Source organism: Hoeflea sp. 108, from assembly GCF_000372965.1.
In the GTDB taxonomy this organism is placed as follows: Bacteria; Pseudomonadota; Alphaproteobacteria; order Rhizobiales; family Rhizobiaceae; genus Aminobacter.
This window is the reverse complement of record NZ_KB890024.1, coordinates 3,432,294-3,487,660: the sequence shown is the minus strand read 5'-3', so window position 1 is coordinate 3,487,660 and position 55,367 is coordinate 3,432,294. Positions and strand designations below refer to the sequence as shown.

58 protein-coding genes (2 of these 58 cut by a window edge) are annotated in these 55,367 nt (G+C 64.6%); 33 read left to right on the top strand and 25 right to left on the bottom strand.

Annotation, left to right across the window (positions count from 1 at the left end):
* Both B015_RS31160 and B015_RS33335 read left to right on the top strand, forming a co-directional pair.
* Positions 1-1,137: the 3' portion of a winged helix-turn-helix domain-containing protein gene (locus B015_RS31160; RefSeq protein WP_018428994.1), read on the top strand. Its footprint begins 603 nt before the window's first position; only the last 1,137 of its 1,740 coding nucleotides appear in the window; its start codon lies off the left edge, out of view; the stop codon is at positions 1,135-1,137.
* Between the two features lie 123 nt (positions 1,138-1,260).
* Positions 1,261-1,569 carry a hypothetical protein gene (locus B015_RS33335; protein ID WP_157632777.1) on the top strand — a complete coding sequence of 103 codons (309 nt, stop codon included), beginning with the start codon at positions 1,261-1,263 and terminating at the stop codon, positions 1,567-1,569.
* Here B015_RS33335 and B015_RS31155 read toward each other — a convergent pair.
* Positions 1,508-2,614, bottom strand: coding sequence for a helix-turn-helix domain-containing protein (locus tag B015_RS31155; protein ID WP_157632776.1), 1,107 nt, complete (start codon positions 2,612-2,614; stop codon positions 1,508-1,510). The two genes, B015_RS33335 and B015_RS31155, sit on opposite strands and share 62 nt — an antisense overlap.
* Positions 2,615-2,929: 315 nt before the next feature.
* On the opposite strand from B015_RS31155, the gene B015_RS32240 reads away from it, so the two are divergent.
* Together B015_RS32240 and B015_RS33605 are read left to right on the top strand one after the other, a co-directional pair.
* Positions 2,930-4,570, top strand: coding sequence for an autotransporter-associated beta strand repeat-containing protein (locus B015_RS32240; RefSeq protein WP_051091912.1), 1,641 nt, complete (start codon positions 2,930-2,932; stop codon positions 4,568-4,570).
* Complete coding sequence (locus B015_RS33605; protein WP_245262336.1) at positions 4,471-5,544, top strand: autotransporter outer membrane beta-barrel domain-containing protein; 1,074 nt, start codon at positions 4,471-4,473, stop codon at positions 5,542-5,544. Before B015_RS32240 ends, B015_RS33605 begins: the two co-directional genes overlap by 100 nt.
* 26 nt (positions 5,545-5,570) lie before the next feature.
* Here B015_RS33605 and B015_RS0117320 read toward each other — a convergent pair whose 3' ends face one another.
* Entirely contained in the window at positions 5,571-6,464 is an 894-nt protein-coding gene (locus tag B015_RS0117320; RefSeq protein ID WP_018428991.1) for a DMT family transporter, read from the bottom strand.
* Positions 6,465-6,695: 231 nt separating this feature from the next.
* Here B015_RS0117320 and B015_RS0117315 point away from each other — a divergent pair, with 231 nt between their 5' ends.
* The 14 genes from B015_RS0117315 to B015_RS0117250 all read left to right on the top strand — a co-directional run bounded on the left by B015_RS0117315 (position 6,696) and on the right by B015_RS0117250 (position 22,146).
* Positions 6,696-6,989: a GYD domain-containing protein gene (locus B015_RS0117315; RefSeq protein ID WP_026227399.1), complete on the top strand. Its 294-nt coding sequence runs from the start codon at positions 6,696-6,698 to the stop codon at positions 6,987-6,989.
* 112 nt (positions 6,990-7,101) lie between these two features.
* Complete coding sequence (locus B015_RS0117310; protein ID WP_018428989.1) at positions 7,102-7,755, top strand: 50S ribosomal protein L11 methyltransferase; 654 nt, start codon at positions 7,102-7,104, stop codon at positions 7,753-7,755.
* Between the two features lie 116 nt (positions 7,756-7,871).
* Positions 7,872-8,435, top strand: a complete 564-nt coding sequence (locus tag B015_RS0117305) for an XRE family transcriptional regulator (protein ID WP_018428988.1) — start codon at positions 7,872-7,874, stop codon at positions 8,433-8,435.
* 6 nt (positions 8,436-8,441) lie between these two features.
* Complete coding sequence (locus B015_RS0117300; protein ID WP_018428987.1) at positions 8,442-8,972, top strand: GNAT family N-acetyltransferase; 531 nt, start codon at positions 8,442-8,444, stop codon at positions 8,970-8,972.
* A 204-nt stretch (positions 8,973-9,176) separates the two neighbouring features.
* A complete protein-coding gene (locus B015_RS0117295) occupies positions 9,177-10,910 on the top strand; it encodes a cation:proton antiporter (RefSeq protein ID WP_018428986.1) in 1,734 nt (577 codons plus the stop codon).
* Positions 10,911-11,084: 174 nt separating this feature from the next.
* Positions 11,085-12,041 carry a LysR family transcriptional regulator gene (locus tag B015_RS0117290; RefSeq protein WP_245262209.1) on the top strand — a complete coding sequence of 319 codons (957 nt, stop codon included), beginning with the start codon at positions 11,085-11,087 and terminating at the stop codon, positions 12,039-12,041.
* A 148-nt stretch (positions 12,042-12,189) separates the two neighbouring features.
* On the top strand, positions 12,190-13,041 hold the full coding sequence (locus B015_RS0117285; protein ID WP_018428984.1) for an ABC transporter substrate-binding protein: 852 nt from the start codon (positions 12,190-12,192) through the stop codon (positions 13,039-13,041).
* A gap of 75 nt (positions 13,042-13,116) precedes the next feature.
* Complete coding sequence (locus tag B015_RS0117280) at positions 13,117-14,040, top strand: amino acid ABC transporter permease (protein ID WP_018428983.1); 924 nt, start codon at positions 13,117-13,119, stop codon at positions 14,038-14,040.
* Positions 14,037-14,840: an amino acid ABC transporter ATP-binding protein gene (locus B015_RS0117275; protein WP_026227398.1), complete on the top strand. Its 804-nt coding sequence runs from the start codon at positions 14,037-14,039 to the stop codon at positions 14,838-14,840. The genes B015_RS0117280 and B015_RS0117275 overlap by 4 nt, the downstream gene beginning before the upstream one ends.
* Positions 14,841-14,897: 57 nt before the next feature.
* Positions 14,898-16,139 carry an aminotransferase class I/II-fold pyridoxal phosphate-dependent enzyme gene (locus B015_RS0117270; protein ID WP_051091911.1) on the top strand — a complete coding sequence of 414 codons (1,242 nt, stop codon included), beginning with the start codon at positions 14,898-14,900 and terminating at the stop codon, positions 16,137-16,139.
* The gene (locus tag B015_RS0117265) at positions 16,139-16,606 is read left to right on the top strand and encodes a RidA family protein (RefSeq protein WP_026227397.1); all 468 of its coding nucleotides are present in this window, start codon (positions 16,139-16,141) and stop codon (positions 16,604-16,606) included. Before B015_RS0117270 ends, B015_RS0117265 begins: the two co-directional genes overlap by 1 nt.
* Before the next feature lie 489 nt (positions 16,607-17,095).
* Entirely contained in the window at positions 17,096-17,701 is a 606-nt protein-coding gene (locus tag B015_RS0117260; protein ID WP_018428979.1) for a TetR family transcriptional regulator, read from the top strand.
* 56 nt (positions 17,702-17,757) lie between these two features.
* Positions 17,758-18,885 (top strand): efflux RND transporter periplasmic adaptor subunit, encoded by a 1,128-nt coding sequence (locus B015_RS0117255; RefSeq protein ID WP_018428978.1) that lies wholly within the window; start codon positions 17,758-17,760, stop codon positions 18,883-18,885.
* A 117-nt stretch (positions 18,886-19,002) separates the two neighbouring features.
* Positions 19,003-22,146 carry an efflux RND transporter permease subunit gene (locus tag B015_RS0117250; RefSeq protein ID WP_018428977.1) on the top strand — a complete coding sequence of 1,048 codons (3,144 nt, stop codon included), beginning with the start codon at positions 19,003-19,005 and terminating at the stop codon, positions 22,144-22,146.
* Between the two features lie 72 nt (positions 22,147-22,218).
* Here B015_RS0117250 and B015_RS31145 read toward each other — a convergent pair whose 3' ends face one another.
* Complete coding sequence (locus B015_RS31145; RefSeq protein ID WP_081623565.1) at positions 22,219-23,550, bottom strand: serine hydrolase; 1,332 nt, start codon at positions 23,548-23,550, stop codon at positions 22,219-22,221.
* A gap of 149 nt (positions 23,551-23,699) precedes the next feature.
* Positions 23,700-24,908, bottom strand: a complete 1,209-nt coding sequence (locus B015_RS0117240) for a diaminopropionate ammonia-lyase (RefSeq protein ID WP_018428975.1) — start codon at positions 24,906-24,908, stop codon at positions 23,700-23,702.
* A gap of 105 nt (positions 24,909-25,013) precedes the next feature.
* Between B015_RS0117240 and B015_RS0117235 the strand changes: the two genes are divergently transcribed.
* Positions 25,014-25,490 (top strand): Lrp/AsnC family transcriptional regulator, encoded by a 477-nt coding sequence (locus tag B015_RS0117235; RefSeq protein WP_040456873.1) that lies wholly within the window; start codon positions 25,014-25,016, stop codon positions 25,488-25,490.
* 111 nt (positions 25,491-25,601) lie between these two features.
* A complete protein-coding gene (gene zigA, locus B015_RS0117230) occupies positions 25,602-26,813 on the top strand; it encodes a zinc metallochaperone GTPase ZigA (protein WP_040456871.1) in 1,212 nt (403 codons plus the stop codon).
* Positions 26,814-26,942: 129 nt separating this feature from the next.
* Here zigA and B015_RS0117225 read toward each other — a convergent pair whose 3' ends face one another.
* The 3 genes from B015_RS0117225 to B015_RS0117215 form a co-directional block, all read right to left on the bottom strand.
* Positions 26,943-27,191, bottom strand: coding sequence for a hypothetical protein (locus B015_RS0117225; protein WP_018428972.1), 249 nt, complete (start codon positions 27,189-27,191; stop codon positions 26,943-26,945).
* 119 nt (positions 27,192-27,310) lie between these two features.
* A complete protein-coding gene (gene dapA / locus B015_RS0117220; protein WP_018428971.1) occupies positions 27,311-28,267 on the bottom strand; it encodes a 4-hydroxy-tetrahydrodipicolinate synthase in 957 nt (318 codons plus the stop codon).
* Entirely contained in the window at positions 28,257-28,688 is a 432-nt protein-coding gene (locus B015_RS0117215; RefSeq protein ID WP_157632775.1) for a hypothetical protein, read from the bottom strand. Before B015_RS0117215 ends, dapA begins: the two co-directional genes overlap by 11 nt.
* Before the next feature lie 188 nt (positions 28,689-28,876).
* Between B015_RS0117215 and B015_RS0117210 the strand changes: the two genes are divergently transcribed.
* Positions 28,877-29,494: a glutathione S-transferase gene (locus tag B015_RS0117210; RefSeq protein WP_018428969.1), complete on the top strand. Its 618-nt coding sequence runs from the start codon at positions 28,877-28,879 to the stop codon at positions 29,492-29,494.
* A 40-nt stretch (positions 29,495-29,534) separates the two neighbouring features.
* Here B015_RS0117210 and B015_RS0117205 read toward each other — a convergent pair whose 3' ends face one another.
* The gene (locus B015_RS0117205) at positions 29,535-29,963 is read right to left on the bottom strand and encodes a glyoxalase/bleomycin resistance/extradiol dioxygenase family protein (RefSeq protein WP_018428968.1); all 429 of its coding nucleotides are present in this window, start codon (positions 29,961-29,963) and stop codon (positions 29,535-29,537) included.
* Positions 29,964-30,161: 198 nt separating this feature from the next.
* Positions 30,162-31,034 carry a LysR family transcriptional regulator gene (locus B015_RS0117200; protein WP_018428967.1) on the bottom strand — a complete coding sequence of 291 codons (873 nt, stop codon included), beginning with the start codon at positions 31,032-31,034 and terminating at the stop codon, positions 30,162-30,164.
* 88 nt (positions 31,035-31,122) lie between these two features.
* On the opposite strand from B015_RS0117200, the gene B015_RS0117195 reads away from it, so the two are divergent.
* Positions 31,123-31,353 carry a DUF1127 domain-containing protein gene (locus B015_RS0117195; protein ID WP_018428966.1) on the top strand — a complete coding sequence of 77 codons (231 nt, stop codon included), beginning with the start codon at positions 31,123-31,125 and terminating at the stop codon, positions 31,351-31,353.
* 37 nt (positions 31,354-31,390) lie between these two features.
* Here the strand turns inward: B015_RS0117195 and uvrB are convergent, their stop codons facing one another.
* Both uvrB and B015_RS0117185 read right to left on the bottom strand, forming a co-directional pair.
* The gene (gene uvrB, locus B015_RS0117190) at positions 31,391-34,438 is read right to left on the bottom strand and encodes an excinuclease ABC subunit UvrB (RefSeq protein ID WP_018428965.1); all 3,048 of its coding nucleotides are present in this window, start codon (positions 34,436-34,438) and stop codon (positions 31,391-31,393) included.
* 109 nt (positions 34,439-34,547) lie between these two features.
* Positions 34,548-34,982: an SH3 domain-containing protein gene (locus B015_RS0117185; protein WP_018428964.1), complete on the bottom strand. Its 435-nt coding sequence runs from the start codon at positions 34,980-34,982 to the stop codon at positions 34,548-34,550.
* Positions 34,983-35,233: 251 nt separating this feature from the next.
* Between B015_RS0117185 and B015_RS0117180 the strand changes: the two genes are divergently transcribed.
* From B015_RS0117180 to B015_RS0117170, 3 genes are all read left to right on the top strand, one after another.
* On the top strand, positions 35,234-36,331 hold the full coding sequence (locus B015_RS0117180; RefSeq protein ID WP_018428963.1) for a glycosyltransferase family 4 protein: 1,098 nt from the start codon (positions 35,234-35,236) through the stop codon (positions 36,329-36,331).
* A gap of 68 nt (positions 36,332-36,399) precedes the next feature.
* Positions 36,400-37,443, top strand: coding sequence for a CapA family protein (locus B015_RS0117175; protein WP_018428962.1), 1,044 nt, complete (start codon positions 36,400-36,402; stop codon positions 37,441-37,443).
* Between the two features lie 263 nt (positions 37,444-37,706).
* Positions 37,707-38,660, top strand: coding sequence for a DUF3137 domain-containing protein (locus tag B015_RS0117170; RefSeq protein ID WP_018428961.1), 954 nt, complete (start codon positions 37,707-37,709; stop codon positions 38,658-38,660).
* 55 nt (positions 38,661-38,715) lie between these two features.
* Here B015_RS0117170 and B015_RS0117165 read toward each other — a convergent pair whose 3' ends face one another.
* A complete protein-coding gene (locus tag B015_RS0117165; protein WP_040456868.1) occupies positions 38,716-38,973 on the bottom strand; it encodes a SemiSWEET transporter in 258 nt (85 codons plus the stop codon).
* 455 nt (positions 38,974-39,428) lie between these two features.
* Between B015_RS0117165 and B015_RS0117160 the strand changes: the two genes are divergently transcribed.
* A complete protein-coding gene (locus B015_RS0117160; RefSeq protein WP_018428959.1) occupies positions 39,429-39,671 on the top strand; it encodes a DUF1344 domain-containing protein in 243 nt (80 codons plus the stop codon).
* Between the two features lie 125 nt (positions 39,672-39,796).
* On the opposite strand, the gene B015_RS0117155 is transcribed toward B015_RS0117160, so the two are convergent.
* Entirely contained in the window at positions 39,797-40,216 is a 420-nt protein-coding gene (locus B015_RS0117155) for a hypothetical protein (RefSeq protein WP_018428958.1), read from the bottom strand.
* 252 nt (positions 40,217-40,468) lie between these two features.
* Between B015_RS0117155 and B015_RS0117150 the strand changes: the two genes are divergently transcribed.
* Positions 40,469-41,407, top strand: coding sequence for a diacylglycerol kinase family protein (locus B015_RS0117150; protein ID WP_026227395.1), 939 nt, complete (start codon positions 40,469-40,471; stop codon positions 41,405-41,407).
* 190 nt (positions 41,408-41,597) lie between these two features.
* Here the strand turns inward: B015_RS0117150 and B015_RS0117145 are convergent, their stop codons facing one another.
* From B015_RS0117145 to B015_RS0117130, 4 genes are all read right to left on the bottom strand, one after another.
* Positions 41,598-41,819 carry a DUF6500 family protein gene (locus B015_RS0117145; protein ID WP_018428956.1) on the bottom strand — a complete coding sequence of 74 codons (222 nt, stop codon included), beginning with the start codon at positions 41,817-41,819 and terminating at the stop codon, positions 41,598-41,600.
* Between the two features lie 76 nt (positions 41,820-41,895).
* Complete coding sequence (locus tag B015_RS0117140) at positions 41,896-42,813, bottom strand: NAD(P)-dependent oxidoreductase (protein WP_018428955.1); 918 nt, start codon at positions 42,811-42,813, stop codon at positions 41,896-41,898.
* 7 nt (positions 42,814-42,820) lie between these two features.
* On the bottom strand, positions 42,821-44,032 hold the full coding sequence (locus B015_RS0117135; RefSeq protein WP_018428954.1) for a mandelate racemase/muconate lactonizing enzyme family protein: 1,212 nt from the start codon (positions 44,030-44,032) through the stop codon (positions 42,821-42,823).
* Between the two features lie 81 nt (positions 44,033-44,113).
* A complete protein-coding gene (locus tag B015_RS0117130) occupies positions 44,114-45,730 on the bottom strand; it encodes a GMC family oxidoreductase N-terminal domain-containing protein (protein ID WP_018428953.1) in 1,617 nt (538 codons plus the stop codon).
* 181 nt (positions 45,731-45,911) lie between these two features.
* Here B015_RS0117130 and B015_RS0117125 point away from each other — a divergent pair, with 181 nt between their 5' ends.
* Positions 45,912-46,304, top strand: a complete 393-nt coding sequence (locus B015_RS0117125) for an acyl-CoA thioesterase (RefSeq protein WP_018428952.1) — start codon at positions 45,912-45,914, stop codon at positions 46,302-46,304.
* A gap of 3 nt (positions 46,305-46,307) precedes the next feature.
* On the opposite strand, the gene B015_RS0117120 is transcribed toward B015_RS0117125, so the two are convergent.
* Together B015_RS0117120 and B015_RS0117115 are read right to left on the bottom strand one after the other, a co-directional pair.
* On the bottom strand, positions 46,308-46,622 hold the full coding sequence (locus tag B015_RS0117120; RefSeq protein WP_157632774.1) for a hypothetical protein: 315 nt from the start codon (positions 46,620-46,622) through the stop codon (positions 46,308-46,310).
* Positions 46,623-46,666: 44 nt separating this feature from the next.
* Positions 46,667-47,035 (bottom strand): helix-turn-helix domain-containing protein, encoded by a 369-nt coding sequence (locus B015_RS0117115; RefSeq protein WP_018428950.1) that lies wholly within the window; start codon positions 47,033-47,035, stop codon positions 46,667-46,669.
* Between the two features lie 108 nt (positions 47,036-47,143).
* Here B015_RS0117115 and B015_RS0117110 point away from each other — a divergent pair, with 108 nt between their 5' ends.
* Positions 47,144-47,749, top strand: coding sequence for an NADPH-dependent FMN reductase (locus B015_RS0117110; protein ID WP_018428949.1), 606 nt, complete (start codon positions 47,144-47,146; stop codon positions 47,747-47,749).
* Between the two features lie 138 nt (positions 47,750-47,887).
* On the opposite strand, the gene B015_RS0117105 is transcribed toward B015_RS0117110, so the two are convergent.
* The 5 genes from B015_RS0117105 to B015_RS0117085 all read right to left on the bottom strand — a co-directional run bounded on the left by B015_RS0117105 (position 47,888) and on the right by B015_RS0117085 (position 52,577).
* Entirely contained in the window at positions 47,888-49,198 is a 1,311-nt protein-coding gene (locus tag B015_RS0117105) for a hemolysin family protein (protein ID WP_018428948.1), read from the bottom strand.
* Positions 49,199-49,280: 82 nt separating this feature from the next.
* Entirely contained in the window at positions 49,281-49,979 is a 699-nt protein-coding gene (locus tag B015_RS31140; protein ID WP_018428947.1) for an LssY C-terminal domain-containing protein, read from the bottom strand.
* Positions 49,980-50,088: 109 nt separating this feature from the next.
* Positions 50,089-51,096 (bottom strand): extensin family protein, encoded by a 1,008-nt coding sequence (locus B015_RS0117095; protein ID WP_018428946.1) that lies wholly within the window; start codon positions 51,094-51,096, stop codon positions 50,089-50,091.
* Positions 51,097-51,198: 102 nt separating this feature from the next.
* A complete protein-coding gene (locus tag B015_RS0117090) occupies positions 51,199-52,044 on the bottom strand; it encodes an extensin family protein (RefSeq protein ID WP_245262208.1) in 846 nt (281 codons plus the stop codon).
* Between the two features lie 107 nt (positions 52,045-52,151).
* The gene (locus B015_RS0117085; protein WP_026227394.1) at positions 52,152-52,577 is read right to left on the bottom strand and encodes a DUF3775 domain-containing protein; all 426 of its coding nucleotides are present in this window, start codon (positions 52,575-52,577) and stop codon (positions 52,152-52,154) included.
* Between the two features lie 269 nt (positions 52,578-52,846).
* On the opposite strand from B015_RS0117085, the gene B015_RS0117080 reads away from it, so the two are divergent.
* The 4 genes from B015_RS0117080 to msrA all read left to right on the top strand — a co-directional run bounded on the left by B015_RS0117080 (position 52,847) and on the right by msrA (position 55,196).
* Entirely contained in the window at positions 52,847-53,197 is a 351-nt protein-coding gene (locus B015_RS0117080) for a DMT family protein (RefSeq protein ID WP_018428943.1), read from the top strand.
* Between the two features lie 67 nt (positions 53,198-53,264).
* The gene (locus B015_RS0117075) at positions 53,265-53,879 is read left to right on the top strand and encodes a tetratricopeptide repeat protein (protein ID WP_018428942.1); all 615 of its coding nucleotides are present in this window, start codon (positions 53,265-53,267) and stop codon (positions 53,877-53,879) included.
* Between the two features lie 132 nt (positions 53,880-54,011).
* Positions 54,012-54,545, top strand: coding sequence for a tetratricopeptide repeat protein (locus B015_RS0117070; protein WP_018428941.1), 534 nt, complete (start codon positions 54,012-54,014; stop codon positions 54,543-54,545).
* Positions 54,546-54,686: 141 nt separating this feature from the next.
* Positions 54,687-55,196: a peptide-methionine (S)-S-oxide reductase MsrA gene (gene msrA, locus B015_RS0117065; RefSeq protein ID WP_026227393.1), complete on the top strand. Its 510-nt coding sequence runs from the start codon at positions 54,687-54,689 to the stop codon at positions 55,194-55,196.
* A 112-nt stretch (positions 55,197-55,308) separates the two neighbouring features.
* Here the strand turns inward: msrA and B015_RS0117060 are convergent, their stop codons facing one another.
* Positions 55,309-55,367 carry the 3' end of a PQQ-dependent sugar dehydrogenase gene (locus B015_RS0117060; protein WP_018428939.1) on the bottom strand. 1,075 nt of this gene lie beyond the right edge of the window, so 59 of the gene's 1,134 nt are visible here — the last part of the coding sequence; its start codon lies off the right edge, out of view; its stop codon occupies positions 55,309-55,311.

The following is a 55,367-nucleotide window of genomic DNA, read 5'->3' as shown; positions in this document are numbered from 1 at the left end:
GTCATCGCGCAGAATTCGGTGCGCGGCATAGCCGGCACAGGAGCCGGCGAGGTCGGCCGCAAGTTCGACGTGCGTTATGTGCTGACCGGCTCGATCCAGCGCCAGGACGGCCAGTTGCGCATCACCGGCCAGCTCATCGACGCCGGCACCGGGGCGCATCTGTGGGCCGAGCGCTGGGACAGGCCGGCAAACGACGTCTTCAAGGTGCAGGAGGAGCTGTCGCGGCAGGTCGCCGGCCAGCTCAGCGGCATCACCGGCACGATCGTCGCCGCCGATCGCGAGGCGGCGCGGCGCAAGCGCCCAAGCGATCTCGGCGCCTATGACCTCTATCTGCTGGCGTCCGAAGCCAAGCACAAGGAAACCAGGGAAGGCATCGGCGAGTGCCTGTCGCTGCTGGACCGAGCCCTGAAGGTCGATGCCGGGTTCGCCCGCGCCTGGGCGCTGCTCGGGACCTGCCATGCGTTCTCGATGCGCTGGACCGACAGCTGGGACGCCACCTATGCCAGCTATCTGCAGGCGGAGCGGCGGGCTGTCGAACTCGATCCGCTGGATGCCGACGCCCATGCGGGGCTCGCCATGGCGCTGTCGCTGGGCGGCGATCTCGAGCAGGGCGAGGTGGAGTTCGACAAGGCGCTTGGCCTCAATCCCAATTCGGCCGACGTGCTGACGCGCTTCGCCTACTGGGCGCTTGCCTTCGGGCGGGCCGAAGAGGGGGCGGAAGCGGCTGCCCGCGCCGTCAGGCTCGACCCCGACGCCCAGCCCTGGGCGCTGCGGTTCCGGAGCGCCGGGCTGTTTTACGGCAACCGCATCGACGAGGCGATCCGGGTCAGGCAGCGCGTCCCCCGGAGCATGTTCGGCGACAGCGACTTCATCGAGCTGGCCACCTTCTTCGTGGCTGCCGGGCGCATCGCCGAAGCCAGGGTGCTGGCCGAGGAAGCGCTCTTTGCCATGCCCGGCATCAGCATCGAAGGCTGGACCGGCGATCCCGGCTGGCTGGAGGCCGACCGTCAAAAGGCCATCGCCTATATGCGCGAAGCCGGTTTTCCCGTCTGCGCCGGACCGGCCGAGCTTGCCAGGGGCGGCATCAAGCAGCGCATCGCCGAATGCGTGGCTGAGGCAGGCACCACCGCAAGGTAGCCGGCGGCGTTTCAGCCAAGTTTCAAGCGAATTTCAGCACTCTTTCCAGACTTGCCGAGGCGTGGCGCCGATGCTCGCGACGTCCCTCGTGCCGGGGGCGCCCAGCAGGGGAAGGAGCGAGCGATGACCGGGACCAACGATATCTCCGACAAGCGCAAGGCGATCGATTTCACTTTCGTGGCTGACGATTTCAGGGCGATCAGCCGCCGGCTGAAGAGGCTCGCGGCATGGCGTCCGCAATGGCTATCCGGCGGAGCAGGGGGCTGCCCGCTCGATGAATTGAGCGCCCGGCATCTCCAGGATATCGGCCTTGAGCGCTTGGACAACGAGACGACATGGACCGACAGTCGCGGCGCGCCGCTGACTGCTCTCAGGGATTTCGACTATCGCGGCGGTCAGGCGTGTTTGGCAGGGCGGTCCGACTTGGCCTGAAATGCGCCTCGGGCGCCGGGGCCGAAAAGCCGGCGAGGTAGGCCTGCATGCCCGCGAGGCGGCTGCCTTCCACGATCAGCGTGCGGCGCTCCTGCCTGGCCTCGCTCGGCGACATTCCAAAGCGGGTGCGAAAGGCGCGCTGGAACTGGCCGGCGCCGGAAAAGCCGAGGTCATGGGCCAGTTGCGTCATGGGCGGGGACGAGGGGCGCATGAGCATGCGATAGGCGGCATCGAGCCGCCGCTCGCGGATGACCCTGGCGACACCGCCATCGGCCTCGAACATGCGGTAGAGATGGCCCCGCGATACCCTGAACTGGCGCAAGAGCATTGCCGGGCCGAGCTCCGGATCGGTCAGCTTCGCGTCGATGACGTCGAGCAGGCGCCGGCGCAATACAGGCGCAAGGGCAGGGTCCTGAAGGGCCGTGTCGGCCGGGTTCTGGTTCAGGGCCGAGGCGAACAGGGCGACGGCGGCGTCCTCCAGCGTTGGCGCTTCGGTTTCGCGTATGTCCGGCGCGACGTCGTTCAGGCCGACGATGAAGTCGGCCAAAAGGCGGGTCAGAGGCTGGCCCGCCTTGAACTGCGTGCCGTGCAGGCTTCGCCCGGACAGCCTGTCCAGCCGCTCGCGATGCAGGAGAACGCTAAGGGTGGAGCCGGCGCTCACCGATGCCTGGAAGGTTCGGTCCATGTCGAAGGCATAGACGTCGCCGGGGCAAACCGTCATGGCCACGCCCTCGCAATCGGCGACCGCCATGCCTGATGTGAACAACTGGACGAGGTAGAAGTCCTCAAGGCCGCTCTGGCTGACGATGCTTCGGTCCCTGACATAGTTCTGCGCATTGAAGCGCGCGCGGCCGACCATCATCGGGCCGATCAGGCGAGTGGCGAAGGAACCTTCGAGGAGCAGGGGGCTGTTGCTGTCCGGTGTCGTGTCGAACAGCGGGCGGGTCACGTCACGCCAGTAGTCCGCGCGCAGTTCCGGCTCGACCAGATCGGTGGAAAGGAGGACGGCGCCCTGCGTCACAGCGCACCATCTGTCGACCGCCACATCGCTTTGCCCCCTCGATGCGCAACTGTTCGGTGACCTTGCGTAAGACCGTCGCGGACGCCGGTCCAGCGACCATGGCGGGTACAGATGTGTCCAGACACGGCAAGGTAGTGGGGCGGAGACAAATCGCGCCAAGAAATGAGACGCCACGCTGCTTCGATATAGCAGGTTCTATGCAACTATCCGCTTGCGGCGGGCATGATCGGGCTGGCGGCGATCTTTACGCTGCACGGCCCCATCAGTGATTCCTGTGGGGATGCTCGCATCACATCATCGATGCGGGGCGCCGTGCGGCTTCCCGTGGGGGAGCTTGGCATGGCCGTCTTCAAGAGCGTCTTTTCACTTCAACGATCGCTGCGGACGAGAGCGGATAGCGTCTCCGCCGGTGCGGTGACGGTGGCGCTCCTGTCATCGGCGAGCACTGCCCTTGCCGGCGACTATCACTTCAACTCCTCCGGCAACGTCGTGTGGCAGCAGCTTCCTTCCAGCGGTTTCGAAGCGCCAATCATCCTTCAGGCAGGGGATCGCGCCATCTACGATCGTGCCGGCACCGGACAGTCGATGATTTTCGGACCCATCGTCAGGAATGTGGGGCAACTGGTGTTTCGGGCACCCTATACGGGCAGTGGCTTTGCCAACCCGCCGGGCTCGTTGACCGGCCCGTTTGCCATTCATGGGCTGGAAGGGCTGGGGGTCGACAGCAAGGTCGACCAGCAGATCACCCTGTCCGAGCAACTCATCATCGCCGGCAGCCAGGAATGGCGCGTCGACAGCGCCACCGGCAGCGTCACGCAGCTGGGGCGCACCGCATCGCGCTCGCTGAGCCTCGGCAGCTACATGCTGACGCTCAATGCGGTCGGCGCGGGCAATTCCTTCATCCTGAACAATCCCGTTTCCGGAACCGGCGGCCTGATCGTCAAAGGCGCGGGCACCACCTTCCTCAACAACGCGAACACCTATTCGGGCGGCACGTTCCTGGATGGCGGCACCGCGGTGGTAACGGCCGACAACAATCTCGGCGCGGCATCGGGCGGGCTGGGCTTCGACGGCGGCACGCTGCGGCTCGGCTCTTCCTTCGCGACAGCGCGGGCCGTCGCGCTGGCGGCCGGCGGCGGCACGATCGACAGCAATGGCAACAACGCCACGCTTTCCGGTGACATCTCAGGCATTGGTGGCCTGACCGTCGCCGGAACCGGCACCGTGACGCTGACGGGATCGCTCGGCTACACCGGTGCGACCGATATCGAGGCAGGCACGCTCATGCTGTCCGGAGCCGCAAGCCTGGCAAATTCGAGCGTGGTGATCGCCGACGGGGTGTTCGACGTTTCGACGGTCGGCGGGGCGTCCACCGAAATCCGCTCGCTCTCGGGCGCCGGTTCGGTAGTGCTCGGCACCACCCAACTGGTGATTGCAAACGCGGCCGACAGCTATTCAGGCCTGTTCCTGGGCACCGGCGGTCTGACCCTGCAGGGCGGCATGCAGGAGCTGACCGGAAACAGCGCGGGCTTTGGCGGAACCTCCCGCATCGAAGGCGGCACGCTTGCGGTCAACGGCAGGCTCGGCGGCGTCATGGATGTGCTGGGCGGGCGGCTGCAGGGCAACGGCCAGGTCGGCAACACCGCCAGTTTCCTCGGCGGCGTCATCGCACCGGGCAATTCCATCGGCACGCTGACCATTGCCGGCAGCCATACCGGCAATGGCGGCATGCTGGAGATCGAAACGGAGCTCGGCGGCGACGGGTCGCCCACCGATCTGTTGGTCATCACCGGCGACAGCATTCTGGGCAGCGGTCCGACGCAGGTCAGGGTGATCAATGTCGGCGGTATCGGCGGCGTGACCACCGGCGACGGCATCAGATCGTCGATGTCGGCGGCGTCTCGGCGGCGGGAGCCTTCGTCCTCGCCGGACCGGCGATTGCCGGCACCTACCGCTACGACCTGTTCCAGAATGGCTTGAGCGGCACCGCCGACGGGGACTGGTACCTTCGCTCCGCCGGTCTCGCGCCGACGCTGCCGACCTATGAGATCTATCCGCAGGTGCTGCTCGACCTCGTGGGGCTGCCGACGCTGCAGCAGCGTGCAGGCGTCCGGCACCGGGTTGCCATCGACGGCACAGGATCCCAGGAGGGCGGTGCGGTCTGGTCGCGCATCGAAGCTGCGCACGGCCGCAGCCAGGCGCAGGGATCGACGACCAATGCCGCCTTCGACAGCAACACGCTGCGCTTGCAGGCCGGCATCGACGGCCAGATTGCCGCCGATGCCGGGGGTATGCTGATCGGCGGGCTCAACCTGCACTATGGCCGCACCAGCGCCGACATCTTCTCCGACATCGGCGGTGGAACCAACGGCACCTCGAGCTATGGCCTGGGCGGGACGCTGACCTGGTATGGCGAAAGAGGTATCTATGTCGACGGCCAGGCGCAGGTGTCGGTGCTGCGCAGCGACTTCGCCTCGAACCAAGCCGGCAGCATCGGCAAGGATATCCATGGCAGCGGCTATGCGTTGAGCCTGGAAGCCGGGCGGCAGGTCGGGATCGGCAATGGCTGGTCGCTGACGCCGCAGGCGCAGCTGGCCTATTCGGCGGTCAGTTTCGACAGCTTTACCGATCCGTTCGGAGCCGAGGTGTCGCTGAAGGACGGCGACAGCCTCAAGGGCAGGATCGGGCTTTCGGCGGACTGGCGGCGCGACGCCGGAACGCATGTCTATGGCGTTGCCAGCCTGACCTACGAGTTCCTCGACGGCACCACTGCGACGGTCAACGGCATGGACCTGACCTACAGGCCCGAGCGCCTCGGCGGCGAGATCGGACTTGGCGGTGCCTATCGCTGGAACGACGGCAGATATGCCCTCCATGGCGAGGCACTGGCCACGACCAGCTTCCAGGACAGCTACGGCTTCAAGGGGTCGGTGGGCTTCACCGCCGGACTGTAGCCGCCGACGGCGCCTGCCGGCGTCGTTCAGCGCAGGAAGATCAGGCCCATGCCGGCGACGACCAGCGCCGCTCCCGCCCAGGCGCCGTTGGCGGGACGCTCGCCGGTTCTTGCCCACAGCATCGGCAGGATGATGACAGGCGAGGTCGCCGACAGCGTCGAGACGATGCCGACCTTGCCGCCCGAAAGCGCAAAGAGCAGCAGCGTCATGCCGATGCCGAGCGCGATGAAGCCTGTCAGCGCGGTGAGGGCCGCAACCTTGAAGGTCAGCGGCCCCTTGGGCTTGACCGCTGGGATCGGCAGCTGGATCAGCACTGTCAGGCAGACGGCGGCGATGCCGACGCGCAGCATGGAGGCGAGGAAGGGGTCGATGCCGGTGGCCATGACCGGGCGGGCGATGATCGATCCCACGGCCTGGCCGGTGGCGGCGCCGAGGCCGAGCGCCACGCCGATCCACAATGGCCCCTTGACCTTCTCCCAGGCATGCAGCTGGTCGCGGCGCTTGCCGAAAACGATGGCGAGCACGACGCCGGCAACTGTCAAAGCAATGCCTGCTACCGCGTTGGTCGACAGGTCCTCGCCGAGCGCCAGCCAGCCGAGCAGGGCGGCGATGGGCGCATTCAGCGCAAACAGGATGCCGGAGCGGCGCGGGCCGACGCGGTTGAGGGTGGCAAAGAGCAGCGTGTCGCCGACGAAGATGCCGACAAGGCCGGAGACCAGCAGCGGCGCGACATTGGCGGCGTCAAGCTGTTGCCAGGCGCCGGTGGCGAGCACATAGGCGGCCAGCAGGCAGGTGACGAAGATCTGGCGGAAGCGATTGAAGGCGAGCGCACCGAGATGGCCGGCAGGGCCGGCCGAGATCAGTCCCGTCACCGACCAGCAGGTCGCGGCTCCGAGGGCGGCAAGTTCGTGGATCGGCATGGGAGCTCACAAGGTTACGGCACGCCACAGAATCGGCGGCTCAATCTAGGAGCGCGACAGCCTTTGCTCAACGGATCCCTGGGCCGCCGTGGCCTGTCCTAGCTCCTAAAGGCTAGGCCAGCGGGCCTTTCCGGCTACATCCTGCCATTGCCTGTGGTGATAGGGTGCGCTCCGGGAGAAACGGCGGCTGCGCCGATGCGCCCGCACGCCTCCGCAACCAAGGAGGATGAAATGGCATATTACGTCTTTCTTACCAATTTCACCGATCAGGGCGCACGCACGGTGCGGGACTCGCCCAAGCGCGCCGACGCATTCAGGGCGATGGCCGAAAAGAGCGGCGCCAAGGTGCATACGCTGCTGTGGACGCTCGGCAAATATGACGTCATCGTTCTTCTCGAGGCGCCCGACGACGCGACCGCGACCGCGCTCAGTCTCTCGGTGTCGGCGCTCGGCAACATCAAGACCCAGACGCTGAAGGCCTTCGACGCCGCCGACATGCGCAAGATCATCGACAAGATGGTCTGACATGCCGGTTCGGGCGGGAGCTCTTGCCATGCCACATGGCTTCCGCCCGTTCTTGATTCCGGCTCCGCGCTCGCGCTAGCGTGACCTCGGGCAGGCTGTTCGGGATCCGGATTTGAATTTTCACAAGACCAGTCGCGACGCGTTTGCGGATGCGGAGGCGTTCATCCGGGAAAACCTCGTGGTGTTGCCGGTGCCGTCGATTGCCGGCATATCGCTCTACACCGCTCATCCGGGCAGCGGCCTGCGCCGGCTGGCAGGCGACGACGATGGTCCACCGCCTTACTGGGCCTATCGCTGGGCCGGCGGTCTGGCGCTGGCGCATCATGTGCTTGCCCTGCCGGAGGCGGTGCGAGGGCGACGCGTGCTCGACCTTGGCGCCGGCTCGGGGCTGGTCGGCATTGCCGCGGCCAAGGCCGGGGCGGCCAGCGTGATGTCGGCCGAGATCGATCCGAACGGGATCGCCGCCATTGGTCTCAACGCCGGGCTGAACGGCGTGACGGTCATGCCGTGCGGCGACGACCTGGTCGGTGGCGCGCCGCCCGAGGTCGACCTCGTGCTGGTCGGCGACCTGTTTTACGCGCGGGAAATCGCCGAGCGGGTGGCTGTGTTCCTCGACCGGTGCCGGACTGCCGGCATCGAGGTACTGGTCGGCGATCCCGGCCGCGAGTTCCTGCCCTTGGCGCGGCTCGATCCGGTGGCCGAATATGCGGTCGCCGATGTCGGCAGCGCTGCGGCGCCAGCCAGGGTCTATGCCTTCGTCGCCTGACGGCCGACCGCAGCGCGCCGAATTCCTGCACTGTCGCCTCGCCACGCGCCGCCGTCACATGGGGCTGTTCGTGGACCGGCTTGACTCATTCTCATATTTGAGAATATTTCTCTCATATGGATGAGATCGACGATGGCATGGATATCAGGATCGCGCAGCGGCTGCGGACGCTCAGGGCCGAGCGCGACTGGTCGCTGGACGAGTTGGCGAAGCGCAGCGGGGTCAGCCGGGCGACGCTGTCGCGGCTGGAAAATGCCGAGGTCAGCCCGACGGCAAGCGTGCTCGGCAGACTTTGCGCTGCCTATGGGCTGACAATGTCCCGGCTGATGCACATGGTCGAGGGGACGTTTCAGCCGGTGATGTCCAGGCAGGTGCAACCGGTGTGGAGCGATCCCGAGATCGGGTTTCGTCGCCGGCAGGTGTCGCCGCCGGCACAGATGCTGGCCGGCGAGGTGCTGGAATGCGAGATGGATGCCGGCACTGATATTTCCTACGAGGCGCCGCCGCATCAGGGGCTCGAGCATCATCTGCTGCTTCTGGATGGGCAGCTCTCGGTCACCGTCGATGGTCGCGCGCATGAGCTGAAGCCGGGCGACTGCCTGCGCTACCAGCTGTTCGGACCGAGCGCCTTTGCCACGCCCGCGGGGCAGGGCGCGACATACATGCTATTCATCGTGTGAGACGTCATGAGCGAATTCGAGATTTCCGTGTTCGGGGCCAGCGACATCGAGGCCAATCTGGCCGAACTGGGCCAACTCCTGCATGCCTGCGTGCATGCAGGCGCGAGCATCGGCTTCGTGCTGCCTTATTCATTGGCCGACGCCGAGAGCTTCTGGACCGACAAGGTGCTGCCGGGTGTCGGTGAAGAAACGCGCATCATGCTGGTGGCAAGGCAAGATGGCCGCATCGCCGGCACGGTGCAGCTCGGCTACGACACGATGCCCAACCAGATGCATCGGGTCGACATCAACAAGCTGATGGTGCATCCCGACTTCCGCCGTCAGGGCATTGCCAACAGGCTGATGGTGGAGATCGAGGCGCATGCCCGCAGGCTGGGCCGCCGCCTGATGACATTGGACACGCGGACCGGCGACAGCGCCGAGCCGCTGTACACGTCGCTGGGCTATGTCACCGCCGGCGTGATCCCCGCCTATGCGCGCGATCCCTTCGGCAGCGACCGTCTCGACGCAACGACTGTCATGTACAAGCTGCTCTAGAGCGCCGATGCGACACAGGTAGCGGCCGGGGGCTCCGGACCGGCAACTGCCCGACGCCCTGTCGCAGAAACTGATTCCGGATGCGCGGCTAAGGCACTGGCCGCCATATTCTTTCTTCGCATCGGCCGATGCGGCGGGCATAAATGGCTGACGTGCCGATCTTCGAGTCGGCATCGACGAACGGGCCACCTGCCAGGAGCCGCCATGGGCGAGAACCTTCACAACATCTGGCTCAACGATGCGCTGGTGTTCCTGTTCGCCGCCGGCGTGCTGGTGCCGCTGATGCGGGTGGCGCGCATCCCGAGCGTGCTCGGCTTCCTGCTGGCCGGCCTGGCGCTCGGGCCCTTCGGCATGGGGGCCTTGGCGGAACGCTGGCCGCTGCTCAGCCATTTCACCTTTGCCGATCCGGAAGCGGCCGAACCTTTTGCCGAGCTCGGGGTGCTGTTTCTTTTGTTCCTGCTCGGGCTCGAACTGTCGTTCGAGAAGCTCTGGTCGCTCAGGCGCATGGTTGTCGGCGCGGGCGGGCTGCAGGCGCTGGCGAGCGTCGCTGCCATCGCCGCCGTTGCCGCCCTGTTCGGCGCCGAAGGCCGCGTCGCGCTGGCGATCGGCCTGGCGCTGGCGCTGTCGTCGACGGCGATCGTCATGCAGACGCTGACCGAGGAAAAGCGCGTCGCCGGGCCGGTGGGGCGGGCAGCACTCGCCGTGCTGCTGTTCCAGGACATGCTGGTGGCGCCGATCCTGATCCTCATCGGCTTTCTCGGGCAGGGGCCGGATGCCAGCCTGTTGCCGGCGCTGCTCGAGGCGCTGATCCAGGGCGGCATCGCTGTGGCGATCATCCTTTTGTTTGGACGTTTCGTGCTCAAGGACGCCTTCCGGCTTGCCGCACGCGCCGGCGGACGCGATTTCCTTATGGGGCTGACGCTGCTGGTCATCGTCGGCGGCGCCGTGTTCACCGCCGCTGCCGGACTGTCGCTGGCGCTGGGCGCGTTCATGGCGGGTCTTCTGCTCGGCGAGACCGAGTTCAAGCACCAGGCCGAGGTCGACCTCGAACCGTTCAAGGGCCTGCTGCTCGGCCTGTTCTTCATGACCGTCGGCATCGGCCTCGACCTTGCCACCGTATGGAGCGAACTGCCGACGGTGCTGGCAGGGCTGGTGGCGCTGCTTGTGGTCAAGGCGGCCATCGCCAGCTTCGCCTGCCGCGCCTTCGGGCTGGAGCGGGCGCGGGCGGTCGAGACCGGCTTCTTGCTCGCGCCGGCGAGCGAATTCGCCTTCGTGGTGGTGACGACTGCGGCGGCGGCCAATGTGCTCGACGCGCCGACGGCGACGCTGGTGACGGGCATTGCCGGACTGTCGATGCTGGTCACGCCGCTGGTGGCGCTGATCGGCCGGCGCATCGCGGCCCGTATCGACGCCAGGCGGCCGTCGGACATTGCGCCCGAAACCTATCCCGATCTCCGGGGGCACGTCGTCATTGCCGGCTTCGGCCGCGTCGGTCGCACGATTGCGCGCATCCTCGATGCCGAGGAAACCGACATCGTGGCGCTGGAGCGCAATCCCGAGATCGTGGCGCGCGAGCGCAAGGCGGGCCGCAAGATCTATCTGGGCGATGCCGCGCGTCCCGAAATCCTCGCCCATGCCGGGGCCGAGGGCGCCAGCCTGTTCATCGTCACCGTCGACAATGCCGCCGATGCCGCCGCCATGGTGCATGCGGTCAGGCAGATGCGCAGCGATGCGCCCGTGCTGGCCCGCGCCCAGGACGCCGCCCATGCCCGCCAGCTCTACGAGGCGGGCGCCGAATTCGTCATTCCCGATGCGGTAGAGGCCGGCCTGCAGCTGGCCGGCAGGGCGCTTCTGGAGTTCGGCTATTCCAACGAGGTGCTCAAGGATCGCATCGCGACCGAACGCAGCGTCGAATACCAGCGCGCCGGGGCGGAGTAGGCGCGCCCATCGTGCCTAGCGGTTAGAATCTGCGGTAACCCTTGCTTCCTAATCATGGAGCTCGTCCTCAAGGGACATCGTGATAGTCGCGCACATTTTTCGTATGAATGTATAAATCGCCAAAGCTGAAATTCGTGATGTTGTCAGATGCCTCCAAGCCCGCACGCGTTCTCCTTGAATCAAATCGATCTGAACCTGCTTCGTACGTTCGACGCATTGATGCAGGAGCGCAGCGTCACAAAGGCGGCGGAACTCCTTGGCAGGACGCAGTCGGCCACAAGCCATTCACTTTCCAGGTTGCGGCATATCTTCAAAGACGAATTGTTTTCTCGCGATTCAGGGGTGATGGAGCCGACGCCTCGGGCGAAAGAACTGGCTGCGGTTCTTACTCGCTCGCTGGCTGACATTCGTCAGGTCGTTGAAAGGCATTTGAATTTCGAGCCTGCGAGCACATTCAGAAACTTCAGGATCGGCCTCTCGGATTCCTCGGCCGTTACGATCCTTCCGAGCCTCATCCAGAACTTCTCGGCTCAGGCGCCAAATGCAACGCTCAACGTCTTGCACACGAGAGAGGCTGAAGTCCTCGACTTGCTGAAATCCAAGCAAATCGAGTGCGCGGTGCTCGGCAACTTTTCACTCAAGAGTGACCAGATTACGGTCGTGCAACTATCGACGCACAAGATGGTCTGTGCCGGCTGGAAAGGAAATGGCCTGCTGGATGACTTCACCCAAGAGCGCTACTTGTCTTCGCCTCATCTTCAGATCTCTGCAGACGGCAAGGCGGATGGCGTTGCAGATATCGTTCTGAGAGGCCTTGGCCTCAAACGGAAGGTTGTCGCCACCATTCCGCACTATCTCGTAGCGCCCTGGATCATCAAGGACACGCCTCTCATAACGGTTTTTGGCGACAACTTCATTTTCGCGGTCTCCGAAGAAACCGAGACCAAGATCGTTCCGGCCCCGTTCCCTCTTCCGGACGTTCGGGTCTCCATGGTTTACGAACGTAGTTTGGAGGCCGATGCGGGACATGCCTGGCTGCGAAGCCTGATCATCGCCACGACAGAGGTGCAGCGGGCATTGAAAGAAGCGGCGTATAGACGCCTTAACATCTCCGGCGGTCCTCAACCTTAACATGGACGTGCGCCAAGCGTTGGTCCCTCATGGGCTGTTTCACGATGGCACTATGCATGACATGCATAGTCTTATGTCGCATTATCAATTTCACCAATCATGCAGGTGACTGCTATCCGTAGGCCACGGTTCAAACAGGGAGGAACCAATGAAGCGTGGCCTTACAACGAGTGGCGTGGTTCTTGCGCTCTCGGCATTTTCGACCCTCAGCAGCTTTGCTGCGGACATTCCCGTAACGGATGCCGTCAAGACCAGCGGCAAGCTTACAATCGCCAGTTCCCTCGCCTACGCCCCCTTCGAGTTCACTGACGCCTCCGGAAAGCCGGCTGGCCTGGACATTGAGATGGCTCAGGCCGCAGCCGACCTGATGGGGGTGAAGCTGGAAGTCGTCACAATTCCCTTCGCCTCGCAGATTCCGGCTCTCGCATCGGGGCGCGCAACGATGGCCTGGACCACCTTCACGGTGCTGCCTGAGCGTTTGAAACAGGTGGACTTCATCTCCTTCATGGAAACCGGCTCCGTGGCAACGGTGAAGCCGGAGGACAAGGACAAGTTCACAAAGAAGCTTGACCTTTGCGGGCACGCCGTCGCGGTTCAGACCGGCACTTCCGGCGATATCGCTGCCGACAGGATCTCGGCCGACTGCAAGGCCGCCAACCTGCCGGAGATCAACAAACAGATCTATCCGGAGCCAAAGGACAGCATCGCTGCGGTGCTGTCAGGTCGCGCCGAGGCCTGGTTGGATGACTCGACGGCCACAGGCTATTTTGAGAAAACGAGCAAGGGGCAGCTCGTCGTTACCGGCGACAGCTACTATCCGTCACCGCTCGGGATCGCGGTCCCGAAGGGAGACAAGGCTACGGCGGCCATGGTGGATGCCGTCCTCAAGGAATTGATGGCGAACGGCACCTATAAAAAGCTGCTCGACAGCTACAACATGGGCAAGTCGTCCCTGGACGCGCCGGTCATTTACACCGACGTCTCTCAACTGAACCAGTAACCGCCATATCTCGTCCGAGATCGACTGAACGCCCGGTGGCCTCGACTGCCGGGCGGGGAGAGCTGTGCGACACCCATGAAAAACGATCAAAACTCCGCGGCAATTGCCAAGCTTAAAGTGGTTCCGCTGCCCCACCCGTTCCGCCTCGCGGCCATCATGCTTGTGCTGTCGCTTCTCGCGCTGGCAGTTCGTAGTGCGGCAACGAACCCCAAGCTGCAATGGCCCATCGCCGGAAGCTATCTCTTCAATCCGCTGATCATGAATGGTCTCCTAGTGACCCTCATCGTGACCGCTCTGGTAATGGTGATCGCCGTTATCCTGGGCACGATTGCGGCACTTATGATCTTGTCGCCGAGCCGGCTGCTTTCAACGCCGGCAAAAGTGTTCGTCTGGTTTTTCCGGGGAACGCCGGCGCTGGTCCAGCTTATACTCTGGTACAATCTGGCGCTGATCGTTCCGCGCTTCGAGCTTTGGCTGCCTGGTCTTGGCACCATTTTTTCAATTTCGACCAACGACGTCATGACGCCTCTGGTCGCGGCCGTCGTCGGCCTTTCGCTCCACGAATCCGGCTACATGGCGGAAATCATCCGCAATGGCCTGCAGTCAGTCAACCAAGGCCAGCGGGAAGCGGCTCTGTGCCTCGGGATGAAGCCGAGCCTGTTGATGCGCCGCATCATCATCCCCCAAGCCATGCGCGTAATCATCCCTCCATCCGGCAACGAGACGATTAACCTGCTCAAGACCACTTCGCTGGTCAGCGTTGTTGCAGTGGGTGACCTGCTTTATTCGGCGCAATCCATCTACGCCCGTACGTTCGAGACCATACCGCTGTTGCTGGTTGTAACCTTTTGGTACCTCGTTGTCGTGGCGATCATGTCGATCGGCCAGTTTTACCTGGAACGCCATTTCTCTCGGGACAATGCCACACGGCAAGGCAAGGGCACGCTGAAAGCAACATTCAGCAATGCCTTCTCCGTTCGCAGGAGGGTCACACAATGACTGTTTCAAGAACACATCACGGCCGCTTTGGTATCGACCAGAATGTCATGGTCTATGCCGAAGGCGTCCGAAAATCCTTCGGTTCCCTCGAAGTGCTTAAAGACGTCAGCCTGAGCGTCCCGACAGGCAGCGTCGCCTGCATCATCGGGCCTTCGGGTTCGGGCAAGAGCACGTTCTTGCGATGCATCAACCATCTGGAGAAGATCGATGGCGGCCTGCTCCTCGTGGACGGGGACTTCATAGGGTATGAGCTTAGGCAAGACCGGCTCCATGAACTGCCAGACAGCGCAATCTGCCGCCGTCGTGCCGAGGTCGGTATGGTGTTCCAGCAGTTCAACCTTTTCGGCCATCTGACCGTCCTGCAGAACGTCATCGAGGCACCAGTCCATGTCCGGGGTGAATCGGTCAAATCTGCCACGGAGCGGGCGCTCCATCTGCTTGGCAAGGTTGGTCTTGCCGAGAAGTGCCACGCTTATCCGCGACAGCTCTCTGGCGGGCAGCAACAACGCGTGGCGATAGCTCGGGCGCTTGCCATGCGGCCCAAGGTCATTCTCTTCGACGAGCCTACTTCGGCGCTCGATCCCGAACTCGTTGGCGAGGTTCTTGCCGTCATGAAGGATTTGGCGCGGGACGGCATGACCATGGTGGTGGTTACACACGAAATCGGGTTCGCGTCAGAAGTCGCCGACCAACTCGTTTTCATGGACGGTGGCGTCGTTGTCGAGCGTGGCGTTCCAAAGGAAATGATTGCAAATCCGCAATCACAACGCCTCCGCGAGTTCCTGGCGCGCGTCAAGTAGCCCGATCCCACAAACAATCAGATATCGACCTCGTGAATCCGCGGGGAAGGAGATCCCATGTCCACAAACACCGCTCGTTCTGTATCCCATCAGTCGCTCCATGACTTTAGCCAGGCAATAGATCGGACAGCTCTCAGCACCCTCAAATGGGAGATGGAAATCGACCGGCTGGGCGACCCGGACCTTCTCTCGTTTGGAACCGCTGATCTGGATTTCCGGTCGCCACCGGCCGTCGTTGAAGCGCTGCATCGTGCGGTCGATGCCGGCCATTTTGGTTATCCTCTGAGACGACCCGGCTACTACGACGCGGTCACGGGCTATCTGAGCAGACGTTTCGGATGGCAGGTGGAGAAGACGTGGATCGATTCATGTGTCGCGATTTATCCATCGATGCACTCGATCATCATGGAACTGACCCAGGCCGGCGACGAGATCATCTACCAGCCACCCGTCCACCACGTTTTTGCGGAGATCGTGAAGGCCAACGACCGCGTGCCCGTCGCCAATCAACTGATCAATCGCGGCGGCACATACGAGATGGATTTTGCCGGGCTTGAGGCCTGCATTACTGACCGAACGAAGTTGTTGTTGCTTTGCAGCCCGCACAATCCGGTTGGCCGGGTCTGGACTCGCGACGAGCTGAAGGAACTGGCACGCATATGCTCCGAACGCGGAGTCATCGTGGTTTCCGACGAGGTCTACAGCGGGATGCTGTATGAGGAAACGGAATTCACACCCTTTGCGGCGGTTTCAGAATGGGCTGCGATGAATTCCTATTGCTTGCTCTCACCAAGCAAGCCCTTCAATCTTACCGGACTGAAGCATTCCATCGTTGTCACCCCGAGCCCGGTCCTGCGGGATGCCTTCCGGCGCGGCTTGCTGCGCGCCAATCTACAGTATGGTGGCAGCGTACTTGGATACGCTGCTGCCGAGGTGGCGTTCCGGGATTGTGACGATTGGAGCCACGCGCTGATGCGCCATGTTGCCGGCAATCACGCATATGTCACGGATTTGATCCAGTCATTCCTGCCCGAGGTCAGGGTTCCGGTAGCCGAAGCAGCATACTTCGCCTGGCTGGATCTCTCTGGGCTCAACACGCCGAAGGCTGTCTATGAGCCGCTGATTGAAAGGCAGGCGAAGCTCGTCGTGACCTATGGCGAGCCGATGGGGCCTGGTGGAGAGAACCACATCCGCATCAACCTCGGCACTTCGAGATCGATCTTGGAGGCGGGCATGCGACGGCTGCTCTCGGTACTCGTTCCACTTACCGGACGTTCCTTTGATGAAAGCGCTTGCTGATGGCAAGCACAGCAGAGACGCGTCTCGCAGCCCTGGGCATTGAGTTGCCGGAACCTCCGACCGCAGTGGCGAATTACGTGGCGACGATGCGATCGTCGAATTTGCTTTTCGTGTCAGGGCAGCTTTGCCTTGACAGAGACGCCCTCGTTGCCAGCGGCAGTGTCGGCGGAAGCGTAACGGTGGCAGATGCCACCGTTGCGGCAAGAGCTTGCGCCATCAACATTCTTGCACAGTGCCGCAGCGCGTTGGGCGGCCTCGATCGTGTGCGCCAGGTCGTGCGGCTTGGTGGCTTCATCGCCAGCACCCCGGATTTCGAGGATCAGGCGAAAGTCATGAATGGCGCATCTGATCTAATGGTCGAAGTCTTCGGCGATGCCGGCAGGCATACGCGGTCCACCGTTGGCGTAATGTCGCTGCCAAAGGGCGCGGCGGTCGAAATCGAAGCCATATTCGAGGTCGAGCCTTGATATTGGCGGTGGAGCCTAATTGCACGGCAGGATTCGGTTCGCGACGGAATTAACTCGGACGGCTTCAAAGGGGGCGGCAGCCGAACGGCGGCTTTCGCACAGAGCTGTTCCGCCCAAGGTCAACCGTAAGGATCAGGTCTGGGTGAGCTGTGCAAATCCGCGGTCGGGGCCCATCAGCACCATCACTGCAACAAGCATGCATTTCACAGTTGGCGTTGGGCATGGTCACATTCGTGGCCTGTAGGCAGTGCGCCCGGCGGCGCAGGCGGGACCTCCCGGATTGATTCAGCGCGGGCGACCAAGTCCGTGCCACACAATGGTTTTCGTGCCCGAGGGCATTGCGACGCCTGGCTGCTCCACGCCCGCGTGGCCGTCGCCATGTGTCAGCATACAGGTGTTTTTTGCACTGCAGCGGATTGACGGTCGGTCAATTACGGATTACGACTGACGAAATATGAAAATCGTCAGTCGTAAAAAGAGCGACCCGAAATGAGCGAAGCAGCCGAAAGCACGGTGGATCTGGCCCGACAGGAAACGGTCGGGCGCATTCTCGATTCCGCCGACCGGCTGTTCCGGCACTATGGCTACGCCAAGACCAATGTCGCCGACATTGCCCGCGATCTCGGCATGTCGCCGGCCAACATCTACCGCTTCTTCGCCTCCAAGGTGGAAATCCACCAGGCGATCTGCGGCCGCATGCTGGCGGCGGTCTACCAGATGGCCTGCCAGATCCTGCGTGCCGAGGGCAGCGCCACCGAGCGGCTGCGCCGCTTCATCCATGCCCAGCATCGGCTGACCGTCGAGACCATGCTCGACCAGGAGAAGGTCCACGAGATGGTCATCGTCGCGCTGGAGCGCGACTGGCATGTCATCGAAAAGCATATCGACCGGCTGCATGACCTGATGGCGGAAGTCATCGCCGAGGGCATCGCATCGGGTGAGTTCGCCAAGCAGGATCCCCAGATTGCCGCGCGCTGTTTCGGTGCCGCGACTGCCACCCTTTGCCACCCGCAGATGGTGTCGCAATGCGTCAACAAGCCGAACCGCGCGACCTTCGAGGAACTTACGGAATACGCGCTGAAGGCGCTGAAGTAATCGGGCGGCCTCCGGGCCGCCATCCAGGATCAGTCAGACAACCAGGAGTGCGAACGATGTCTTCGTTCCAGACCTTCGCTGCGAAGGTGCGTCCTTTTGCGCGCGTCGTTTCCGTCGTCATGATCGGTGGGGCCATCGCGGCCTGCTCCGAGGCCAAGACCGAGACCGTGGAGGCGGTCAGGCCGGTCAAGGTGGTGGAAATCGCCAAGACCAGCACGACGCGCGAACTCGACTATTCGGGCGCGGTGAGGGCGCGGACGGAGATGAATCTCGGCTTCCGCGTCGCCGGCAAGATCACCGAGCGCGTCGTCAATATCGGCGACAAGGTGAAGCCCGGCGACCTTCTGGCGCGTATCGATCCGACCGATTTCCAGCTGGCGGTGACGACGGCCGAGGCCAATCTCGCGGCGGCCGAAAAGCAGGTCGAGACCGCCAGGCTGGCCGACCAGCGCTCGGAACAGCTTTTCGCCAAGAAGTTTGCCTCCGAGGCCCAGCGCGAGCAGGCGGCCCTGGCCTACAGGCAGGCATCGTCACAGCGCGATGCCGCGGCATCCGCGCTCAGCCAGGCCAGGAACCAGGTCGGTTATGCCGAGCTGCGTTCGGACCAGAGCGGCATCGTCACCGCCATCAGCGCCGACACCGGCCAGGTGGTGGGCGCCGGGACGCCGGTGGCGTCGGTTGCCGTGGACGGCGAAAAGGAAGTGCAGATCGCGGTGCCGGAACTGGAGATCACCCAGTTCGCTCCGGGCCAGCCGGTAAAGGTGACCTTCTGGTCGTATGAGCAGATCCTGCTCGACGGCACGGTGCGCGAGGTGGCCGGCAGCGCCGACCAGCAGTCGCGGACGTTTTCGGTGCGCATCACCTTGCCCGACGACAAGCGCGTGCTGCTCGGCATGACGGCGCGGGTCGCGGCCAGTGTCGAAAGCGGGCAGAAGCTGGTGTCGATCCCGCTCAGCGCGCTCGCCAAGCAGGACGGCAAGAACATCGTCTGGGTGGTGAAGGACGGCACCGACACCGTGCATGCGCGCGGCATCAAGGTCGCCGACTTCGTCGCCGACGGGGTGCAGGTGGCCGAGGGGCTGCAGCCCGGCGACCTGGTGGTCGCGGCCGGCACCCAGTTCATGACCGAGAACCTGAAGGTCAAGCTGCCTGAGCAGCGCGCCGCCGACAACGCCACGAACTAGCCGACCCTTTCCATCGACCTGCCAGGCGGCCGAACCGGCCGTGTGGCGGCCAGGACATTGACTCTGCGCAGCGCCGCCGCGGAAGACGGCCGGCCTGCGCCATCCGGAACCACTGTTATGGACAGCTCCAGCCAGGACAAGCAGCCCTTCAACCTGTCGCGCTGGGCGATAGGCCATCCCAGCATCGCGCGCTTCCTGTTTGCGCTCATCATCATCACCGGCGCGCTCGGGCTGATGCGCATGGGCCAGAGCGAGGATCCCGATTTCACCTTCCGCGTCATGGTGGTACAGGCGATCTGGCCGGGCGCCTCGATCGAGGAAATGCAGGATCAGGTCGTCAACAAGATCGAGCGCAAGCTGCAGGAGACGCCGCATCTCGACTGGGTGAAGTCCTATACGCGCGCCGGCAGCGCCATCATCACGGTCCAGGTGAAGGGCAACACCAACCAGGCCGATGTGAAGGAGGCGTTCTACCAGGTGCGCAAGAAGGTCGGCGACATCGCCTCCGAGCTGCCGCAGGGCCTGATCGGACCGTTCTTCAACGACGAGTTCGGCGACACCTTCATCACGCTGCATTCGATATCGGGCAACGGCTACAGCTATCCCGAGCTGAAGGCGTTCGCGGTCAAGGCGCGCGACATGCTGCTGACGACGCCAGGCGTCGAAAAGGCCGTCATCCTGGGCGACCAGCCACAGCGCATCTATATCGACGTGGCCTCGAACGTGCTCGCCGGGCGCGGGCTGACCCTCAACGACCTGCGCAACGCCATTGCCGGGCAGAACAATGTCGATCCGGCCGGTACCGTCGACACCGGCACGCATTCGGTGCGCATCTCCGTCGAAGGCGACGTCAGCAAGGTCGAGGATATCAGGGAGCTGCGCCTGCGCGCCGGCACCCAGGTCACCCGTCTCGGCGACATCGCCACCGTCAGCAGCGGCCTCGAAGACCCCTATCAGCGCAAGTTCCGCTTCAATGGCCAGGACAGCGTCCAGCTCGGCGTGGTGATGGCCAAGGGTTTCAAGGTCACCGATGTCGGCAAGGCAGTCGAGGAGACCTACAAGCGCTTCGAGGAATCGTTGCCTTACGGGGTTTCGGTCGACCAGATCTCCAACCAGCCCGAGGTGGTGACGGAGGCCATCGGCGAGTTCATGAAGGCGCTGATCGAGGCGCTGCTGATCGTGCTCGTGGTGTCGTTCCTGTCGATCGGCTGGCGCTCGGGCCTGGTCATCGCCATCACCATTCCGCTGGTGCTGGCTGCGACCTTCGCCATCATGTACGAACTCGGCATCGATCTGCAGCGCATCTCGCTCGGCGCGCTCATCATCGCGCTCGGCCTGCTCGTCGACGACGCCATGATCGTGGTCGAGCTGATGGAGCGGAAGCTCGAGGAGGGACTGGTCAAGATCGAGGCGGCGAGCTTCGCCTATTCGTCGACGGCGTTCCCGATGCTGACCGGCACGCTGATCACCACGGCCGGCTTCATTCCCGTCGGCTTCGCCGAATCCACTGCCGGCGAATATGTGCGCTCGCTGTTCTTCGTCGTCGGCATCGCGCTGGTGACGTCGTGGTTCGTGGCTGTCTATTTCACGCCATGGCTCGGCTACATGATCCTCAAGCAGCGCAAGCATGCCGGCAGCCATCACGACGTGTTCGACACCAGCTTCTATCGCCGCCTGCGCTCGACCGTGACCTGGGCAGTGAAGCATCGCATCATCGTGCTTGCCATGACGCTGATGGCCTTCTTCGGCTCGCTGTTTGCCTTCCAGTTCATCCCGCAGAACTTCTTCCCGCAGTCGTCGCGGCCGGAAATTCTCGTCGATCTCTGGCTGCCCGAGGGCACCAGCATCAAGGAAGTGGAGAAGCAGGCCGAGGCGCTGGAAGCCCGGATGATGGACGACCCGGACAAGAAGTTCATCGCCACCTTCATCGGCGAGGGCGCGCCGCGCTTCTTCCTGCCGCTCGACCAGCAGCTGCGCAACCCGAACTACGCCCAGCTGCTTGTCATGGCCAATGACGAGCCGGCGCGCGAGCGGCTGATCGTCAAGCTGCGCACCATCCTGGCCGAAGACTTCCCCTCGATCCGCGGCAAGGTCGACCGCCTGTTCCTCGGGCCGCCCACGGGCTGGCCGGTGCAGATGCGTGTCATGGGTCCCGACCGCACGGAGGTGCGCCGCATCGCCGACCAGGTGAAGGCCAAGTTCGCCGAGAACCCCGAACTCAGCGCCATTCATGACGACTGGCTGGAGCAGGTGCCGGCGATGAAGCTGGTGGTCGACCAGGACAGGGCGAGGGCGCTCGGCGTTTCCTCGCAGCGCATCCGCCAGATGCTGCAGGCAACCATGTCGGGCGCGCCGCTGGACAATTTCCGCGACGGCGAGGAGACGGTGTCGATCGTCGCCCGCGAGCCGGAGGCCAACAGGCAGCTGCTGTCGGCGGTCAACTCGGTCTACATTCCGACCGACTTCGGCAGTTTCGTGCCGTTGTCGCAGGTGGCCAAGGTCGTGCCCGTGATGGAGCAGGGCATCGAATGGCGCCGCGACCGCCTGCCGACGATCACGGTGCGCGCGACGCTGCCCGACGGCGTCCAGCCCAACGACGTTGCCATGAAGCTGTACAGCGACCTGAAGCCGCTGCGCGACGGCCTCGCGCCCGGCTACAAGGTCGAGATCCAGGGCGGCGCCGAGGATGCGGCCGAGAGCCAGATGTCGATTGCCGCCAAGGCGCCGATCATGCTTTTGGTCATCGTGCTGCTGCTGATGGTGCAGTTGCAGCATTTCGGCAAGGCGATGCTGGTGCTGGCGACCGGTCCGCTCGGCATCATCGGTGCTGCCGCGGCACTGCTGATATCGGGCGCGCCCTTCGGCTTCGTCGCCATCCTCGGCGTGATCGCGCTGCTCGGCATCATCATCCGCAACTCGATCATCCTCGTCGACCAGATCGACCAGGACATCGCCGCGGGCATGGAGCGCTATGAAGCGATCATCGGGGCCGCGGTGCGCCGCTTCCGCCCGATCACGCTGACGGCGATGACGGCGGTGCTGGCGCTGATTCCGATCTCGCGCGGCGTGTTCTGGGGTCCGCTCGCCTATGCGATGATGGGCGGCATCCTGGTGGCGACCGTGCTGACCATCCTGGTGCTGCCGGCGGGTTATGCCCTGTTCTTCGGGCGCGAGCCCAAGAAGAAGCAGGTCGAGCCGGAAGCGGAAGATCATGGCAATGTCGACGACATCCCCCATGTTCCGGCACTGGCGGCCGAATAAGCCTGCCGTTGGCCCCAAAAGAAAAGCCGCCCTTCGGGGCGGCTTTTTCGTTCGGGCGCGGAACTGAAGCTCCTACACTCGCGGCCCCAGCGTGTTGCGGCCGTTCTGGTGGAGGGTCAGGGCGGTGGCGCGGCCGTCGGGCCCGATGTCGAAGCTGATCTGGGCGTCGACGATCTTGAGAAAGAACTGCCTGTCGTTCTCCGGAAAAATCTCGTGGCGGCCCTGGCCGGTCGCCTGGGCGAAGAGGCCTTCGGCATCGCGGGTGATTGCGATCTCGAAGCTCGGGGCGAGCCTGTAGATGCCGACATAGCGGTCATGGAGGTTCGGATCGATCCTGGCGACGACGCGCTTGCGCGGCGCCGGCAAAAGCGGGTTGTCGCGATCGAGGATGTGGGCACAGATGTCGTTGACGCCGATTTCGGTCGCCGTGTTGGACAGGCCGACGACGCCGATGCGCTTCGCCGGCATGATGGCGAGGAAGGAGCGGTAGCCGCCGGTGCCGCCGTCATGCAGAATCGCCTGGTTGTCGCCGTCGCCGGAGACGAGCCAGCCAAGTGCGGTCTCTGGGCCGGAATCGTCGGTCGGGCGGCGGATCGACAGTGTGGTCTCGAACGCCCTGGCAAGCTGCGATGGGCGGCCTTCCAGCACCATCTCGATCAGCTTGAACAGGTCGTCGACCGTCGATTTCAGTGCGCCGGCGCCGGCCAGCGTCGGCAGGTCCCAGTTGGCGACAGGCATCAGGTCGGCGTCGTGGCCCAGCGCCAGCCGCGCCTGCATCTCGGGCGTGGCGTCGATTGCCGTCGAGGTCATGCGCAGCGGCGCCAGAACGCGCTGGTGCAGCAGGGGGGCGAACTCCATGCCGGCGGCGCGGGCGAGCGCGTGGCCGAGCAGGCCCATGCCGAGGTTGGAATATTCATAGTGGTCGCCGATGTCGCGCGGCAATTGGTAGGCCGAGAGGAAATCGTACATCTGCTCGACCGTGTAGTCGGCATAGGGATTCTCGTCGTCATCAGGGGCGAAATTGTCGGGCAGGCGCGGCAGGCCGGAGGTGTGGGTGGCCAGGTCGGTCAGCGTGATCTGGCGGCCGGCGCGCGTCGGTACCGTCACCGATGCGGGCAGGTATCTTGCCAGGGGATCGTCAAGCGCCACTTCGCCGCGGCCGACCATCTCGCCGAGCAGCAGCGTGGTGAAGACCTTGGTGATCGAGCCGATCTCGAACACGGTGTCGCCATCGACAGGCCGCGTGTGGAATGCGCCGAAGCGCCCATGGGCGACGACCTGCCGGCCGGCTGGACCGAACGTGCCTATGACCATGCCGACGCCCTGTTGCTGCCGGTCGATGCGCTCGACCAGGATCTGGCTGATCTCGGCTTCGGACGGGAAAAGCGAGGCGTGTGCGGTCATGGCAAGGTTCATCGGCGACGGCTCTCTATTGCGGATGGAGAAAAGAGCTAGCCGGCGCAGATTACAACAGCATGGCGGGAAGGGCAGGCGTTTCGAATGGGGTTCAAACGCCTGATCCCTTCCCTCCCCACAAGGGGGATTCTGCTGGCTTACTTCGCCGTGGCCTCCTGGCCGGCGGCGAGATCGGCCGGTGTCAGCCCGACCAGCTCGCGGTAGCGGTCGGGATCGGTGGCGCCCTCGGTGACGATGAGCAGCACGCGCGAATGGGCGTCGAGGCCGATGGACTTGCGCATGTCGGGGTCGCGGGCGGCGCGGAACAGCCCGGCCATGCCGGCAGCGCCGCTTTCGCCGGCAACGACGACAGGATCGTGGCCGAGCGGACGCGCCAGCCGGTTCATCACCTCGACCGCATCCTCGTCCTCGACGGTCATGAAGGCGTCGGCCTTGCGGGCCAGGATGCGCCAGGCGAGCAGCGACGGTTCGTAGCATTCGAGCATCGCCATGACGGTCGGCTCGCCATGATTGAGCTTGACCGGTTCGCCGGCGCGCGCCGTCTCGAAGATGCAGGCGGCGCGGGCCGGGTCGACCACGACGAAGGTCGGGCGTTCGTCGCCGAGGCGGGCGTCGAGATAGGCGGCCATGGCAGCGGCGATGCCGCCGACGCCGGCCTGGACGAAGACATGGGTCGGCGGCTGCGGCAGCTTTTCCAGCGCCTCGCGCATGATCGCCGTGTAGCCCTGCATGACCAGGCCCGGGATGCGTTCGTAGCCGGGCCATGACGTATCGGAGACGACGGTCCAGCCCTTGGCTCCGCAGACCCGTGCCGCTTCGGCGACCGAATCGTCATAGGTGCCGGCGACGCGCACCATCTCGGCGCCGTAGCGGGCAATGGCCTCGACCCTGTTGTCGCTGACGCCGCCATGGACGAAGATCACCGAACGTGCGCCGACAAGCTGGGCGCCTTGCGCGACCGAGCGGCCATGGTTGCCATCGGTGGCGCAGCCGAAGGTCATCGACGTGGCGATCCTGGCGACGTCAGGGGAGAGCAGCTCGTCGATGCCGACCGGCCGGCCGAGCCTGGCCTCGGCCGTTTCGAGCACCAGGCGGATGACTGCATAGGCGCCGCCGAGCGCCTTGAAGCTGCCGAGGCCGAGGCGGTAGCCTTCGTCCTTGAGCTGGATCGCGCCGACGTCGAGATCGCGGGCGAGGGCGGGCAAAGCACGCAGCGGGGTGGCGCGGTGATTGGGCCGATGCTCGAGGAATCGCGCGACGGCTTCACCCGCCTCGACACCGAGGGTTTCGGCATCCCCAGATGCAAGCGGCTTGCGATAATCAGGGTGCTGGTTGCGGATGAGCATGCGTCTGAATCTCCTGCCTCGATGCATTGATATTGCAAGCGGAGTGAGAAAGGCGCTCTAATCCGGCTCGATTTGTGCAATTTTGTTTCGTGAGGGTGTCTCTTGATCCGATCCGCCTTGCCCGAACTTGACGAGTTCGACCTCAAGATCCTCGACATCCTGCAGCACGACAACGCCACGCCGCAACGCGAGATCGGCGAGGCCGTCAACCTGTCGGCGCCGGCCGTGCAGCGCCGCATCAAGCGCCTGGAGGAAACAGGCGTGATCTCGGCCAATGTCGCCGTCATCGACCCCGGCAAGGTCGGCCGACCGATCACCATCGTCGTCGAGATCGCAGTCGAGAGCGAGAAGATAGACCTGCTCGACGCCGTCAAGGCGAGCTTTGCCGCAGCACCCGAAGTGCAGCAATGCTACTATGTCACCGGCGAGGCCGACTTCGTGCTGATCGTGACGGTGACGTCGATGGCTGAATATGAGGCGCTGACCCGGCGGCTGTTCTTCGCCAATCCCAACATCAAGCGCTTCCGCACGCTGGTCGCGATGGACCGGGTCAAGGCCGGCCTGACCGTGCCGCTCGGCTAACGGGCGGAGTTGCTCAGCCGGGCTTTCTTCGCACCAAAGATGGCTTGACGACTGTAATGGTATAACATTATTGATACCGCATCGAAATGCAGCAAGGAGAGCATCGTGCCGGTGCGAACAGCAAGACGCCTGCCCGTGACGGTCCTGTCGGGCTTCCTGGGGGCGGGGAAGACGACGCTTCTCAACCACGTTCTCAACAACAGGGAAGGCCGCAAGGTCGCGGTCATCGTCAACGACATGAGCGAGGTGAACATCGATGCAGCACTGCTGCGCGATGGCGGCGCCAACCTGTCGCGGACCGAGGAAAAGCTGGTCGAGCTCAGCAATGGCTGCATCTGCTGCACGCTGCGCGACGACCTGCTCAAGAGCGTCAGGGAGCTGGCCGAACAGGGGCGCTTCGACTACCTGCTGATCGAATCGAGCGGCATTTCCGAGCCGCTGCCTGTGGCCTCGACCTTCGAGTTCCGCGACGAGCATGGCGAAAGCCTGTCCGACGTGGCGCGGCTCGACACGATGGTGACGGTGGTCGACGCGGCGAACCTGCTTAAGGACTATGCCTCGTCGGAGTTCCTGCGCGACAGGGGCCAGTCGCTCGGCGCGGGCGACGAACGCACTTTGGTCGACCTCTTGGTGGAGCAGATCGAGTTCGCCGACGTGGTGGTGCTCAACAAGGTGTCGGCGGCAAGCCGCGACGACATCGAGGCGGCGCGCAGGATCATCCGGGCGCTGAACCCCGATGCCCATGTGGTTGAGGTCGATTTTGGCGCGGTGCCGCTGGCGGAGGTGCTCGACACCGGCCGCTTCGACTTCGACCGCGCCGAGCAGCATCCGCTGTGGTTCAAGGAACTGCACGGTTTCGCAGATCATGTGCCGGAGACGCAGGAATATGGCGTCAGCTCCTTCGTCTACCGCGCCCGTCGACCGTTCGACCCTGTAAAACTCAAGGCATTCATATCGAGGGAGTGGCCAGGCGTGATCCGGGCCAAAGGCTTCTTCTGGCTGGCGACGCGGCCGCAGCATGTCGGCGAGCTGAGCCAGGCCGGCGCCCTGGTGCGCACCGCCAGGCGGGGCCTGTGGTGGGCCGCGGTGCCGAGGTCGCGCTGGCCCGACCATGCCGAATGGCAGGCGGCGATGCAGCCTTATCTCGATCCCGTCTGGGGCGATCGGCGGCAGGAGATCGTCTTCATCGGTTGCCACCCGATGAACGAGGTGCGCATCCGCGCCGAACTCGACAGCTGCCTTGTCGACGCGGAAGGTTTTGCCCCCGAACTCTGGCGCAATCTCGCCGATCCGTTTCCGGACTGGGAGAAGTCGGCGGCATGACGCTTGCCAGGACGCTGCTCACGCTGTGGCGGGGCTCGCATACGGATTGCGCGTGTCATCCTCCCAGGACCAGCGCCTTCCGTGCCGAGGAGGTGCCTCGGGCCGATAAGCCCGAGGCACGCCAGCGCGTCAGTTGCGACGAGGCTCCGGAAAGACCGGATCGAGGCTCAGGGTGATTTCGGCGGGGGCGCAGAACACCGCGCCGGGCACATGATCGCTTTCGGCCAGCGCAAACCGCACCGCCGATTCCCTGTCGGCGAAGATGCCGCCGACCATGGCCTTTTCGTCGCTGACCACCCAGTGGCCGGAGGCGTCGCGGCCGACCATGAAGCGATGGCTGTGGAGTGCCGGATGGATGTCGTGAGCAGCGCTGCCCATGATTTTTGCCTTTCCTGAAGTTCTTTCAAAGCGATGCGGTCGAACCGCGTCTGCACTGATGATGCGAGGCCTTCGCCATAGGGTTTCGATTGAGGGCGAAGGACAAGGACATCGGGATTTCACAGGTGCCGCCTGATGAAGCCGGGCCCCGGGCGTGCGGGGCGGGCGGCGCGCAGGCGCGGCTGCGGTTCGAAAGCGGTCAAGGCAGTGCGGATCGCTGCCGCCGTCTCCGGCTCGGCCTCGAGCAAAGGCAGGCGCATATCGGGCTGGATCCTGCCCATGGCGTGCAGCGCATATTTCACCGGCACCGGATTGGTCTCGCGTTCGAGCGCCGCAATCAGCGGGCGCAGGCGCTGCTGAATGGCGCGGGCGGTGTGGGTGTCGCCCCGCCGGCAGGCGTCGTGCATGTCGACGCACAGGCGCGGGACGACATTGGCGACGACCGAGATGGTACCGCTGCCGCCCATGGTGTTGAAGCCGAAGGCAGTGGCGTCATGCCCCGACAGGGCGACGAAGCGGCTGCCGAAACGCTGGGACTGGGCCATCTGGCGCGACAGGTCGCCGGTGGCGTCCTTGAAGCCGACGATCGAAGGGATGTCGGCGAGCCGCGCCATGGTTTCGGGCGCAAGGTCGACGCCGGTGCGGGAAGGCACGTTGTAGACGATGATGGGGATGTCGACCTTTGCCGCGACCGTCTCGAAATGCCTGACGATGCCGCTCTGCGTCGGCCTGTTGTAATAGGGCGTGACGATTAGGACCGCATCGGCGCCGAAGTCGCGCGAGGCCGCCGTGAAGGCCACGGTCGCATCGGTGCTGTTGCTGCCGGTTCCGGCAATGACAGGCACGCGCCCGGCAGAGACCGCGACGCAGGTGCGGATGACGGCGATGCGCTCGTGCCAGGCAAGCGTCGGCGCTTCCCCTGTCGTGCCGCAGGGCACCAGGCCGTTGATGCCTTCGCTGATCTGCCATTCCGTCAGCGCGGCAAGTGCGGCGAGGTCGACCTCGCCACCCCGGAAGGGGGTGACGAGCGCCGACATGGCGCCGAACAGGCGCCGGCGAAGCTGGTCAGTGGTCATGGAAAAAACTCCTGTTGGGCTGGAGAGGGGACGCCGGCCTTGGGCCGCGTCGGGATCGCTGCGGAAAGGTCCTGAGCAGAGCCATCAGCACGGCTGCGGCGAGATCGGCATGTTCGGCCTTGCGCAGCCGTGCCGACGATCCGGCGCGCATGGCGCACTGCCAGCGGCCGTCGTGCAGGGTAAGCGTTTCGATGGCGCGCGGCGGCTCGGCGCTTTGGGCAAGCAGCGTCACGGCGTCGAGCAGCGCATCGGCTGCCATCAGCGACTGGAAGCGCCGGCGTGTGGTCAACGCACGATCCTCGATCGCCGCGAAGCTCGCTGCCACCGCCCAGACATGATGCTCGCGCAGGATTCTTGCAGCGGCGATGCGGTCGGCCAATGTCGGGTCGGGCTTCATGGTGGAACAGAGATAGGGCTGCACCGCGTGAAGGTTCGAGACGCAGCGGCAGGGAGATTTATAGGGAAAGCATAAAGATCGGCGGGGCCGCTCGCGGCGGGGCGGTCCGGCGAAACTAACTTGCAGCGCGGCGGCCGCAACAGAGCGCAATTCTCGCCCGCCTTGCCCTATGAATTGCCGCTTACGACAACGGCCAGACGGTGCGACAGCAGATGATCCTCTATTACCAGACCCATTCGCCCTTTGCCCGCAAGGCGCTGGTGTTCGCCCACGAGGCGGGCCTCGCCGACCGGCTCGAGGTCATCCACCAGGAAACCAGCCCGACGCTGCGCAATGATCGCGTCTATGCCGAAAACCCGCTGGGGAAAGTGCCTGTCCTGATGCAGGCGGACGGCGAGCCGATCCTCGATTCCGATGTCATCTGCGCCTATCTCGACACGCTGCATGACGGGCGGAAGCTGATCCCTGGAGAAGGCGAGGTCCGTTGGCAGGCGCTGCGGCTGCAGGCGGTGGCGCAAGGGCTGGCGCAGACCGGCATCGGCTTGCGCTGGGAAACCGAAAGGCGGCCCGAGCAACTGCGCTACGAGGCGCTTGCCGAGGGTTACCGGGACAAGATCGAGGCGACCTATGACTGGCTCGAAGCCGCCGTGGATGCCGACGCGCCCCTGCATGTCGGGCATATCGCGCTGGCGACCGCGCTGTCGTGGATGGCGTTTCGCGACCTGCCGTCGTTTCGCGGGCGGCAGCGGCTGACGCGCTGGTTCGACGCATTCGAGCAACGGCCGTCGATGCTGGCGACGCCGCTGTCGGGCGAGACGCACGACCGCTGAGGTGCTGCGCGCCTTCAGGCGCGCAGCGGCTAGCCTTGGATCAGGCCGGCTTGACCGGCGCGTTCATCGCCCAGGCGACGCCGAAGGGATCGCGGAGCCGGCCCCAGCGGTCGCCCCAGAACATGACGTCGAGCGGCACCTCAACCTCGCAGCCGGCATCCACAGCGCGCTTCCACCAGGCGTCGATGTCGTCGCCGAGGATGAGCTGCATGGTATAGCCCTGCGCCTTTTCGTGCGCATGGCCGTGCTCGGGAAAGGCATCGCTCAGCATCATCGACGAGCCGTTGACGTAGAGATGGACATGCATGGTCCGTCCCTTTTCGTCCGCCGGGACCGCAAAAATGGTCTCGGCGCCGAAGGCACGCTTGTAGAACTCGGCCGCCTTCAGGGCGCCGTCGACCTGCAGATAGGCGACCAGGCCGCCAAGAACCTTCGGTGCGGGGTAGTCGATCTTCTGTGCTTCAGACATTTCAGTCTCCGTTCCTCGTTACGAGCCAATCACCGCCTTTTGCGGCGTCTGTTGCAGGCATCGTTGGCCGCCTTCGGCCGATGCCTCGCCACTAGGACGAACGAAGTCCGCCCAGGTCGACATGGCCGACGACATTTTTTCCACCGCAGCCGAGGCGGGCCGAAGGCGCGCGGTTCTGTGCTGAAACAGCGAGCTGGATCAGGCAAGAACTTGCGAACGGGCGCCGACCACGTCGCGTATGTGCAATGCCAGTTCCTGGGAAAGGCGCGTCGGGCCTGCATGCGGCTGATAGAGATTGATCCAGAAGCTCGGCAAGGACGGCAGCCCATGCCGCTCGCCCAGGATTTCAAAGCCCGGCGGTACGGTCGAAGCGAGCAGCGGCGCCACCGCAATATCGGCGTCGAGTGTCGCCAGGATGGGATCGAAATTGCTGTCTTCGCAGACCCAGCGCCAGACCCGTCCCTGGTCTGCCAGTGCCTTGAGCGCAAAGGGTCGCAGCATGCAGGTTTCGTCATCAGTCGATATGGGCAGCGGATCGCGCTCATAGGCCTGGCCACCCTTGGCGCCGACCCAGACCAACGGGTCGGACAGCAGCGTCTCGCCATTGTGGCCGCATTTTTTCTCCACCGCGAAGGTCAGGTCGACCTCGCCGCCATCGAGCTTTTCAAGCAGGCGCTGGGTTATGTCGCAAATGAGTGACACGCGCACGCGCGGCCAGGCCTGGTCGAATTGCTTGAGGATGGGAGCGCCGAAGCAACGGACGAAATCGGAAGGAATGCCGAGGCGGATTTCTCCCTCGAATTCGGCTTCGTTCATCGCCGACCAGACCTCGTCATTGTTGCGGACGAGGCGGCGCGCCTGGACGACAAGGCGCTCGCCCGTTGGCGTCAGTTTCAGGCCCTTGCGGTCGCGCTCGAAGAGGGCGCAGCCGAAACTGTCCTCGAGCCGCTTGACCTGCTGGCTGACGGCCGCCTGTGTGAGGTTGAGCACTTTGGCCGAACTGGTCATCCCGCCGGTGTCGACCACGGCCAGGAATGCCCTCAGCAACGCGATATCGATGTTGTATGGCATAAGGACCTCTTATCGAGGTCATAATATACATTCGTTTCCATTATGCCAGTCGGGTCGTTAGCCTGTTCCCATTCCCTGGAGACCGGCCATGACGACCATGATCGAAAATCAAGGCAGGACCGCACGTCGCGGCAGGCTCGCCCGCGCCATGCTTGTAACAGTCGGTTCGGCGGCGTCGGCCATTCGCCAATGGGGTGCCGCACGGAGACTGTCGCGCCTGGACGATGCCGCATTGAAGGATCTCTGCATCTCGCGCGGCAACATCGAGTGGGCGGTGCGGCAGACGCAAGGGTCGCAGGACAATCAAGGGCCGTGCTAGCGATCGCTCCTTGCCGCTCTCAGTGAAGCTGCTTTGCTTATTTCCCCGGCCGTCCTGATTTGCCCGGCCGCCGCTTTTCGCGCGCGGCTTCGGCCGGGTCCTCGTAGGAGCCGGCGCCGATCTTGGCGCGCTTGATCGGCTTGACGCCTTCGACCGGCTTTTCGGTGCGGCGGACGGTCATCTCGTCGAGGTTGTTCTTCTTGAACAGCGACTTGCCGTCGTCGGGAACGCCATAGTCGGAGCCGTGGGCTTCTGCCGCCGATTGTTTCTTGAACAGCGAGCGCGACACGGCGCCGGCTGGCGTCGTCATGTCGGTGCCCGGGCCCATGTCGTCGATATGAGGCTTGGCAAACAGCGACTTGCCCGACGGCCTTGTGCCGTCGGCGCCCATTTCATCGAGTTCGGGCTTGCGGAACATGTTGGGGCGCGCGGCCTTGGCGGCCTCCTCGGCGGCGCGCGCCTCGTCGAGCTTGCGGAAACGCTCCTGCTCCTCGGCGGTGCGGTGCTTGGCGACGCCCTTGTTGTGCTTGCCCTTCTCGCGGCCCGAGGACGGGCTCTGACCCTCGACCTCGCGGGCCAGCGGATCGTCGGAGATGGCGAGCTCCATCTCGCGCAGGCGCTTGATCTCGTCGCGGATGCGGGCCGCTTTCTCGAAGTCGAGGTCGGTGGCGGCGTTGCGCATCTGCTTGTCGAGGGCTTCGAGATGGGCCTTGAGGTTGTTGCCCATCATCGAACCGGCATCGTCGGTGAACTGCGAGATGTCGGCGCGGACGTGGTCCTTCTCGTAGACCGAATCGAGGATGTCGGAGATGCGCGACTTGACGCTCTCCGGCGTGATGCCGTTGGCCTCGTTCCACACCATCTGCTTTTCGCGGCGGCGCGTGGTCTCGGCCATCGCGCGCTCCATCGAGCCGGTGATCTGGTCGGCGTAGAGGATGACCTTGCCGTCGACGTTACGCGCCGCGCGGCCGATGGTCTGGATCAGCGAGGTTTCGGAACGCAGGAAGCCTTCCTTGTCGGCGTCGAGGATGGCGACGAAACCGCATTCGGGAATGTCGAGGCCTTCGCGCAGCAGGTTGATGCCGACCAGCACGTCGAAGGCGCCGAGGCGCAGGTCGCGCAGAATCTCGATGCGCTCCAGCGTGTCGATGTCGGAGTGCATGTAGCGGACGCGGACGCCGTTTTCGTGCAGGTATTCGGTCAGGTCCTCGGCCATGCGCTTGGTCAGCACCGTCACCAGCGTGCGGTAGCCGGCCCTGGTCGTCTCCCGGATTTCGCCGACGACATCGTCGACCTGGTTCTTGGCGGGGCGCACCTCGACCGGCGGGTCGATCAGACCGGTCGGGCGGATGACCTGCTCGGCGAACACGCCGCCGGCCTCTTCCATTTCCCACTGTCCCGGCGTGGCCGAGACGCCGATGGTGAGCGGGCGCATGGCGTCCCATTCCTCGAAGCGCAGCGGACGGTTGTCCATGCAGGACGGCAGGCGGAAGCCGTATTCGGCCAGCGTCGCCTTACGACGGAAGTCGCCCCTGTACATGCCGCCGATCTGGGGCACGGTGACGTGGCTTTCGTCGATGAAGACGAGCGCGTTGTCGGGGATGTATTCGAACAGGGTCGGCGGCGGATCGCCGGGGCGGCGGCCGGTGAGATAGCGCGAATAGTTTTCGATGCCGGCGCAGGAGCCGGTGGCCTCGAGCATCTCGAGGTCGAAGCGGGTGCGCTGTTCCAGACGCTGGGCCTCGAGCAGGCGGCCAGCCTTTTCAAGCTCTTGCAGGCGGTGCTGCAGCTCTTCCTTGATCGACTTGATGGCCTGATTCAAGGTCGGGCGCGGCGTCACATAGTGCGAGTTGGCGTAGATCTTGACCGACTTGAGGTCGCCGGTCTTCTGCCCGGTGAGCGGGTCGAACTCGGTGATCTGCTCGATTTCGTCGCCGAACAGCGAGATGCGCCAGGCCGAGTCTTCAAGGTGGGCGGGGAAGATCTCGATGGTGTCGCCGCGCACGCGGAACGAGCCGCGCACGAAGTTGATGTCCTGGCGCTTGTATTGCTGGGCGACGAGGTCGGCGAGCAGCTGGCGCTGGTCGAGCCGGTCGCCGACCTGCATCTGGAAGGTCATCGCCGTATAGGTTTCGACCGAGCCGATACCGTAGATGCAGGACACCGAGGCGACGATGATGACGTCGTCGCGTTCGAGCAGCGATCGCGTCGCCGAGTGGCGCATGCGGTCGATCTGCTCGTTGATGGTCGATTCCTTCTCGATATAGGTGTCGGTGCGCGGGACGTAGGCCTCGGGCTGGTAGTAGTCGTAATAGGAGACGAAATACTCGACCGCGTTGTCGGGGAAGAACTTCTTGAACTCGGCATAGAGCTGGGCGGCCAGCGTCTTGTTGGGCGCGAGGATCAGCGCCGGGCGCTGCGTCTGCTCGATCACCTTGGCCATGGTGAAGGTCTTGCCCGAGCCGGTGACGCCGAGCAGCACCTGGGTACGGTCGGCATTGCCGACGCCCTCGACGAGGTCCTTGATGGCGGTGGGCTGGTCGCCGGCCGGCTCGAACTCCGACTGCATGACGATCTGGATGCCGCCTTCGGATTTTTCCGGCCGGGCGGGGCGGTGGGGAACCCAGATCTCGCCGTTTTTGTGCAGCGGGTTGCCGCTCTCGATGAGCGCCGAAAGCGCGGCCACCGTGGCGGTGACGCCTGAATTGGACAGCGACGCCGCGTCCTCAAGCGAAATGTCGAGGCCGGCGACCGGGTTGAGGCCGGCGGCCGCGCGTTCCTTGGCGGAGGCAGCGCCACCCATCGAGGTGCCGCGCGCCGAACGGGTCGGCGCCGAGCTCTTCTCGGGGATCTTTTTGGCCTTGGGCTGGGGCTTTTCCGCTTCCCGCGCGATCTCGTCGGCCCAGTCGGAGATCGACCCGGACAAGGGGGCTCCCGTGAACTCAGCCTGAGGCACCTCGCCGAAACCATCGCGATGCAGCGGTTCGGACGCGTCGAGATAGGCGGTCACGCCATTGCCGCCGCGCTTGTTCGCGGCACGTCCAGAGATCGCCGAAGGCGATTTTTTGTCGGGAGATTTGGCCATGAGCGGAATATGGGCGGTATCGGTCCAAATGGAAAGGGCGCGGCGCCGGAAAGCCGGCGCACGCGCCCATGCCTGTTCTTGCTGCTGACAACAGGCTGTCAGGAAGTGCCTACCGCGGGCAGGGGAAGCCGGGCGCTATCTTGCAGTGCGCGCCGGGCGGACGCGGCCTGGGTGGCCGTGGCTTGGGCGGGCGATTCCAGTTCGGAGGCCGGTTCCAGTGCGGCGGACGATAATGCGGCGGACGCACGACGATGGTCGGCGCCACGATCACTGCCGGCGGGCGGCCGACATAGTCGGAGAGAAAGTTGGCCGAGACCCATCCCCTCAGCCTCGGGCCGTAGACATTGCACCAGTTGCCTTCGCAGCCGCGCAGGTCGACGGGCGTGCCCTCACGCAGCATTCCGACCTTGGCATAGCCGGTGCCGGGGCCGCTGCGGACGTTGACATTGCCGGTGGTGAAGGCGTCGGCCGCCATGGCTATCGCCGGCAGTACCATCGTCCCGGCCAGCACCGCTGCGGTGACGGCAAGTTTTCGAAACATCATGGGCAGTTCTCCGAGCCGAAGTTCATGTCGAACCATGACAAGCTAACGCTCCTTGTCATTCTGGCCAGTGGCCTGATGTCGTTATGCTTTATACCTGTGTAACGATGCGATTGTTGCCGTGCCGCAGGCTTTTGCCATATTTAAGCCACGGCTAATGGCTTCTGGTCGCGCACCATCTGTCGGACCGGTCGCAAGCACGTGATCCCAGCGCAATCGTCGTTTGAACATCTGCCGGCCGATGCGAGGGGCGCATGAAGATCGTGCATCTGGTCGGCCATGGCGGGCTGAATGGCGTGGCAACGAGTTCCAGGATGCTGATCCAGGCCCAGCTCGACGCCGGCCACGACATCATGCTCGTCCAGATGAAAGGCTCGTGGATCGAAGGCCAGCCGTTCAATGGCCCGATCCGGACGGTCACGTCCGACCTGTTCTCCAAGCCGGACGAACTTCGCCGCGTCGGCTATGCCATTCGCGACTGGGGCGAGGACGTCGTCCACGCCCATGGCAGCCGGGCCAACAAGTTCGGGCTCGTGTTCCGCTGTGCCGCCGGCACGCCCGTCGTCATGACGGCGCATGCGCGGCAGTTCCAGCTGCCCTGGCTGTTTGCGCATGAGGTCATCGCGCCGAGCAAATGGACCGCGGATTATTATGCCAGGCACATGCTGGTTTCGCGCCGCCGCCTCCATCTCATTCCGAACATGTTCGACACCGGCAGCATCGCGCCCGCAACCGCCGAACGCAGGCGCGCGGCGCGCCGCGCCCTGGGCATCCGGGAAGAGGCATTCCTGATCGGCTCGATCGGGCACCTGTCTCAGCGCAAGAACCAGCTCGACATGGTCGGTGTGCTGCGCGGGTTGCTGGCCGGCGGTGTCGATGCGGAGCTGCTGGTGATCGGCGCAGATATCGACGGGGTCGAGCCGATGCCCGGCTGGAACGCCGCCTTGGCCGGTTCCGAGGTTGAGGGCAGAGTCCATCTGCCGGGGCAGCGCAAAGATGCTCTGAATCTGCTGCCGGCCTTCGACCTGTTTCTGATGACGTCGCGCGACGAGCAGGCGCCGATCGCACCGCTGGAGGCCATGGCGGCTGAAATAGCTGTGTTGTCGACGCGCGTCGGCAACATGGTGGACCTGTTGCCGGAGGAGCGCCTGTTTGCCGTCGGCGATGTCGAGGGCATGACGGCTGCCGCGTTGAGGCTCCGGGACAATGCGTTGCGTGCCACGCTGGGCGCGCAGGACAGGCAGACACTTGTGCGAAAGCTTGCCCCGCAGCGGATCGTCAGCGAGATCGACGGGGTCTATCGCCTGGCAATGGAACGGGCCGGCCGGCGTCCAAGACGACGCGCTGCATAAGTATAGCCGGGCCACCTTCGCACAATGTTTTGCTGGTAAGGTGGGTTGGGTGACAATTCAGGCGCAGCGTGTCCAACTATCCTCTCTCCTACAAGCTTTCCTGGCCGCTTCGCTTCCTGAAGCCGTCGTTGGGCGGGAACGTTCCGGGCTTCCTGCCGGCGCAGGGCGAATTCTTGCCGCCACCGCAGCGCAGTGCGCGGCTGGCCTTCGTCGGCGACATCTCCGCCGTGGCCAATCGCCGGCCGCCCGAATGCGATGCCGGTTTGCGGCAGCTGCTGGCATCGGCAGATCTGGTGATCGGCAATTGCGAGAGCCCGGTCGTCGAGCGGCCAACAGCCCGGCTGGGCATGCTGGTCGGTTCGCATCACGCCATGTCGGCACAGTTCCTCGAGGGCGCGCTGGGATCCGTGGGCATCAGCCATGACAGGCTGGTGCTGTCGCTTGCCAACAATCATGTGCTCGACCAGGGCATTGGCGGTTATGACGAGACGCTGGCGGCGCTGGCGAAGCTCGGCATCGCCACAACAGGCACCGATGTTGCGGCACGCAAGGTGGCGGTCGGTCCGCTGACGCTGGCGCTGGTCGCCTTCACGCAATGGCGCAACGCCGATGCCCAGGAATTTGCCGGTCGCGTCGGCATGGCCGAGGATTTTTTCGCGGGCTGCAAATCAGTGATACCAGGCTGCGAAGGTGTGGATCTCATTTGCGCCGTGCCGCACTGGGACTGGGAGTTCCGCCATTTTCCGCGGCCGCAGACGCGCGCCTGGGCCGAGCGCCTGGCCGAGCTCGGCGTCGGGCTCGCGGTCGGGCACCACGCCCATGTGGTGCAGCCGGTCGAGCGGATCGGCGACACACTGGTGGCTTATGGCGTCGGCGATTTTTTCGGCACCGCCTTTGCCAGGCAGCCCTGGCCGGGCCGGATCGGGGCGATCATGGTGGCCGAGATCAGCGCCGACGACGAGACGCGCGGGCAGGTGGCGTCGTATCGCATGGTGCCGTTTGCCCGGCTGCGCGCCGGCGACCGCGAACGGCTGCTACAGCTTGAAGCGGTGCCCGGCGCGGCGGGAGAGAGGATGCGGCAGCGTTGGGATGCGATTTTCGCCGGCGGCTAAGCAATTCCAGGAAAAGTGCGCAGCGGTTTTCGGTCAGGAATTGCGTAAGAACAAAAAGAGAGAGGGTTTTCCGCATTTCGAAGAAAAGCGGAAACCCTCCAGGAACCTGCTGATGCTCGCGACCTGATTCCGCATCCTGCTCCATGTCGTTGTTTCCGCATGATTTGCGCCGACCGGCCTTGCGAAAGACGCGGGCGACTTTTTCGCGGAATTGATTATCATCCGGCGGGGCTTGCCGGCCATGCCGGCATCTGGGGGACAGAATGAGCGCATCCGGTTTCATGCCCGACGAAGCAGTCATCGCCGGGATAAGACGAGACATCGAGGCCTATGAGGCGCAGCGCAAGGCGGCAATCCGGTCGGTGCGCTGGCGGGTGCCGGTCTATCTCGGCCTGCTGGTCGTCGTGGTCATCGGATTGGCCATGGTGCTCAATCTTGGCGCCGACCCTTACGAGCTCTGGTTCTCGACGCTGCATATCTATCTCTATCTGGCCGCCTTCCTCGCCTCCTTCGCCGTCTATGTGCTGGCGGCCAGCACCGGCGGCAACCTGCAGGCCTCGCTGCGCGACAAGCTGCTGCCGATCGCCTTCGGTTTTGTCCAGGACATCAGGCTCGCCAAGAACGTGACGCCGAAGAGCTTCGCCAGGCTGCCGCGCGAGACCATCGGCGACTTCGACGGCAGCCAGTTCGACGACGTCATCTCGGGCAGCTATGACGGCTTTTCATTCGAGCTCTACGAGGCGTCGCTGTGGCAGCGCTCCGGCAAGGCCGATGTCGAGCTGTTCGATGGCGTCGTCGTCGCCTTCGACATGGTCAAGCCGTTCGACGGCGTGCTGGTGGCAACGGTGAAGACCACTGCCGTCATGGGCTTTTTCCGGGAGATGTTCGGCGGCCGGCTGACGGAGATCAAGTCGGGCCTTGCCGATATCGACGCGGCCTATGATTTCCGCACCGACACTCCTGATGCCGCGCAGCCGCTGGTTTCGGGGCAGATGGCGCAGGCGCTCGGCTGGCTGAACGAGGTCTGGCCTGGCGCGCCGGCACGCATCGCCATCAATGGCAGCGACGGCTTCCTGCTCCTGCCCGACAAGAGGGACTTCTTCGAGCTTCCGCCCGATGCGGTCACTGTCGACTACAAGACCCATGTCGAGCCGATGATCGCCGATATCGCCACCATGCTGGCGACAGCGTCATTGGTGCGCAAGATCGGCACCTGACGCTCCTGGGCCTTGAAGCGTTTCGGAAACCGATCCCGGTCTGCGGGCCGATGCGTCAGCCGTAGCGCAGCTTGAGCCCGAGAATGGCGAGGATGAAGAGCAGCGTGACCGAGTTCGACAGGATGACGGGCAGCGAGCCGAGCGCCACGCCGTAGACGATCCAGAGCGAGATGCCGGTGGCAAGGGCCGCGTTGGTGCCGAGCGAGATGTCGCTCGTCTTGCGCTCGCGCAGGATCTTCAGGATCTGCGGAAGCCACGCAAGCGTGGTCAGGACAGCGGCGACGGAGCCGACGATTTCGAACAGGGGGTGCAAGGCGGGAGCTTTCAAATGAGCACGCTTTGTGCAGGCCAAGATATGCCAGAATCCGCGGGTGCTGTGAAGCGGCGCGCCTCGGCTGGACCAACGGAACAGTGGTGCAAAACGTCGCGGGGGCAGGCGGCAAACCCATGCTGGTCGTCGCCTGTTTCAGGTCTTTCGTGATCGGCGATCTCGAAATCCGGCACCGGAATGGCCGTGAGGTGACCGGCATATGACGGCGCCGAGACCTTGCCTGATATAGCTTTCGACGCTGCACAAGAGCAGCGAAGCAGGTTGCAAAGGCTTGTCCTGCCTTCGAATGTGGCAGAATTAAGCTTATGATTCTGTTCGATAATTTCACTCAACGTGATTTGCGGTGCGGCGTGGCGGCGGGCATTCTCCAGGTCGTTCGGCGGGCCTTGCTACGAGGGCAGGGCCAGCCCGGACAGACCAGAACGGGAGTACCAGACATGAACAAGATCCTTGCAACGGCCGTCGCTTCGCTTGCCTTCATTGGTGCCGCCTATGCGGCCGATCTCGAAGGCACCGTCGCCTCGGTCGATCCGGCAACGCGGTCGATCACGCTGGAAGACGGCAAGACCTATGTCGTGCCTGAGAGCATTTCGGTCGAAGGCCTCGCGGCCGGAGCCAAGGTGAAGGTGACCGTCGACGACACGACAGGTGCGGTGACGGCCATCGAAAAAGCCTCCTAGAACCCAAGGTTTCGCTGACGGCGCCCGGCCGGCATTCTCCCCGGCCGGGCGCCGAAGCGTTCCATCGGCGCCCTTCCAAGCTGCCGACGCCGGCCCTTCGGGGCCGGCAATCTTTTGTCCCCAGTCTAGAAGCCGGGGGCGAGGTTCTGGGCGAGCCAGGACGACGAGCGCCTGGCCGCATCAAGCGTTCCGGCGGCGGCGTTGCCGAAGCCATCGCGCACCAGCGCGTAGCCATTGGCGGTGCGATAGAGCACGGAGCGGCCGCCCTCGACGATGCCGGCCACCGTCGTCCGCTCGGCCGGCTTGGCCTCAATGACCTCAGATGGCGCCGATGCCAGTTGCGGCTCGGCAAAAACAGTGGTGCGGCAGATGCCGGTGACCAGCGGATAGTCGTGGTTGCCCTGATGCAGGATGCGGCTCTTCATCGCCGCCTCGCAGTCGGCGACCGAGGTCCATTGTGCCGGCGTCTCGCCGATATATTCACACAGCTTGGCATCGCAGTCGCAGCCGACAATGGTCATGGCGACAAGTGCTGACTTGATCACGGTCCGAATCCCCAGGGAAAGTTAACACTGCGATTTCTCTGCTGCGATCGCGGCGCCAGTTGGCCGCAATCATGGCATGATGGTGGCTTCGGCTTTCGCGGCAACGTTGTGGCGCACCGGAGCCGGTTCCGGCCTTGGCGGCTTGTGCTGCGAGTTGATGTGAACTTCCCAACCTTTTCCTTGCGCAATTGCCTCGGCGGCTAACAATGGGCGCGGAGGCGGCGGCCATTGACTGCCGGGAGGGTCTGGTTGGTGAAGATCGGCGTCATCAGGAATCCGGTGGCAGGCGGCGGGCGGCTCGACGCCCATTGGGCCGATGTCGTTGCGACGCTTTCGCAGCGCTTTTCCGACCTCGAGATCCGCGAAACCGAAGAGCCCGGCGACGGCGCGGTGCTGGCGCGCGATCTCGTCGCGCTCGGCTGCGAGATCGTCGTGGCCGCCGGTGGCGACGGCACGATCAGCGAGGTGGCCGACGGGCTTTTGCAGATGCAGGCCGAAACCGGCAGCACGGCGGCGCTCGGCATCCTGCCTTGCGGCACCGGCCTCGACTTCGCCCGCGGCTTGGGCATTCCGGTCGATGCCGCTGCGGCGGTCGAGCGCATCGCCAGCGGCACCGACCGGCTGATCGACGCCGGCCGCATTTCCTTCATCGAGGATCATGGCCGGCTGGCGAGCCGCCATTTCGTCAACATCGCCAGTCTGGGCATGTCGGGGGCGACGGTGCGCGCCGTCAATGCCGACAGGCGCAAGGGGCGCGGCTCGGCCAAGGCGCTGTTTTTCTGGCGCACTGTCGTCGAGTTCCTGCGCTACCGCTTCCAGGACGTGCGCATCACCGTCGACGATGGCGAACCGGTCGAGGCCAGGGTGGCGCTGGTGGCGGTGGCCAACGAAAAGTTCTTCGGCAGCGGCATGATGATCGCACCCGACGCCGTGCCCGACGACGGGCTGTTCGACATCGTCATCCTGCGCGCGGCAAGCAAGTTCAAGCTCATCTTCGACATCCGCCTGCTCTATGGCGGCCGCCACCGCAACCACCCGGCCATCACGATCATGCGCGGGCGCAAGGTGGTGGTCGAGCCGCTGGGCGATCCGCTGGCGAATGCGGCGCTGGTCGACATCGACGGCGAGTCGCCGGGGCACATTCCCGCGACCTACGAGATGGTGGCGAAGGTGCTGAAGGTGAGGTGTTGATTCAAGCAGGTCGGGAAGAGAGTCGGGAAATCAGCCTATGTGACTGATTTCCTTGCGCTGCCCTCATCCGCCTGCCGGCATCTTGTCCCCGGAAACAGGGAGCTGCGGCAACGTTTGCACCACGCTCTCGCCGTTCTTCGCAGGGAAAGGGTGAGGGCAGATTCGCAAGGGCAGTTTCCTGGCCGTCCGATCAGGCGTCCATGGACCTGACCATCGCCTCGATCTTCGTCGCCTTTTCGAAATGGTCGAGCTCGTGAGTGCGGATCCACCATTCGGCGGCCTCCATCAGAAGCTCCGGGTCGTCATTTCGGTTGGCGAAAAACGCATAGAACGACAGCCCGACATCGGGGCCCTTGGCGGCGATCTTGCGCGCGCACACGTCGAGTATTTTCGCCCTCAGGCTCGGCCTCACCGGAGATTCCCTTTCCGTCAAACGCGCGAGAGCTATCCCTCGGGCGTGGGAGGATGTCAAAGGCCGGCGCGCCCTGTCAGAGTTTCGCCGGGAAACCGGGTGCGCGCAGGTCGGCGCCGGTCGCATCCTCCAGCAGCCTGACGATCATCGTCGACCAGGCGTCGCCGCCATAGATTTCCTTGCCCTGCCGGAAGATGGCGTTGACGCGGTCGGCGAGGTCCAGCGGCACGCCGCCTTCGCGCGCCATGGAAAGCGCAAAACCCAGATCCTTCAGCGCCAGGTCCATGGTGAAGCCGATGTCGTAGGAGCCGTTGAGGACAAGCTGGCTCTCGGTCTCGTGGACGAAGCTGTTGCCCGAGGAGGCAACGATGGCGTGGTAGGCCTGGGCGAGATCGAGACCGCCCTTTTTCGCCAGCATCAACGCCTCGCCGGCGGCGACCAGGTGGATGAAGGCCAGCATGTTGGTGATGACTTTTATCACTGCCGCCGAGCCGATCGGTCCCATCAGGAAGGCGCGCGCGCACATGGCTTCGATCGCCTGATGGTGGCGGTCGTAGAGGGCTGCGTCGCCGCCGATCAGGGCCGTGATCCGGCCGTCGGCGGCGAGGTGGACGCCGCCGGTAACAGGACATTCGAGGGTTTCGACGCCGCCGGCTTTGGCCAGCGCCGCCAGCCGCACGACCTCGTCGTGGCCGTTGGTCGACATTTCGATCCAGGTCGCGCCCTTGGGCAGTCCGGCCAGCAACCCGTCGGGGCCGGTCAGCACCGCTTCGCTGATCTTGGGCGAGGGCAGGCAGGTGATGGCGTTGCCGGCGCGGGCGGCGGCGTCGGCCGGGCTTGTGGCGGCGCTTGCGCCCAGTGCTACGAGGCGCTCGATGGCTTCGGGGTTGCGGTCGTAGACGACGACCTCGAAGCCGCCACGCACAAGGCATGCCGCCAGATTGGCGCCGAGATGGCCGAGGCCGATGAAGGCGTAGGCGAGGGGCCGGGTCACACGCGCCTCATGGCATCAGTGGCGTCTGCATCATCTGCAAATGCAGATGCGAGCCGTCATAAGGATTGGCCTCGCACACCGCCTCGTCGAGCTCGACGCCGAGGCCGGGTTCCTTCGACGGAATGACGTTGCCGTCCTGCCATTCGATCTTCTTCTTCAGCAGCCTGGCGTGGAAGCCGTCCCACTGCTTGAGCGATTCCAGGATGAGGAAGTTGGGCAGGGTGACGGCGAGCTGGATGTTGGCGGCGCCGACGATCGGGCCGCAATAGCAGTGGGGCGCAATCTGGATGTGGTAGGCCTCGGCCATGGCGGCGATCTTCTTGGTTTCGAGGATGCCGCCGGAGCGGCCGAGATCCGGCTGGAGGATGGTGGCCGCCCGGTTTTCGATAACGCGGGCGAACTCGAATTTGGTCGTCAGCCGCTCGCCGGTCGCAATCGGGATCGAGGTGCCGCGTGCGACCTCGGCCATGACCTCCGGCATGTCAGGCGGCACCGGCTCCTCGAACCACAGGGGATCGTAGGGCTCTATGGCGCGCGCCATGCGCAGCGCGCCGGAGGCGGTGAACTGGCCATGCGTGCCGAACAATATGTCGGCGCGGGTGCCGACCGCCTCGCGGATCGCCTTGACCATGCGGGCCGACAAATCGATGTCGACGAGCCGGGGCTGGTGGCCGTCGAAGGCGGTGTAGGGGCCGGCCGGGTCGAGCTTCACGGCGGTGAAACCCTGGTCGATATAGAGGGCGGCGCATTCGGCCGCCATGTCGGGATCGTTGTAGACGTTTTTCGGCGCGACGTCCTCGGTGTGGACGCTGCCGGTGTGGGGGTAGAGATAGGTGTAGCTGCGCAGCGTCTCGTGCACCTGGCCGCCGAGCAGCTTGTAGACCGGCTTGCCGGCCTCCTTGCCGATGATGTCCCAGCAGGCCATCTCCAGCGCCGAGAAGCAGCCCATGGCCGAGACGTCGGGGCGCTGGGTGAAGCCGGAGGAATAGCAGCGGCGGAACAGGTTCTCGAGGTCGTGCGGATCCTGTCCGACAAGATAGCGCTCGGCCATGTCCTCGATCATCCGCGCCGTCACATGGGCGGAGAAGGTGGCGTTGTAGGCCTCGCCGTAGCCGACGACGCCGCCGTCGGTTGTGAGCCTGACAAAGATGAAATACTTGCCGCCGATGCCGGGCGGCGGGTTGTTGACCACGAAGGTCTTGACGTCGGTGATCTTCATCGGTGGTCCTCCCGGTCGCGTGAAATCCTGGGCCTTAGACGCTGGCCCTCATCCGTCTGCAGCGTGAGTTCTCAAGGCTATTCACCCCGCATCCTCCAGCACCAGTTCGGCGCCCTTCCAGCCGGTCATGATCGAGGCGGCATTGGTGTTGCCGGTGATGTTGTCGGGGAAGATCGAGGCATCGATGACGCGCAGGCCGGAAATGCCGTGGACGCGCAGGCGCGGATCGACCACCGAGGTCGCCGGGTCCGGGCCCATGCGGCAGGTCGACACCGGATGGTAGACGGTGCCCGAGCGCTTGCGGAAATCCTGAATCAAGTCGGCGTCGGAAGCGATTGACGGACCTGGCAAAACCTCTTCCGCGATGATGTCCGCGATGGGCGACTGCGCGGCGAGCCTGCGCAGGAACTTGACCGCGTCGAGCATCTCGGCGACGTCGCTGTTGGTGGAAAACGCATTGGGCGTGATGCGCGGGTGGACGGTCGGATCGGCGGAGCGGATCATGATCTCGCCGCGGCTCGACGGGCGGCAATTGGACAGGCCGATGGAAAAGCCGGGGAAGGGATCGGGCGTCAGGATCGGGCGCTCGCCGGCCTTGGGCAGCACGGTGGAGAACACCTGGAAATAGAGCTGCATGTTGGGGCGGGCGCGGCTCATGTCGGTGCAGAAGAAGCCGCCGCCCTGGTTCATGCTCATCGACAGCGGGCCGGAGCGGAGCAACAGATATTGCATGCCGGCCAGCGCCTTGCCCCACCAGGGACGCAGGAGCTGGTTGAGCGTCGGCACCTTGGCCTTCCAGGTGTAGTTGATGCCCTGATGGTCCTGAAGGTTGCGGCCGACATGTTCGTTGGCGTGCAACACGTCAATGCCGAGATCGCCGCGCAGGGCCGCGGGGCCGATGCCCGAGAGCTGCAAGAGCTGGGGCGTGTTGATCGAACCGCCAGACAGGATCACCTCGCGGCCGGCGCGGGCGGTCTTCGTCACGCCATTCTGCAGATATTCGACGCCGACGGCGCGCTTGCCCTCGAACAGCACTTTCGTCACCAGCGCATTCGTCTCGACGCGGACATTGGGACGCTTCATCGCCGGGCGCAGGAAGGCGCGCGCCGCCGACATGCGGCGACCGTCCCTGGTGGTGATTTGATAAATGCCCGCACCCTCCTGGGCCTCGCCGTTAAAGTCCTGATTCAACGGCAGGCCGGCTGCCTGGGCTGCGGCCAGGAAGCGGTGGGTCAGCGGGTGAACGTTCTTGCGGTTGTCGGTGACATGCACCGGTCCGCCCGTGCCGCGCAGGTCGGTCGCGCCTGCCTGGTTGTCCTCGATCGCCTTGAAGGCGGGCAAAAGGTCGTCGAACCCCCAGCCGGGATTGCCGGCGTCGCGCCAGGCGTCGAAATCCTCAGGCGCCCCCCGGATCCACACCATTGCGTTGATCGAACTCGACCCGCCCAGGATTTTCCCGCGCGGCCAATGATCCCGGTTGCCGGCAAGGCCCGGGTCGGCCTCGGCGGCGTAGTTCCAGTTCACTTCAGGGTCGAAGAAGGTCTTGCCGTAGCCGAGCGGCATCTGGACGAAGAAGCGGCGGTCGGTGCCCCCGGCCTCCAGCACCAGCACCGAGAAGCGTCCGCTGGCCGACAGCCGCTCGGCCACCACCGAACCGGCGGACCCTGAGCCGACTATGATGAAATCGAACGTCTGCATGCTGGTTGCGGCCTGTCGGAATTCCACGATGCGGCCAGACTATCGCCTCGGCAAAAGGCTTCGGCGTCGGTTACGGCATGGCCTGTGAAAAATACGACCGGGCAATGCCAGATATGCGGCGTTGACGCGGCTGCGGCAGCAAAGATACGGGTGAGGACGGGAACGATTCAGGGGGAAGACGATGGTCCACTATGCCGATGGCCAGCCGCGCGGCGAACTCACGCTGAGGACGCTTGCCATGCCGGCCGACGCCAATGCCGCCGGCGACATCTTCGGCGGCTGGGTCATGGCGCAGATGGATCTTGCCTGCGGCATCCGCGCCGCCGAGCGCGCCCGCGGCCGCGTGGTGACGGCGGCGGTCAAGGAAATGGCCTTTGCCAAGCCGATGAAGATCGGCGACACGCTGTGCATCTACACCCATGTCGAGCGCGTCGGCCGCACCTCGATGACGCTCAAGGTCGAGGCCTGGGCGCAGCGTTATCTCTCCGACATGATGGAAAAGGTGACCGACGCCGATTTCGTCATGGTCGCGCTCGACACGCAGGGCCGGCCGAAGCCGGTGCCGGCGGAGTAAGTTTCAGCCCGCTGGTCGGGCACAGGCCGAAGCAAGCAGTTCGTCCAGCTTTTCCGGGAATGGCTGGCCGGGTTCATGTGCAAACTCGAAGATATCGGTCCTGCCCTCATATATTCGGTAGAGTTCGTATGTGTCGTCGAACACCTCTACCGATATCTGAGGTGAGCCGTCCCACCCGAGCAGGAGCGTTGGCCAATATCCCGGGCCGACATGCCCAGGCGGCGCCAGGCGCGCGCTCGTATGCTCGATGAAATCTTCGGCATTTCTGATCGTCTGCGGCGAGAATTCGCGCTCCTGCGACGACAGCAGCAGGCCCACGGCCTCTACGACTTCGGTCCAGTCCGGGCGCATCGAAATCCGGTCTACCCCGTCACCGCATCGAACTTCGTCCGCGCCTCGGCGACGCGACGCTGGTTGAGGCGGGCCCATTCGCCGAGCGCAAAGACCGGAACCAGAAGCTCGCGACCGAGATCGGTCAGCTCGTAGTCGACGCGCGGCGGGATCGTCGGGAACACGGTACGGGTGATGAAGCCGTCACGCTCCAGCCCGCGCAGCGTCGTGGTCAGCATCTTCTGCGAAATGCCGCCGATGGCGTGACGAAGCTCGTTGAAGCGCATCGGGCCGTCGCCGAGCTTGCCGACGACGAGCACGGTCCATTTGTCGCCGACACGCTGCAGGATATCGCTGACGGCGCGACAGTCTTCGGTGCGGTGCGGGTGCCTCGGTTTCAAAAAGGTGCCTCCTTGTGCAGGCGTTTCTCGGTCACCAATATAGTGTCAGTATCGAACAGATACCAATTCCGCCCGAGATACCGAGTAACCTACAGAGAGGTTCCTGCCATGTCCAAGCCCAAGATCGCCATCGTCGTCGGCTCGACGCGCGCCGCCCGCTTCGCCGACGTGCCCGTGGAGTGGTTCGCCAAGATCGCCAAGGCCCATTCCGACATCGAGGTCGAGATCGTCGATCTCAGAGATTTCCCGCTGCCGTTCTTCGACGAGGTCGCGTCCTCGGCGTGGGCGCCGTCCCAGAACGAAGTCGCCCAGCGCTGGCAGAAGAAGGTCGCCGAATTCGACGGCTTCGTCTTCACCGCCGCCGAATACAATCACGGCCCGACCGCCGTGCTCAAGAACGCGCTCGATTACGCCGCCAGGGAATGGAACAAGAAGCCGGCAGGTTTCATCGGCTATGGCGGCGTCGGTGGCGCGCGTGCCGTCGAGCAGTTGCGCATGCATGCCGTCGAGCTGCAGATGGCGCCGACCAAGGCTGCCGTTCACATCGTCTGGGCCGATTTCCTGGCCGTGCGCCAGGGCGAAAAGAAGCTGTCGGATTTCGAGCATCTCAACCAGTCCGCCAATGCGCTGGTCGATGAGATCGCGTGGTGGGCGAGGGCGCTCAAGATCGCGCGTGAGGCCGACGTGCTTGCCGAAGAAGCCAAGGCTGCCTGAGCAGCAATCCCAGGTTCCTCCCCCAAGGTTCCTTCCAAGAAAAAAGGGGTGGCGCGAGCCACCCCTTTTTCTTTTGTCCATTTGGGTTCGAGTGAATTGGCCCTCACCCGCCAGGTGAGGGCTGTTCGATAAATCGCGTCAGCGTGCCGGTTCGCGCTGCGCGCCGGGCAGGCGGGCGGCCAGCACCTTGTCGATACGGCGGCCGTCGAGGTCAACGACCTCGAAACGCCAGCCCTGCGCATCGACGCATTCGCCGGTCGAAGGCAGGTGATGCATGTGCGACAGCACGTAACCGGCAACCGTTTCGTAGTCGCGGTTTTCGGGCAGGTCGATGCCGAGCAGGTCGGCCATCTCGTCGGCCTGCATGTAGCCGGCGAGCAGCCATGAGCCGTCCTCGCGCTGGACGGCGAATTCTTCCTCGTCCTCGTCGAGGTCGGAGCGGAAGACGCCGGTGATGGCTTCCAATATGTCGGCGGGCGTGACGATGCCTTCGAAATGGCCGTATTCGTCATGGACCAGCGCCATCGGCACGTCGGACTGCTTGAGGGTTGCAAGCACGTCGAGCGCATCGGCCTGGTCGTGGACGATGGGAGCCGGGCGGATGTGCTGGCGCGGGTCGAACGGACGGCCGGCGAGCAGGGCCGCCAGCAGTTCGCGGGTCTGGAGCACGCCGACCATGGCGTCGTCGGAGCCTTCGCCGGCCGGCAGGCGCGAATGCTGGGTTTCCATGAGAAGCTTGCGGACGGCCGCCTCGTCGGCCTGAAGGTTGATCCAGTCGACATCGGTGCGCGGGGTCATGACGGCGCGCACGGCGCGGTCGCCGAGACGCATGACGCCGGCGATCATGCGGCGCTCATCCGATTCGATGGTGCCGTGATGCTCGGCCTCCGCGACCAGCATCTTGATCTCCTCGTCGGTGACCTTTTCCTCGCTCTCGCCGCGCTGGCCGAGCAGCCAGAGGACGGCGCGGCCGGAGATGTCGAGCAGCCAGACGACTGGCAGCGCCACCTTGGCGAGCAGCGACATGGCAGGGGCGACGCGGGATGCGACGCCTTCGGGGTCGCGCAGCGCGATCTGCTTGGGCACGAGCTCGCCGATGATCAGCGAGGCATAGGTGATGACGGCGACGACGATGCCGACGCCGAGCGCGTTGGCGGCACCGACACTCATGCCGACACCGGCGAGATAGGCGGCGAGACGCTCGCCGAGGGTGGCGCCGGAGAAGGCGCCAGACAGCACGCCGACAAGCGTGATGCCGATCTGCACCGACGACAGGAACTTGCCTGGGTTGGAGCCGAGTTCGAGAGCGCGCGCCGCACCACTGACATTGCGGTCAATCATGGCCTTGAGGCGCGCGGGACGGGAAGAGACGATGGCAAGTTCGGACATTGCCAGAAGGCCGTTCACACAGATGAGGACGACCACGATACCGATTTCAGCGTAAAGCATAGCCGCCGCTCAATAGCATCTCGACTGCCGTTTCGGAAAGGTGGTCGCTGAAACTCTTTCGAAAGCCGCCACCGTGCCGCCGCTACTTGGCCTCGACCAGCACGGCCATGACGATCTTGCCGTCGGTGTAATAGGGGTTGCCCTGGGCATTGCGGCTCGCTGCGATGAAGCCGACGCCTGCTTCGGCCCTAGTGGATTGCAGGCAACCGACGGCATCGAGGCTGGCGATCACATAGTTGCGGGCGGCATCCAGGTCGGCTGCGATGCCATGGCTCTCGCTGCCGCCGAAATCGGAGTGTTCGTCGAGGGTGGCGCTTCCGTACCAGGTGGGGCGGCGTCCGTCGCCGCTGGCGAAGCTGTGCCAGAGACGCAGGCGATGGCGCTCCTTGCGACCGGCATCCGCCATGCGCTCGAACGCCATATCCTCTGTTTTGCCGTTCAGCAGCAGGATGCCCGATGGCAGGTTGTCTTCCTCGAAGTCGGGCAGGGAGGACGGGTTGTTTTCGTCGGCAAAGACGGGGCTCTTCTTGTCGGCCGGGCTCCAGCCGGCGGTCGCCATGGCGCTGACCACGTCGTGTTCGCTGCCGACCAGCCCGACATTTATTGGCTCGCCGTCGGCGCCGTCAGGCGTTTGCGTGATGTAGGATCCGGGCTCGAGCGCGCCGTCGAGCAGGCGCGACGACCAGAAGGCCGATGTCATGACATAGGCGAGCAGGAGGTATGTCGCGCAGATGGCGACGAACCAATAGGTCGCCTGTCGAAACAGATTTCCTCGTGCCATTTGACGCCGTCGCTCGCCAAACCGAACCAAGAATAAGCACAGACTAAAGAAATAGGCAATTGAACGTGTACAGGCTGATGAAAACGACTACCGGTTGCTTTTCCTCACATCAGCGGCAGGCGCGATAGCCGTTGCGGCGCTGCTTGATGTCGAAGTGGAAGTGGTTGCGGTGATCGTAGTTGTAGCCGGGACCGAGCACCGTGTTGAAGTAGCTGCAGCCATCGGCGCGGATGGTGTTGAGGAAGCCGCGGGTGCGGAAGGCGAACAGGCCGGGCTTTTCGACGTCGATGTCGCGGCCACTGTTGAGCTCGATGCGCATGATGTCGAGCGCATTGCCCTTGCCATGCTCCGACAGCGTGCGGGTGCCGGCGATCTTGCGGCACGAATAGCTCGAGCCCTGGTGAATGGTCTTCACGCCCGAGAAGTAGCGCAGGCGGGCGGCGGGAACGAGGTCGCGCTTGGTCCAGGCGGCGAAGCTGGCCGCCATCTGGCAGGTCACGGTTGCCGCCGGCTTCATCTGCACCGAGCCGATGGCCGAAACCTTCACCGGATAGTCGATGCCGCAGGTCGGGCCGTCCTGGATCGACGGCAGGTCCTGGTATTGCACGCCGAGCTTCTTCAGATCGGAACGGCAGTCGACCTCGTCGGCCGGCATCACCGCAGGCACGCGCTGCGGCACCGTCCGCTGCAGCGTCGAGGGATCCTCGGGCTTGGGATAGGCGACCATATAGGGATTGGACGGCACCAGCGTCTGCATGCCGCGGCCCTGGGCCGGGGCGAGCGAGGCGGTCTGCACCGGCTGGGGCATCTGCGGCTCGATCTGGCCGAGCTGTTCGGCCTGGGCGTCGAGTGTCGGCTCGATCGGGGCGGAAGCCATCGTCTGCGGCCCGGGCACCATGATCGGCGCGGGTTCCGCCTGCTGCGCGATTGCGGCACGGGGCAGGGAGGCCGTCTGCGAACCGACATCGACAGCCGGCTGCAGTGCGAAGACGTCACCCGTGGTGCAGGCGCTGACGCCAAGGCCCGTGGCTGCGAGCGCAGCGGCAAGCCACAGCAGCCGCTGGCGCGGCAGGCTGGCTGGTTTGGCTGTGATTTTGGCGCGCGAATGTGCGGCCATGCGCAGGCTCCTGTCCCTTAACGGAACGAGCCTAGCCGTTAACCGTAAAGGAAAGGTCAGCGCCGGGATTCATGGCTGCGGCGGAAATGCGGCCGAGGCCGGCTATTGGCAAAACGTGCCGCCGTTCCTGCGTGGCGCCAGGTCGAAATGGAAATGCCGTGAATGATCGGCGTCGCTGCCGGGGCCGAGCACCGTCTTGAACGGACCGCAGGCGGCCTTGCGGACAGCGGCGAGAAATTTCGCCTCGGCTTGCGGCGGGGCCGGTTCGACCTCGATCTCCTTGCCCTTGGACAGCCTGAAGCCCGAGATGTCGAGGGCATTGCCGAAGGCATGCTCGGACAGCTTTCTTGTGCCGTTGCGCGGCCGGCAGACATAGCCGGAGGCCTGGTTGATCGACGCCAGCTCGTCGCCAAACTCCGCCTTCGCCGCCGGTGCGATCACATCGGCGGCGAATCGCACCGAGGCCTCGGCAGTGGCGCAGTTGACCACTGCGTCGGGCTCGAGGTCGACCGAGCGCGACAGGCGCTTGAGCTTGAGCGGAAAGGGCAGCGCACAGCCGTCGGCGGCACTTTGCGCCGGGCTTTCGTCGAACTCGGCGCCGAGCAGCTTCAGGCGCGCCCGGCAGGCCGTCTCCTCAGCGGGCATGGTGGCAGGTCTTTGCGCATGGGAGCGGGCGTCGGGCAGCATTTGCGGGGCGGGCGGGCCGAACATCTCGCCTGGCGCGGCCTGTGGCGCGCTTCGGCCGTCCGGGCGCGGCTGCGGTATCGGGATCGCGGCCTGCTCGGCGGGGCGTTCGTCCGGAATCGGGCGCGGCGTGTCGGCCAGCGGCGACAGCTGGGGTATCGGCGCCTGTTCCGGCAGATCGGGCTGCCTGGCCGATGCCTGAAGTGACGAGGCGGCCAGAAGGGCAGGGACAAGAAGCAGGAATGCAGTGTGGCGCGGGTCCAAAGGCATCGCCGTCAACGGTCGATGCCATCGGCGGTTGCGATTTCGGGCGCTGTCGAGGCATCACTTTCGGTGACGCCGGTGTCACCGAAACGCCTGAGGCCATACGGTCAGGCGCCCAGCACCTCGAGCCCTTCCTCGAGCCAGTCGCCCAGCATGGGCATGCCGAGCAGGTATTTCGCGGTGCGGCGGTTGCCGCGTTGGCGGGCTTCGGCCACGGCATCCTGCCATTCGGACGCGTCGTAGTCGCCGCGTCCGACCCAGGCGAGCGCCACCAGTTCGGCGGCTTCATCGACGTTGAGGTCGCCGATCAGTTCGCGCAGCTCGCGGGCGGTGAGGTCTTCGGCCTCTTCCTCGGCAAGCCCGTCGTGGTGATGGTTGTCCCTGGCGTCGCCGTCGAACTCGACTTCGTGCTCGGCGCCATCCTCATAGTCTTCGTTGACGCCAGCACTGATCGCCTTGGCCTTGAGAATGAACAGGCGAACCGTGTCCGGGCCGATGGACAGGTCCCAATCCTTGTCACGCCGTTGCTGCACGATCGCGCTCCGGTCCTGCACCTTGGGCGTCGGCTCGAAAACCGGGATCGATTTTCGCAACGCATGGTGCATAGGTCTAAAATCCTGGAGCATCCTTGGTGTCCGTCCGGACGCAGAGCACTCCAGGCCAAGCCTCCCGCCCTGATGATACCGCATTTGGCGGCGACGTCATCAACTCGTTGTTTCGGCAGCCCGCTTCCGGTTGACATGACGCCGCGTCGGGCTGAAAGAAAGCCGAATTCCCCTCCCTCCATACACGGTTTCCCGCCATGGCAATGCTCCTGTCGCCGAAGATACTTCCGGTGCTGATGCTGATCGCATCCAACGTGTTCATGACTTTTGCCTGGTACGGGCACCTCAAGTTCAAGGCGGCGCCCCTTTACGCCGCCGTCATCTTCAGCTGGCTGATCGCCTTCTTCGAGTACTGGCTGGCGGTTCCGGCCAACCGCATCGGCCACGAGGTCTATTCGGCCGCCGAGCTCAAGACGATGCAGGAGGTGATCACGCTCACCGTCTTCGTCATCTTCTCGGTCTTCTATCTCAAGGAAGGCATTACCTGGAACCACGCGCTCGGCTTCATGCTGATCGGTGGCGGGGCCGCGCTCATCTTTCGCGGCTGATGCCGGACGAAATGCCGCCGCCCATGCGTTGACCTCGCCGAGGGGACGCAATGGTGGAGGTTAAGCCATGCAAACCCGATATCTCAAACTCCTGGCAAGCGTGCTCGTTTCATTGCCGCTGTTTGCGGCTCCGGTGCTTTCGTCCGGTGGCGGCGGAGGGGGCGGAGGTGGCGGTGGTGGAGGCGGCGGCATGTCCGGTGGCGGCATGTCCGGCAGCGGCGGCGGCAGCGGCAGTGGCAGTGGCGGCACCCAGATCAAGTGCCGTCCCGGTCTCATCTACAGCATCAGAAGCAAGAAGTGCGAGCATGCCAAGGCGGGCATGATCGATGACGAAAGCCTTTTCCTGGCGGGTCGTGCGCTGGCCATGGACGGCAAATATGACGATGCCATCAAGGTGCTGACGCTTGCTGCCGACAAGACCGACGCGCGTATCCTGAATTATCTCGGCTATTCGCACCGCAAGGCCGGGCGAATGCTTGTCGGCCTGGGCTACTACCAGGAGGCGATCCGCAACGACCCCAACTACATGCCTGTGCGGGAATATCTCGGCGAAGCGCACCTGACCTTCGGCGACATAGCGGGCGCCCGGGCGCAGCTTACCGAAATTGCCAGTCGCTGCGGCACGAGCTGCCGCGAGTATGGCTTCTTGTCGGAGCAGATCCACGGCTACGTCAAAAGCTAGGCAGCTATCCGGTGCGGCCTTTCGCTGCCGGGCCCGAAGGGCCGCCGGACGTTCGGTGTTTTCAGCGCTCGGCCGGATGAAACATCGCCTGAAATGCGTTAGCTTCCGTATGGGCAATCTCAGGAGGTGGCAATGCAGTCCCGATATCTGATGCTTGTGGCCGGTGCCGTGGTGGCGCTGCCATTGTTTGGGGCGCCGCTGTTTGCGGCGGGCGATGGCGGCAGCTCTGAACAGCAGCCCAAATGTACCGGTGGGCAGATCTACAACGGCAAGACCAAGAAATGCGAAGCGCCCAAGGCGGGCATGATCGACGACGACAGCATCTACAAGGCCGGCCGGGCGCTGGCCATGGACGGCAAATATGACGATGCCATCAAGGTGCTGACGCTTGCCGCCGACAAGACGGACCCGCGTATCCTGAACTACCTCGGCTACTCGCATCGCAAGGCCGGCCGCGTGCTCGTCGGCCTCGGTTATTACCAGGAAGCGCTGCGCAACAATCCGGACTACACGCTGGTGCGCGAATATATGGGCGAGGCCCATCTGATGCTTGGCGACGTCGCTGCCGCACGCGTGCAGCTGGCCGAGATCGAAAAGCGCTGCGGCAAGGGGTGCCGCGAATACGGCATGCTCGAAGAGCAGATCGAGAGCTATTTGAGGGGGTAAGCGAATAGTGAGTGGTGAGTAGTGAGGGGGCGGCGCTGGCTGCGACCGCTCTACTCACTATTGCCTGTTCACTCCCTTGCCGCTCGCAAATCCGGCCTCCCGACACTATCTGATAGCCATCACCAACAAGGGAGAAGCCGCATGACGACCGAGCAGGCAATTCTGGCTGGCGGGTGTTTCTGGGGAATGCAGGATCTGATCCGGCGTCTTCCCGGCGTCGTTTCCACGCGCGTCGGCTATTCCGGCGGCGATGTGCGGAATGCGACCTACCGCAACCATGGCAGCCATGCCGAGGCCATCGAAATTGTCTTCGACACGTCGAAGACGGATTTCCGCAACATCCTGGAGTTCTTCTTCCAGATCCACGACCCGACGACCCTGAACCGGCAGGGCAACGACCGCGGAACGAGCTATCGCTCGGCGATCTTCTACACCTCCGATGCGCAGAAGGAGGTTGCCGAGGAGACGATCAAGGACGTCGATGCGTCGGGCTTGTGGCCGGGCAAGGTGGTGACCGAACTGGCCGCCGCCGGCGACTTCTGGGAAGCCGAACCGGAGCATCAGGACTATCTCGAGCGCTATCCGCATGGCTACACCTGCCATTTCGTCCGCCCAGGCTGGAAGCTGCCGCGCCGGTCGAGCGCTGCCTGACAGCGCTGCCTGGTATCGGCGTGGCCGTGCAGCCGCGTCGCCATCTGGCCACCGCATAGGCAAGGGGATCGGGCCAACGCCCGGTCCCTTTTTGTTGCTGGACGGATTGTTCCTAATCTGCCCTCGACAGCCGGATCACTGTCCCGTCATCCTCGTCCGTCAGCAGCCAGA

Bases quoted from the DNA above. Each gene is read 5' to 3' on its own strand.
- B015_RS0117260 (WP_018428979.1), top strand. From the start codon at position 17,096: ATGAGCGAAGCAGCCGAAAGCACGGTGGATCTGGCCCGACAGGAAACG.
- B015_RS0117130 (WP_018428953.1), bottom strand. From the start codon at position 45,730: ATGCAGACGTTCGATTTCATCATAGTCGGCTCAGGGTCCGCCGGTTCG.
- B015_RS0117320 (WP_018428991.1), bottom strand. From the start codon at position 6,464: ATGCCGATCCACGAACTTGCCGCCCTCGGAGCCGCGACCTGCTGGTCG.
- uvrB (WP_018428965.1), bottom strand. From the start codon at position 34,438: ATGGCCAAATCTCCCGACAAAAAATCGCCTTCGGCGATCTCTGGACGT.
- B015_RS0117200 (WP_018428967.1), bottom strand. From the start codon at position 31,034: ATGCCATACAACATCGATATCGCGTTGCTGAGGGCATTCCTGGCCGTG.
- B015_RS0117295 (WP_018428986.1), top strand. From the start codon at position 9,177: ATGGGCGAGAACCTTCACAACATCTGGCTCAACGATGCGCTGGTGTTC.
- B015_RS0117265 (WP_026227397.1), top strand. From the start codon at position 16,139: ATGGCAAGCACAGCAGAGACGCGTCTCGCAGCCCTGGGCATTGAGTTG.
- B015_RS0117160 (WP_018428959.1), top strand. From the start codon at position 39,429: ATGAACAAGATCCTTGCAACGGCCGTCGCTTCGCTTGCCTTCATTGGT.
- dapA (WP_018428971.1), bottom strand. From the start codon at position 28,267: ATGACCACTGACCAGCTTCGCCGGCGCCTGTTCGGCGCCATGTCGGCG.
- B015_RS0117105 (WP_018428948.1), bottom strand. From the start codon at position 49,198: ATGCTTTACGCTGAAATCGGTATCGTGGTCGTCCTCATCTGTGTGAAC.
- B015_RS0117070 (WP_018428941.1), top strand. From the start codon at position 54,012: ATGCAGTCCCGATATCTGATGCTTGTGGCCGGTGCCGTGGTGGCGCTG.
- B015_RS0117275 (WP_026227398.1), top strand. From the start codon at position 14,037: ATGACTGTTTCAAGAACACATCACGGCCGCTTTGGTATCGACCAGAAT.
- B015_RS0117195 (WP_018428966.1), top strand. From the start codon at position 31,123: ATGACGACCATGATCGAAAATCAAGGCAGGACCGCACGTCGCGGCAGG.
- B015_RS0117210 (WP_018428969.1), top strand. From the start codon at position 28,877: ATGATCCTCTATTACCAGACCCATTCGCCCTTTGCCCGCAAGGCGCTG.
- B015_RS0117255 (WP_018428978.1), top strand. From the start codon at position 17,758: ATGTCTTCGTTCCAGACCTTCGCTGCGAAGGTGCGTCCTTTTGCGCGC.
- B015_RS0117075 (WP_018428942.1), top strand. From the start codon at position 53,265: ATGCAAACCCGATATCTCAAACTCCTGGCAAGCGTGCTCGTTTCATTG.
- B015_RS31140 (WP_018428947.1), bottom strand. From the start codon at position 49,979: ATGGCACGAGGAAATCTGTTTCGACAGGCGACCTATTGGTTCGTCGCC.
- B015_RS0117315 (WP_026227399.1), top strand. From the start codon at position 6,696: ATGGCATATTACGTCTTTCTTACCAATTTCACCGATCAGGGCGCACGC.
- B015_RS0117280 (WP_018428983.1), top strand. From the start codon at position 13,117: ATGAAAAACGATCAAAACTCCGCGGCAATTGCCAAGCTTAAAGTGGTT.
- B015_RS33335 (WP_157632777.1), top strand. From the start codon at position 1,261: ATGACCGGGACCAACGATATCTCCGACAAGCGCAAGGCGATCGATTTC.
- B015_RS0117180 (WP_018428963.1), top strand. From the start codon at position 35,234: ATGAAGATCGTGCATCTGGTCGGCCATGGCGGGCTGAATGGCGTGGCA.
- B015_RS0117170 (WP_018428961.1), top strand. From the start codon at position 37,707: ATGAGCGCATCCGGTTTCATGCCCGACGAAGCAGTCATCGCCGGGATA.
- B015_RS0117250 (WP_018428977.1), top strand. From the start codon at position 19,003: ATGGACAGCTCCAGCCAGGACAAGCAGCCCTTCAACCTGTCGCGCTGG.
- msrA (WP_026227393.1), top strand. From the start codon at position 54,687: ATGACGACCGAGCAGGCAATTCTGGCTGGCGGGTGTTTCTGGGGAATG.
- B015_RS0117300 (WP_018428987.1), top strand. From the start codon at position 8,442: ATGAGCGAATTCGAGATTTCCGTGTTCGGGGCCAGCGACATCGAGGCC.
- B015_RS0117205 (WP_018428968.1), bottom strand. From the start codon at position 29,963: ATGTCTGAAGCACAGAAGATCGACTACCCCGCACCGAAGGTTCTTGGC.
- B015_RS31145 (WP_081623565.1), bottom strand. From the start codon at position 23,550: ATGACCGCACACGCCTCGCTTTTCCCGTCCGAAGCCGAGATCAGCCAG.
- B015_RS0117095 (WP_018428946.1), bottom strand. From the start codon at position 51,096: ATGGCCGCACATTCGCGCGCCAAAATCACAGCCAAACCAGCCAGCCTG.
- B015_RS0117125 (WP_018428952.1), top strand. From the start codon at position 45,912: ATGGTCCACTATGCCGATGGCCAGCCGCGCGGCGAACTCACGCTGAGG.
- B015_RS0117080 (WP_018428943.1), top strand. From the start codon at position 52,847: ATGGCAATGCTCCTGTCGCCGAAGATACTTCCGGTGCTGATGCTGATC.
- B015_RS0117305 (WP_018428988.1), top strand. From the start codon at position 7,872: ATGGATGAGATCGACGATGGCATGGATATCAGGATCGCGCAGCGGCTG.
- B015_RS0117285 (WP_018428984.1), top strand. From the start codon at position 12,190: ATGAAGCGTGGCCTTACAACGAGTGGCGTGGTTCTTGCGCTCTCGGCA.
- B015_RS32240 (WP_051091912.1), top strand. From the start codon at position 2,930: ATGGCCGTCTTCAAGAGCGTCTTTTCACTTCAACGATCGCTGCGGACG.
- B015_RS0117110 (WP_018428949.1), top strand. From the start codon at position 47,144: ATGTCCAAGCCCAAGATCGCCATCGTCGTCGGCTCGACGCGCGCCGCC.
- B015_RS0117135 (WP_018428954.1), bottom strand. From the start codon at position 44,032: ATGAAGATCACCGACGTCAAGACCTTCGTGGTCAACAACCCGCCGCCC.
- B015_RS0117185 (WP_018428964.1), bottom strand. From the start codon at position 34,982: ATGATGTTTCGAAAACTTGCCGTCACCGCAGCGGTGCTGGCCGGGACG.
- B015_RS0117225 (WP_018428972.1), bottom strand. From the start codon at position 27,191: ATGGGCAGCGCTGCTCACGACATCCATCCGGCACTCCACAGCCATCGC.
- B015_RS0117240 (WP_018428975.1), bottom strand. From the start codon at position 24,908: ATGCTCATCCGCAACCAGCACCCTGATTATCGCAAGCCGCTTGCATCT.
- B015_RS0117270 (WP_051091911.1), top strand. From the start codon at position 14,898: ATGTCCACAAACACCGCTCGTTCTGTATCCCATCAGTCGCTCCATGAC.